Here is a 54,798-nt window from a genome sequence, read left to right on the forward strand (position 1 = left end):
ACCGCCCCGACCTGCCGGGCCCGTCCATCCTCGGGTTCATGAGTTGTGCGGCGATGGTGCGCGTTCACGCCTTTCAGCAGGCCGGCGGGTTCAGCGACATCCTGCATTTCCGCGGTGAGGAGCAACTGCTGGCCTTCGACCTGGCGGCCCTGGGCTGGGATCTGTGCTACTGCGCTGCGCTGACCGCCATCCACCAGCCGTCCGAGACCAGGGCCACCACGGCGGCCCAGGACGCCCGCGTGCTGCGCAACGACGCGCTGACCACATGGCTGAGACGCCCGATTCCGCAGTGCCTGCGGGTCACGGCAGATCTGCTGCGCTCCGCGGTCAAGGACCGCGAGCACGCCCGTGGTGCCGCCGAGGCCTTCCTGAAGCTGCCCGCTGTGGTGCAGCAGCGTCGCCCGCTCCCTGCGAACCTGGAGAAAGCGGTGGCCAAGCTGGAGGCGCAGTGAACCGGTCATCCCGATGACAGGCTCCTCGCCGGTTCGGCGGGCTGCGCGAAGCGCACCGGCACCAGGCGGTCGTAGATGCGTTGGGTGTCCGCGGCGATCCGGTCCCACGAGTAGCGGGCCTGTGCGCGGTCGCGACCGGCCGCACCGAGGCTTTGGCGCACGAAGTCATCACGCAACAAGTGGTTGACCGCTTCGGCGACCTTGTCGGGCCGCCGGGGCCGCACCAGTCGGCCGGTGACGTCGTGCACGACGGTGTCCAGCATTCCGCCGACCGCGGAGGCGATGACGGGTACGCCGCATGCCATTGCCTCCAGCGGAACGATGCCGAACGGCTCGTACCACGGCGTGCACGCGACCACATCGGCCGACCGAAGGATGGCCGGCATGTCCTCGCGGGCGACCGAACCGTAGAACCTCACCCGGTCCGCAACGCCGAGTTCCTCGGCCAGCGCGCGCAGCCGGCAGGCCTCCGGGTCGGAGTTCAGCCGGGTGATGTCCGGGCCGCCCACCAGCACCAGCTCGGCGTCGCGGATATAGGGCAGCGCGCGTACCACGACGTCAAACCCCTTGCGCGGCACGAACCTACCGACGCTGACAATCCGCCGGTAGTTGGTTCGGGGCGCCGTGGGTCCCCCCGGGCTGAACATGTCGAGGTTGACCCCGCACGGCACAACGGAGATGCGGCTGCGCGACCTGCCCAACCGCATCAGCTCGAACACCTCGTCGGTGCAGGTGGCCGCGACCCAGGTGGCGGTGCGGGCGACCGTCGCCTCCAGGCGCAGCCGGTCGGTCGGGCTGGTGTCATCGGCGCCCTGGTAGCGGCGCTTGACCACGCCCAGCGCGTGAAATGTCTGCACGGCAGGCAGATTCAGGTGCCGCGCGGCCAACTGCGTTGCGATACCGGACATCCAGAAGTGGGCGTGGGCGATGTCGGGGCGGTCAGCAGCCCATTCGGCGTCGAGGAACCGGGCGAACGGGCCCATGTGGACCAGCAGTTCGTCCTTGGGCAGCTGCTCGGGCGGTCCGGCAGGCACATGCACAACGGTGTAGCCCTGCGCTGTCTGCACCCGCTCGGGCAGTTCGCGGTCGTCTCTTCGGGTATAGACGGTCACTTGATGGCCGCGGCGTGCCAGGGCCGCCGACAGTTCGGCGACATGTACGTTCTGTCCGCCTGCGTCGGCGCCACCGAGCGCCGCCAGTGGGCTTGCATGCTCGGACACCATCGCGATCTTCATCGGCGTCCTCCTCCCGTCTTCATTGGCAGATGTCGCCGATGACGTCGTCCCACTCGCGCAGGAAACGTTCGAGCGAAAAGTGCGCCATCGCGTAGTCGCGAGCCGCCTTACCGGCGGCGGCCGCTGCCGGCCGGTCGGCGATGAACTCCTCGAGCGCATCCGCCAGCGTGTCGACGTCAGCGCTGACCACGCCCGCCTCGGCGGGCACCGTCAGCGGGGCCATCGTCGAGGCCACCGCGACCACCGGCATGCCGAGGTGCATGGCCTCCACCAGCGACAGGCCCAGCGACGTCCATCGCGCGGTGTGCAGGAACACCCGGCGCCGGGCCACCTCGGGCAGCAGCGTCGCGGTCGGGACGTCGCCCCTACCGCGCACGTGCCCGCCGCCGTCGGCGAGCATGCCGGTGCCCATGCCCCACACGTCGATCGGAACGCGGGCGCCGAGTGACAACAGCAGATCGGTGCCCACCGTGCGGCCCCGCCGGACAGGTTCGTTGATCATGGTCGCGGCGGCCGGGATCTCGCCGGTGTAGCAAGGCCCCGGGTCGGCGATCCCGTGGGCGATCACGCGGGTCGGTGCGATGCCGTTGTCCCACATCAACCGGTTGAAGTCGGTGACATGCACGATGGGGATGTCGTCGCGTTCGGCAAGCGGGTGAACGCTGTCGACGGCGAACGGCCGGGGCGCGTTGTGCTCGACGTAGACGGCGGGGATGTCGATTCCCGGCCTGCGGCCCAGCCAGCGCGCGGCCAGCTCGAGTTCCTCGGGCCGCTGCAACACCACCAGATCAATGTCTTCGTCGGCCAGCGCGGAAGCCGAAATCTCCTGTGCACGTAGCCAACTCCTGCCGCACAGCCCGCGACCGGCTGCGTCGCGGTTCTGCGTGTAGGGGACCCGATAGTGGTGTCGGCCCGCGACGAACGCCTCCGTCCACGACCCGTGCACGTGCCACACCAACACGGAGCGCGCAGTCGTGAGATCGAACATGACCGCCGCTTACCCGAGTACTTCGCTGGGAAAACGGTTCTTTACGACTCTTCGCTATCTGTACCGACGATCTTTCGCATCGTGTACCGGCGGCTCCGCGGACAAGATTTTCGGTACTCACGTGCGGGTAATCTGGTCGGTATGCCGGACAGCGAAAAGATTCCCTACGACGTGCCCGAGGCCGATGCGGTGGAGCAGCAGCGTCCCGCCGATCCGACGCCCGACGACGAGGATGCTCCCGAGGACCTGGGTCAAGGTGTGCCGTTGGAATCCAGTGCCTCCGACTGGCACGAGCAGCAGCTCAGCGTCGACCTAGACCCGGAACTCGAGGGGTAGGACCACAACGAGCAGACCGGGCTCGCGGAGGCCGCGATGACACCACTGGATGAGCGTCTACGGCGTATCTCTCGGGTGGTGCTGCTCACCGTGGTGATCATCGGGCTGGCCCTGCTGTTGACGCGCTGCCCGGCCAACCGCGACGGTATGCCCGGTCAGCTCGCCCAGGCGATGGAGGAGACCACCTCGGCGGCGCGCAGCGGAGTGCTGGCGTTGGATCTGTGGACCCAGGGCCGCTCGACGACACAACTAACCAGCGTGCAGATCAGCGATGCACGCAACGATGTGGCCAAGGCCTACAACGGAATAGCCGATCTGCGGGCCGAGGATCCGGTCGATCTACGCCGGCAACGGTTGCTGACCGCGTCGATGACGCAAATCCTCGCTCAGCTCAACGCCGCGTCGGCCGCCCTGCGCGGGGTCACCACAGAGCCCACCGTCGCCGCCGTGCGCGCCGAGCTGATCGGGACATCGCACGCCTTGGAGTCCGGATACCGCTGATGGCCAAGTTTTTCGCAGTGGCGCTGGGCATCCTGACCGCGATCGGCGGGTTCCTCGACATCGGCGATCTGGTCATGAACGCGGTCGTCGGCTCCCGGTTCGGTTTGTCGCTGGCCTGGGTGGTGGTGGTCGGGGTCATCGGGATCTGCCTGTTCGCCGAAATGGCCGGCCGGGTAGCGGCGGTCAGCGGTAGGGCCACGTTCGAGATCATCCGGGAGCGGCTGGGGCCGCGGACGGCCGCGGCGAACCTGGGCGCATCGTTTTTCATCACGCTGATGACGTTGACGGCCGAGATCGGCGGTATCGCGTTGGCGCTGCAGCTCGCCACCGACGTCGGGCCGATGATGTGGTTTCCGGTCGCCGCGTTCGCGGTGTGGGTGGTGATCTGGCGCGTCAAGTTCAAGATCATGGAGAACGTGGCCGGCCTGATGGGGCTGTGCCTGATCGTGTTCGCCGTCGCGGTGTTCATGCTGAGCCCGGACTGGTCGAACCTGGCCCAGCAGGCCACCTCGCCGACGATCCCGGAGTCCGAATCCGCGGCGACCTACTGGTATTTCGCCATCGCGCTGTTCGGTGCGGCGATGACGCCCTATGAGGTGTTCTTCTTTTCCTCGGGCGCGGTGGAAGAGCGTTGGACCCCGAAAGACCTTGGCGTGGCCCGCTTCAACGTCATGGTGGGCTTTCCGTTCGGCGGGCTGCTGTCGATCGCTGTTGCCGCGGGCGCGGCGATTGTCTTGCTGCCCAGCCAGATCGCGGTGACATCACTGTCACAGGTCGTCATGCCGGTGGTGGCGGCGGGCGGGAAGCTGGCATTGGCTTTCGCGATCGCCGGCATCGTGGCCGCCACCTTCGGCGCAGCGCTGGAGACGGCGCTGTCGTCCGGGTACACGGTCGCGCAGTATCTGGGCTGGCCGTGGGGCAAGTTCCGGCGTCCCGACGAGGCGGCGCGCTTTCACGTCCTGATGTTCGTGGCCATCGTTGCGGCCGTCGCGGTGTTGTTCACCGGCGTGGATCCGATTCTGGTCACCGAGTACTCGGTGGTGTTCTCCGCGATCGCGCTGCCGCTGACGTACCTGCCGATCCTGGTCGTGGCCAACGATCCGGCCTATATGGGCGCACGGACCAACGGCAGGGTGCTCAACGCCCTCGGCTCGGTATATCTCGTCATCATCCTTGCCGCATCGTTGACGGCGATTCCGCTGATGATCGTCACAGGAGCCGGACAATGACCGACCGCACCGAACTTCCGATCAAACGACACCGCGGCGCTGCGCTCGACGCGCGCCTGCAACTGTTGGACCGCCAGCTCGTCGACGACAACGGCGACCCGATCGGCATCGTGGACGACCTGGAGTTGACCGGCATCGACGTCGACCAGGACATCGCGCCGGGCTCCGATGCGCCCCGAGTGAGCGCGCTGCTGTCGGGACAGGTGGTGGCCACCCGCATTTTCGGAGGCACACCGCCGCGCTCGCACCTGCAGGACATCCCATGGCAACTGGTCCAATCCGTCGGCATCACCGTGAAGCTCAAGCCCACCGACATGCGCTTCGACGTCGGGTGGGTGGAGCGCTGGCTGCGCGACCGCATCGTCAAACACATTCCGGGAGGCCGGCATGCAGCTGAGTAATCTGTTGGGGCTGCGGGTCATCGACGCGGGCTCGCACCCGGTGGGTACCGTCGTCGATGTGCGTCTGACGGTGGCCGGTGACCCCGAAAACGACCCGCCGACGCCGCGGGTGCTCGGGCTGGTGGTCAGCCCGCACAGCAAGGGATCGTTTCTCGGCTATGAACGCGTCGACGTCAACGGACCGAAAATGATTGCGGCGCTGCTGCGTTGGGGACACCGCGGAACGTTCTTGGCAGCCTGGGAGGATATCGGCCGGTTCAGCGCCGACCACGTCACCCTGCGCCCGGGCTACACCCGCTACTCGGCGACGCTGCCGACCGAATACGACTGACCGCGCGTTACCGGGCGGTCACGGCCGGCGTTCGTGGCCCCGGCGCCCGTCGGTGCGGCGCCGATCCTTCATCTCCTCCTCGAAGACGTGGCGCTGGCCGTCCTGCAGTTCGTCACGCACTTGCCGCTCGTGTTGACGAAAGACCGACCAGTAGTTGTCGTCGAAGTCCTCGACGATCTGAAATGTCCACCGGCCGTAGAGGACGTTTCGGCCCACGACTTCGGCCTCCAGCCGATCCGCGACCGCGTCATGGCCCGCCGAGCGCAGTTTGTCGCACGCCTCGCCAAGCAGCAGGTCGGCATGCCCGATCAACTGGTGAAACGAGTACAGGTCACCGCGGGCGCGTTCAACGCATTCCAGGGCCTCCGACACCGCGCCGACGGCCTCGACGGTCGCATCGTCGCACCCCTCGGGCCGCCGGCCCTTCTTTGCTTGCAGTTCGGTCATGAAAGGTGTGATACCCATTGCGTGTCGGATTGCATCGGAGCAAACCGCATCGTTTTCGCTGCGACGGGTAGAAGTAGGTGGTGACGGAAATGACGGTGACCACCGGCGAAGATCTGGTGGTGTTGGTCGACGAAGCCGGGCAACAGGTGGGCACCGCGGCGAAGTCGGCCATACATCACCGCGCCACACCGCTTCATCTGGGCTTCTCCTGCTATGTGTTCGACGCCGACGGCCGTGTCCTGCTGACCAGGCGTGCGCTCGGCAAACTCACCTGGCCCGGGGTGTGGTCCAACTCGTTCTGCGGGCATCCGAGGCCTTCCGAGCCCGTCGATGACGCGGTGCGCCGCCGCGCACGGCAGGAACTCGGCCTGTCGCTCGCGGCGTTGCGATGCGTGCTGCCGAAATTTCGCTACCGGGCGGTGGCGGCCGATGGCACCGTGGAGAACGAAATCTGCCCGGTGTTCTACGCACGCACCGACGAGCCCGTGCAGGCCGACCCCGACGAGGTCATGGAGTGGCGGTGGGTGCGGTGGTCTGATCTTCGATCCGCGGCGGCGCTGCCGTGGCTGATCAGCCCGTGGGCGGCCGAGCAGGTGCCGCTGCTGGACGGGGCTAACTGTCCGGATCGTGATCGCGGATGAGGTGCGAGCGCCGCAGCGCGTACAGCCGTTCCGCGTAGGCCAGGTCGTCTCGCCACAGCCGCGTCGCGGCCTGCCTCATCAGCGGGGTGATCAGCGGCGCGGCCCGCAGTGCATGCGCGAAACCCGGTCGGTCGGAGTGGGCGAGGACGGCCTCGATCACCGCCGTGCGGGGTAGCCCGTCTGGCCCGTTCCCTAGGGGGGTGGCGTGCGTTTCCACGGTGCTTCCCGCGCCCTCGCCGTCGAGGATCCGCATCACGATGGTCCGCGGTTCGGGGCTGGTGAACTCGGCCACCACGGGAACGCCGAACCGGCCGATCCGGAAGGTCACCGCGACCAGAAAGCGGTCTGACGTGTCGCAGATGTCGTGGCCCACCGGCGGCGAGGACAGCACTTCCAGCTTGGTGAACGAGTACGGGTGAAACCATGCCCCGTGCCACGGGTCCATCCGGTTCGCGATGACGTCGCGCGGTTCGCAGGTGCCGACCAGGCGGGTGACGGCGTGCATCCGGGCGCCGTCGGGTCGTTCGGGCAGCACCGGCCGCTCCGTCGGGGTTTCCCCGCCGACGGCGTCGAGGCGCACCCAAGCCAGCACGCCGTCGTCGTACGCCTGATAAGGGGCCCAACCGGATTGGCGACCACCCGACAGCCGCAGCCCGTGCCAGGCGCAGATCAGCGCGCCGTCGTCGACCTTTCCGGTCGACAGGTCGGCGCCCAGGTGTGGGCAGGCGCCCGGGCCCACATGCAAGGCGTTGTCGGTGCCGCGCCACGCGACAAGTTCGCGGCCCGCGACAACGGTGCCCAGCGGACCGCGCCCGATGCTGTCACTGGCGGCAAACGCGTACCAGTTTCCGCTGCGGCGGGCCTGCGACCGCCGCAGTGCAGAAGCGATGACGGCCGGTGACGCGTCGCGGTGGGTGGGCTGCTGCGCCGACCACCGCGATGGCGGAAGCAGCTGAAATGGCCAGGTTTTCGACAGTTTCGAACGCATCTCAGCCGCCACGCTCATCGCTGGTGCGCCTTTCGCTTGTGGCAAGGCGGCGCAGCACCGCCGAGCGGCCCTGCGTCGGGACGGTGTGCAGGGTGTGTCCCGTGATGCCGAAGCGCGCCAACAGATGGTTGGCCGCGGTCCACCCGGTGGTCGCCGCGCGCTCCATCAGTGCGACCGGCAGATCGATGCGGACACCGTCACCGGCCAGCACCAGCGCATCATGTGGCGTCGTGACGGGCGGGCGACCGGCGAAATCGCCTGGGGCGAAACGCGGGCAGTCGTCGCGGCGCAGGACACGTTCGCCGATCACGCGCATCTCGCTGGTTTCCGGGTACAGCTCGTGCAGCCGCTTGCGGAGCTGCTCTTCGACCGCGTGGTCGTCTTGGCCGTCGGCGGCGTAGGCGTGCAGTTCCACCACCGAACCGCCTGTGCGGGTGTGCCAGTCGGCTGCCTCGCGCTCGTAGCGCTCGAGCACGCTCACGTTGTCCAGCGGTGAGAGGCCGCCGGTGCCCAGAAACGCCGCCCGCTCGGGCCGCACCGGACCGTCCAGCCACAGCCGCTGTACCACGAAGGGCGCCGCGGTGCCCAGCGCGGCGATCCGGTTGCGCCACGCCTCGTTGCCCAGATCCGGTGAATTGGCGACGATCCTTTGCAGCGCGCCGACCTCGACGGCCAGCACCACGCCGTCGGCATCGAGAACGGCATCCGATTCGCAACGGATCTCGAACGTGCTGCCGGCTCGCAGTTCGGTCACCGCCGCACCGGTATGGAATCTGACACCGCGGGCCTCCAGGTAGTCGCGCAGCGGATCCCACAGCGCGACATCGAAGTTCGCGGTCGCGACGTCGAAAACCAGCCCTTCGCTGGAGCCCAGGAAATAGATGTGGAACATGGTGGCCAGTTCGGCGGCCGACAGCTCTGCGGGTTTGGCGAAGAAGCTTCGGGAGAACACCTCGAACGCCAGATGCCGCGCGGCCTCCGGGAAGTTGATCGCGCGCAGGAAGGTTTCGGCGTCGACGTGGTCGAGGCGGTGATAGGTCTCGGGCACCGACACCGCGGCCAGGGGTGCAGCGGCACGCGCGTTGAGGCGGATCAGGTCTCGCAGCCGGAAGGTGGGGCTGCGCATCGCGAATGCCAGCGCGTTGAGCGGCGGGGTCCGCGGCAGACCGCGGAACGTGTCTTGGCGACCGTGCGCGTCGACCAGCGGGTAGTCCTCCACGGGCGTCAACATCGACAGCGCCGGGTCGATGCGGCGCAGCAGCTTTCGCAGGTTGTAGTACTGGCGGAAGAATGCGTGGAAGCCGCGGTTCATCGCGACCGGTGTGCCGTCGTCGAGCGTGTCGGTCCAGCCGCCGACCCGGCCGCCCAGATACGGTTCGCGTTCGACGACGTCGACACGAACGCCGCGTTCGGCCAGCCCGCTGGCCGCGGCCAGCCCGGCGATGCCGCCGCCCACGACCACCACGCGCGGTGTGACGCCCAGCGCCGCAGCAGTTTCCGCACCCGCCGGTGCGGTGAGCGTGACGCGCCGCGGATCGGTCATGCCGGGGCCTTCGCGAGGAACGTGTGCACGATATTGCGCTGCCACCCGGGCATGGTGTGGCTGCGCACGTCGGTGAACCCGTTGGTGCGCAACCGGTCCCGTAGCTGCTGAGCGCCGTCGAAGCGGTTCACGCTGCGCCGCAGGTAGGTGTACAACGATGCGTCGCCGTTGCGGATCTTGCCGCTGGGGATGATGATCGTCGCGCAGACCGCATTCCATACGGCGGTGGCGAACCGCGAGTCGCGCACGGAGTACTCATGGGCGGCCAGCGTGCCGCCGGGCGCCAGCAGCGCCAGGAAGGCCTGCAATTGGGCATCCGGGTCGGCGAGGTTGCGCAGCAGGTATGCCGCGAAGATGCCGTCGAACGGGCCCGCTACGCCGGCATCGGCGAGCGTCTCGATGCGACTGTGCACGAACCGCACCGACGTCGGCCACCGCTTGGCGCGGGCTTGGGCCAGCATGCCCGCCGAGCCGTCCACGGCGACGATCTCGGCCCGTGGTGCGACATGCAGCAGCGCCGCGGTGGACGCACCGGTGCCGCAACCGGCGTCGAGCAGCCGCAACCCGCGGCCGTTGTCCGCCAGCTTCATCCGCCGCGCCGACAACCGCAGATGGCTGTGATATCCGGGATTGGCGTCGACCAACTTGTCGTAGGTGCCGGCCGCCGCGTCGAACGCCGCGGGCACATCGCCCCGGATGCTCATACCGTGTCCTCCTGATGATCACGCAGCCGCTGACGCTCCCACAGCAGCAGCACGGCGGTGACCAACGCCCAACCGAACAGGAAGTCCTCCACCGGGATGTCGAACGGAAATCGCAGACCGCTGGTGTGCTGCTCGTCGTATATGACGATCGGTGCGCTCAGTTTGGTCAGCCAGCCGTCGACGGGGATCTGGAAGCCCAGCACGATCGCCATGGACAGCCAGTACGCCGGCCGCCGGAACAACCCGGTGCGCAAGATCCCGATCTCCCACAGGCACACCGCGATCGCCGCCAGCACCGCCGGAAGCGTGTAGCCCAGACCCGTCATGACGAGTGCACCGACTTACGCTTCACACGTTGCAGGATCGTGTCGACGGCGTTGTAGGTGAGCAACCCGCACAGCGGTATCACGAAGAAGAACAGTAGTTCCTCCAGCGGCATGATGCCGGCCAGTTCGACACCGGTCACGTACAGCGGGTTGTACGTCCACACGTCCGCGAGGATGGCCACCACGTCCCAGAACACGAACACGGCCGCCACCGGCAGGATCGCCGCCGCCGCCCGCCACGCGCGCCGGTAGACGCCGGCGCCGAAGAACTCCAGCGGCGCGGTGATCGCCAGGCATGCGGCAAGCACGAGCAGGTAATGCCAACGGTCCACGTCTAGACCCTGTTCTCTCGTAACCGGGTTCGCCACGCGTTGACCAGCCCGGCCGCGGCGACGCGGATGCGCCTGCCGTTGCCGACCGCGGCGCGTTGGCTGAAGATCGCGAAGTCGATGTCCTCGATACGGTCGAGTATCTGTGAGTACAGCGTCAGCGCCGCCGATATGCAGGGCCGAGACCGCGGCGACAGCAGCGCGATGCCTTGCTGCGCATACTCGTAGGTGCGCCGGGTGGTGGCGTGTTGTTCGACCAGCGCACGACGTACCCGCACATCGGTTCGGCGATGATCGTGGCACCACGACAGCACATCGCGGTCGACGCGGTGGGCGGCCAACTCGTCGGCCGGCAGATATACCCGTCCGCGCTGCAGGTCTTCATCGACATCGCGTAGAAAGTTGGTGAGCTGGAAGGCTTTTCCGAGCGCGGCGGCGTACGGCTCGGCTTCCTCACGTGAGCTGACCGTGCCGAGGACCGGCAGCAGCTGCAGCCCGATCACCTCGGCGGAGCCGTGCATGTAGCGGTCCAGCGCAGCCCGGTTCGCGTAGTCGGTGACGGTCAGGTCCATCCGCATCGAGTTCAGGAAGTCGTCGAACAACTCCCATGGAATGTTGTACTTGCGTGCGCTGTCCACCACCGCGGTCAGCGCGGGATCGTCGTCCTCTTCTGCCGGGGGGCCACCGGAAGCCATACGCGAGAACAGCTGGGTCGCCAAGCGTTGCAACCGCTCTGCGCGCTCGGCGGTCGTCAGCTGCGGATCGAAGTCGTCGAGGATGTCGTCGGCGCGTCGGGCGAAGCCGTACAACGCATGCACGGCGGGGCGTTGTTCGGGGGCAAGGAGGCGGGTGGCCAGAAAGAACGTCCGGCCGTGTTCGGCGTTGAGCCGGCGACAGCATCGATAGGCGTCACGAAGTGCCGGGTCTCGGACGCCGGCAGCGTCCAGTTCGGAACTGATCATGTCTGCACCACCTGTGAACTCTTTGGCCGGGTCGGTACCCCGGTGATCCGGTCGGCGGCCAACCGACCGGACAGCAGGGCTGTCGGCACCCCGACACCCGGCACTGTCGACGATCCGGCGAGCACGACGTTGTCGATGCCGCGGACGATGTTGGCCGGCCGAAACGGCCCGGTCTGGGCGAAGGTGTGCGAGAGCGCGAACGGCGTGCCTGCGGCCATACCTTGCCGCTCCCAACCGGCGGGGTCCACCGCGTGCAGGATCTCGGCGTCGCCGCCCAGATGCGGTAGCCGCTCGACGGTTCGGTCGAGCATCTCATCGACGTATGCGCTGCCAGCCCGGCCCCAATCCACTTTTCCCACAGCGGTGTTCGGCGCGGGCGCGAGGATGTAGAGCAGGTCGCGTCCGGCGGGCGCCAGGCTCGGATCACTGGCGGTCGGCCGCGTCACCAGCAGCGACGGATCGGCCATCACTTGTCCGTCGTCGATGATGTCGCGGAAGGTCTGATCCCACGACTCGCCGAAGACGATGGTGTGGTGACCTGGGCCCGCCGCGCCGGTTCGCGCTGCCGCGCAACCGACATGCGCGACGACCGCTGAGGGGGCGGGCCGCAACCGCAGCAACCGCCGCGGCGTGCGCCCGAGCAACCGGTAGGTGTCGGGAAGTTCGGTCGTCAGCACCACCGCGTCGGCCGCGATGGCCTCGCCGGTGTCGGTGTGTACCGCGGTCACCCGGTCGCCGCGGTGCGCCAAGCTCGAAACCGCGGCGCCGTACCGGAACTCGACGCCGGCATCGGATGCCGCGGCGGCCAGCGCGTCGGGTAGCGCCCGCATACCTCCGCGCGGAAAGTAGACGCCGGAGATGGTGTCCATGTAGGCGATGACGGCGTACACGGCCAGTGCCCGCTGCGGTGGGACGCCGGCGTAGAGCGCCTGGAAGGTGAATACCCGCCGCAGCCGTTCGTCGGAGATGAACCGCCGCACCATGCGGTCCCAGCGCCGGAAGCCGCCGATCGCGGCCAGCCGCGCCAACTGTGGCGTCAGCAGCGACAGCGGTGAGTCGAAGTTGGCCGCGATGAACCCCTCGAACTCGACGCGGTACAGCCGGGTGAGCCAGTTCCGCAGCCGCACATAGCCTTCGGCTTGGGCGGGCCCTGCGAACCGCTCCACCTCGGCGGCCATCGCAGCGGTGTCGCTGTGCACGTCGATACCGCTGCCGTCGGCGAACGACGCGTGGTAGGCGGGGCGCACCGGCATCAACTCGAGCCGCTCAGCCATCGACTCGCCCACGGCGGCGAAGGCGTCTTCGATGATGTCGGGCATCGTCAGCACGGTCGGACCGGTGTCGAGCCGGTACCCGTCGACATCCATCCGCCCGACCCGGCCGCCCGGGTGCATACCGCGTTCGACGACGGTGACCGCGCGGCCCCGGCCTGCGAGCTGCAGGGCCGCCGACAGCCCGGCCAGCCCCGCGCCCACCACGACGACGCGCTCGCAGCTACCGCCGACGGTCCGCATGCGTTTTCACCACCCTCATGCCGCTCGTGACGTACACGTTGTGGCCATGTCGACCAACGCTTTTTGCACGTGCCCGCTGATCTCGGGCGTTCGGATGCCCTCCAGCGCCCGGCACACCCGTTGGTCGATCATCTGCTCGATCCACCGAACGGCTCCGGTGGCAGCGATCAGGTCGCGCCACCGGTCGATATCGGTCTCGCCGACGTGTGGTGCGCGCATCAACGCGGCCAACTCGCGGCGCAGCGGGGCATCGGCGAGGTGGTAGGCCGATACCACGACGCTGGTCGCTTTGCGCTCGAACAGATCGACGCCGGCCGGCTTTCCGGTCACCGACTCCGACCCGAAGACCCCGAGCAGGTCGTCACGCATCTGGAACGCTTCGCCGATCGCCTTGCCGTAGACGCCGAGCGCGGCCAGCACGGCTGGACAGCATCCCGCCAGCGCGGCACCGATCTCAAGCGGTCTGCGCACCGTGTAGTTGCCCGATTTGCGTCGTGACACGTCGAGCACCTGGTCCAAGGTGGGAAAGCCTGCCGCGTCGTTGACGAGGTCGGCGAACTGGCCGACCGCGAGTTCGCTGCGCATCGCGTCGTATCGGGGCCAGGCGCGGGACAGCGCCGCGGTCGCCACGCCGCTTTCCCGCCACATCTGTTCGGCCCACACCAGGCACAGGTCGCCGAGCAGGACGGCGGCCGACTCCCCGAAACGGTCCGACGATCCGGTCAGCCCCCGCTCGCGGTGCCAGCCCGCGAAGGTCACGTGGGCGGCCGGACGGCCCCGCCGCAGCGTGGCGCTGTCCATGACGTCGTCCTGTAGCAGGGCGAACGCGTGCAGCAACTCCAAGCTGGCCGCCGCCCGCAGCGCCGCGGGGTCCTCGTCCTGGCCGCACAACCAGCCCAGATACATAAACGTCGAACGCAGGCATTTGCCGCCGGTGAGAAAGCCCCGCAAGACGTCGCCGGTGATCTCGACGCCGGTCTTACCGAGCTGATCGGCACCGTGGTCGGCGACGAAGCTCGTCACCGCCTCCGAGACGGCGTTGCGCACGCTGGCGCGCCACGAGGCAGAGGACACCGGCGCCGAGGCAAGGGCGCATATTCCTGCGTCACCTACACTCAACGTTCGGTCCTTTTTCTCGTCCGGCGTTGACTTCACTACCCACTTCGACGAGAAATGAACCGCCGAACCGGTTCCTGCCGCTGTTCTCTCACCGGGCGCCGGTGGATGCGCCCCGGTCACCCGACGGCGCGACGGTGCCCGCGGAACGGATACTGGTGTGCGCCAACAGTTATCGCATCACCGGCGTCGGTTGAGCAACCAGATCTGGGTGGACAGCGCGGTCGCGAACGCACACCAGGCCGGGTAGGGCGTCAGCGACAACGCGCTCTTGCCGCTGGCTGCCACGGCCCTGCGCGTGAGATCGGCGCTGCTTGCCGTCAGGGCACCCGCGGTGATCGCGGCCAGGCCCAGCCGACGCTGGCTGAAGAACACCCAGGACCAACCCGCGTTGAGCAGTAGGTGAGCCCCGAGACCAGGGCGATATCGGTGTAGAGCAGCGGCCACACGATCGGAAACACGGTGCTCGGCGGCTGGTACGGCGGCTTGCGCAGCTTCTTGAACCACGATGACCGCGCGTTCGGTCCCGTTGCCGCGCCGCCGACGAGGGCGGTGGCGGTGACCGCGGCTGCGGCCGCCCCAAGTGTCTTGATACGCAACGTAACTCCGTTCTATGAAGGGTGATGACAAACGCTCGTTGGCGCGCTGCGTGCTGAGTACCCAGACCATGTGCGTTCGACTCCCGCCGCGTTTAGCCCGTCGACGGCCAGGGAACCCCACAACAGCGTGGGGAAATCCCCCCGTTCAGCCCTGCAAAGGGCAAGACCGACCCACTGCACAACGGGGAAAGGCGACCAATGACAGAAAAGAACAGCGGTCCTGAAGAAGGCATCAAGGGTGCCGTCGAGGACGTGAAGGGTAAAGCGAAGGAAACGGTTGGCACGGTGACCGGCCGCGACGACATGGTGCGTGAGGGCAAGGCCCAGCAGGACAAGGCCGACGCCCAGCAGGACGCCGCCAAGAAGGAAGCCGAGGCCGAATCGGCCCGAGGCGGCGCCAAGGCTGCTGAAGAGCGCCAGGAGAACGAACAGCGCTAGTAAGCACACCACAGAAAGAGGCCCAGCCGGCGGATCCGGCTGGGCCTCTTTGCTGTCGGGTCAGCTGCTGGGTCGTTGCCGCTTTGAGTCGGGATGCTCTGCATACCAACGGTCTTCGATCTTTCGCACCCGAAGGTGTTCGATCGCGAACCAGCCAAACGACACGATGAACAGGACCGCGGAAATACAGCCCAGCGTGACGCCCACGGTGTGGTGGGTGGTCGCGTGCGCGGCCAAGGCGGCGACGAAGGCGACCAGCGCCAGGCCGAGCACCACGAGCGCCGGCATGTTCTTGGTGTCTTTCATGGTCTCGCCGGCATGTGGACGCGTGGTCCGGGAGTGATCGACAGGATCGTTCGGGCTTTTCATGGCTACTCCTCTCCCGGCTAGAACTACCCGACCGCGCTGGGAAAGAAACGCCGACGTCACTGGTACGGCGGATATTGATCATCGCGCAGCAGGTTGGCCAGGTGTGCTGCGTTGCGCCCCAGGCCCGCGGTTGTCTTGGCCACCGGCTCGGGCACCTCGTCCAGATCCTGGTAGTCCGTGGACTGCATCGCCTCGCCGGTCCAGTAGGTTCCGCCCTGCGCCGGAAGGGAGAACCCGATGTCGTTGAGCCCCTGGAACATGTCCGCGATGATCTTGTGTGCGCCGTCCTCGTTGCCGACGACCCCGACCACCGCCACCTTGCCGACCATGACCGGACGTCCGGCGTCGTCGGTGGTGGACAGCTCGGCGTCGAGGCGCTCCAGTATGCGCTGCGCGACGCTCGACGGATGCCCGACCCAAACCGGGGTGGTGAGCACCATGATGTCGGCGTCGATCAGCTTCTGCCGAATCTGCGGCCACTGGTCACCGTCGCCCATATCGGCCTCCACGCCAGGCGATATCGCGTAGTCCACCGCCCGCAGGATCTCGGTTCGCACACCCGCGCCGCGAAGTTGTTCGCAGATGTGCTCGGCCATCAGCTCGCTGCTCGACGACGCGGGGCTGGGCTTGAGGCTGCACACCAACGCCACGGCGGTCAGCGGCCGTTGGGTGTCGGTCGGTGTGCTCATAGGCCCAACACCGCCGGCCCGGTCAGCGACGGCGTGCTCAGTACCACGACGAGCAATGCCAGGGTGAGCAGGATCCAGCCCGCGCCTTGCCACGCCCAGAACGACTCGCGCCTTCGCCACGCCTGGTAGGTGCGGACGAACGCGCGCAGCGCGCCGAGCAGCAGGATGGCGGGCGCACCGAGCGTCAGCAGGGCGCGCTGCGGTGCGCCGCAGGCCAACGTGTCGAAAGTCGCTCCTGAGCAGGTGCTCAGCCATACCGCGGCGGTGACCAGGTACGCGATACCGGCCACCCCGACGAGCACCGTGAATCGGATCGCGTCGCGCGTTGTCGAATCGACGTGGCGCAATTCGCCTGGATGCTGGTGCACTGCCTGTATCTCCCCGGTTCGCTGTTCGCGAGCGCCGTCCCACGGCGACGGGGAAAACATTCCCGGCGTCTCAGCCGGGTAAACCTCAGGCTTCGACGCGGTTATGCGCGGTCAACAGCAGTCGGTCGTAGCTGGACCGGGGCGGCAGCTCTTCGTCGTAGTTGAGCTCCAGGAAGTCCTTGGCGATTTGCTCGGCGAGGAGCCGCAGCTTGGTGTTGGTCTCCTGCGAGCGCCACTTGAGCAGTTCGAACGCGGATTCGGCATTGATTCGGTAAACGAGCATCAACATGCCTTTGGCCTGTTCGATGACGCTGCGCGCCTCGGCGATCTCGGCGACCGCTGCGGTGACCATCTTGTTCTGATGCTCGGTCATCGCCGGCGTCACGTCGACGTAGAAGCCCTGGGTGCCGATCACTTCGCCGGCGTCGTCGACGATCTGGTCGGCGACCACGACGACGTGGTGCGTCTCGCCATGGGTGTCGATGATGCGGTGGCGGGTGGAGAAGGCGCCGGCGGTGCGCCGAATCTCCTCCAGCGTGGCGGCGACCTGACGGTAGTCCTCGGGATGTTTGTGCGACAGCACGAGATCGGTGGTCGGCTCGACGGTCCCCGGCTCGTACCCGTGCATCCGTTGCACTTGCGGTGACCACTCCCACCGCTCGTCGGCGAAGTAGAAGCGGAACCAGCCGACGCGCTGCGGGTCGCCGCCTGCGAGGGCATGCTCGGCGGACGTTTGCCCTTCGAACTCGACCAGCTCATCCGTCATGCCAGTTAGATTAGCCCTGTTCAGGCGCCCAGGCATCGGACCTGTTCAAACTTCGTAATGTGGACCGGGGCGCGCAGACCCGGAAATGTCCGGGCTCGCGCTTACCATGCGGCTGTGCGGGTCAAGGTGTATCTGTTCACGGGCATCGTCTCTGGGACCGCCGCCTATTTGCTGGGTTTCGACGTCGCCTGGAGCATCGTGGTCGGCGTGTTCGCGCCGGTGCTTCTGGCTGCCGCGCCCGCGTTTCTCGCAGGTGCATTCACCGGGCTTCGGACCGCGACCGACCCGGCGGATGCCATGTCGGGCACCGAGTTCGAAGACCACGTGGCGCGGATTGCTCGATCCTGCGGGCAGCCGGTCATCATGACGTCGCTGACCGGCGACTGGGGCGTCGACATCATCGTCGGCACACGGCCGAACCGGCTGGCCATCCAATGCAAGCGCCAGTCACGCCCCGTCGGCACGGCCGCGGTTCAGGAGGTGGTGGCCGGCGCGCCGATGCAGGACTGCGCCAAGACCCTGGTGGTCACCAACAACGACTTCACCGCTGCGGCACGCAAACTCGCGGAGTTGCACGGTTGCGAGTTGGTCAGCGGCGCAGAGCTACGCCGGCTGCCCGCCACGATCCGTCGGCTCACCCAGCCTGCAGCGTCGACGGAGATCGGCTAGAGCATCGGCCGCCCGCCCGTGACCGCGATCCGCGCCCCGGTCACATAGCTGCCCTCGTCGGAGGCCAGCATCACGTAGACCGGCGCCAGCTCGACCGGTTGGCCGGCGCGGCCCAGCGGGGTGTTCTCACCGAACTGCTTGACCTTTTCCGGCGGCATCGTCGACGGGATCAGCGGGGTCCAGATCGGGCCCGGCGCAACGCTGTTGGCGCGGATCCCCTTCTCGCCGAGCATCTCGGCGAGGCTGGCCGAGAAATTCGCGATCGCGGCCTTCGTCGCCGCGTACGGCGCCAGCTTCGGGTTGGGCATATCGGAGTTCACCGAGGAACTGCCGATCACCGACGCGCCTGCGCCCATGTGCGGCAGCGCCGCCTTCACGAGGTAGAAGTAGGCGCCGATGTTGAGGCGGAACGTGTAATCCCACTCCTCGTCGCTGATCTCGTCGAGGGTGTCGTGCGTCATCTGGTAGGCGGCGTTGTTGACCAGCACATCGATGCCGCCGAACTCCTGCACGGCCTTGTCGACCACCGCGCGGCAGTGCGCCGGGTCGGACAGGTCGCCGGGCATCAGGACGCACTTGCGGCCCGCATCGCGCACATAACGCTCGACATCCTTGGCGTCCTCGTCCTCGTTGAGGTAGGCGATCAGCACGTCGGCGCCCTCGCGGGCGTAGGCGATCGCGACCGCGCGACCGATTCCGCTGTCCCCGCCGGTGATGATGGCGCGTTTGCCCTCGAGCCGACCCGAACCGCGGTAGCTCGTCTCGCCGCAATCCGGTACGGGGTCCATCTTGGCTTGGACACCGGGTGGTGGCTGTTGTTGTTCAGGAAAGCCCACGTGCGACCGCCCTCCTCCGTAGTGTTGGATGAGCACACGGAATACCCACGCCGGGCCCGGCAAACCGCTGCGCTTGTTGCACATGTGTCAATTAAGATGTCGGCATGTCCGAACCCAGGCGCCGGCTCTCCCCCGACGACCGGCGAAACGAACTGCTGGCGCTCGGCGCCGAGGTGTTCGGACAACGGCCCTACGACGAGGTCCGCATCGACGAGATCGCCGAACGCGCAGGTGTTTCCCGCGCCCTGATGTATCACTACTTCCCCGACAAGCGCGCGTTTTTCGCTGCCGTCGTGCGCGCGGAGGGCGAACGGCTCTTCGAGGCCACCAACACCCCGCCGAAGCCGGGCCAGAGCCTCTTCGACCAGCTGCGTGAGGGTGTGTTGGCCTACCTGCGCTACGACGAGGAGAACCCGTACGGCGCGTGGGCGACGTATGTGGGGATGGGCCGCCACGATCCGGTGCTGCGGGGCATCGAGGACGTCGACAACGAACGCCAGGCCAACCGGATCCTCGCGCGGATCCGTGACGCCGGCGGTGTCGAGCTGGACGCCAAGGTGGAGCGCGACCTGTGCATCCGGGTCTACGGCTGGCTGGCGTTCACCTTCGAGATGTGTCGTCAGCACGTGCTGGAACCCTCCGTCGACGTCGACCAGGTGGCCGCGGCCTGCGCGCACGCCCTGCTCGACGCGATTCAGCGGCTGCCAGGCATCCCCACCGAGCTGGCCGACGCGGTCACCGACCAGCACCGATAGCCGCCGAGCGCACGGTTGTTGACGGGCCTACTCGACGTTCGCGGGTATGAACCGTGCGCTCGAGGCAAAAGGTGTCGGACCCCGTTGGCACGATGGGTAGATGAGCTCCACCGCGCTGACCCGGTTCAGCGAGTTGACCAGGGAGTGGTTCGCGGGCACGTTCGCCGAGCCCACGCCCGCGCAGGACCAGGCCTGGGCGGCCATCGCCGACGGCGACAACACGCTGGTCATCGCGCCGACCGGGTCGGGTAAGACGCTCGCCGCGTTTTTGTGGGCGATCGACCAGCTCGCGGTCGCCGAACCGCGGCGGGCGGAAGCAGGCACCAAGGTGCTGTACGTGTCGCCGCTCAAGGCGCTGGCCGTCGACGTCGAACGCAACCTGCGCACCCCGCTGACCGGCATCGGCCGGGTGGCCGAGCGGCGCGGCATGCCCGCACCCGACGTCACCGTCGGCGTGCGCTCCGGCGACACCCCACCCAAACAACGCCGTGAGCTGATCCTTCGGCCGCCGGACATCCTGATCACCACGCCCGAGTCGCTGTTCCTGATGCTGACGTCGTCGGCGCGCGAAACGCTGGCCGACGTCCAGACGGTGATCGTCGACGAGGTGCACGCCGTCGCGGGCACCAAGCGCGGCGCGCATCTGGCGCTGTCGCTGGAGCGGCTCGACCAGCTCAACGACAAGCCCGCCCAACGCATCGGGCTGTCCGCCACCGTGCGCCCACCCGAGGAGGTGGCGCGGTTCTTGTCCGGTCAGCAGCGCACGACCATCGTCGCGCCGGCGGCGGCCAAGACCTTCGACCTGTCGGTCCAGGTGCCCGTTCCCGATATGGCCGACCTGGAGAACAACACCATCTGGCCTGACGTCGAGCACCGCATCGTCGACCTGATCGAGACGCACAACAGCTCGATCGTGTTCGCCAACTCGCGCCGCCTCGCCGAGCGGCTGACCTCGCGGCTCAACGAGATCCACGCCGAACGCCTCGGCGTCGACGTGCCCGACGAGCACAACCGGCAGGTCGGCGCCGGCGCGCCCGCCCAACTGATGGCCAGCGGCGCGTCCTACGGCGCTCCGACGCTGCTCGCCCGCGCCCACCACGGATCGGTCAGCAAGGAGCAGCGCGCGCAGGTCGAGGACGACCTCAAAAGCGGGCGGCTCAAGGCGGTCGTCGCGACCTCCAGCCTGGAGTTGGGCATCGACATGGGCGCGGTCGATCTGGTGGTCCAGGTCGAGTCGCCGCCGTCGGTGGCCAGCGGCCTTCAGCGCATCGGCCGCGCCGGCCACCAGGTCGGTGAGATCTCCCAGGGCGTGCTGTTCCCCAAACACCGCACGGACCTGATCGGCTGCGCGGTCACGGTCAAACGGATGCGCGCCGGGGAGATCGAGAGCATGCGGGTGCCGACCAATCCGCTCGACGTGCTGGCACAGCACACGGTGGCCGCGTGCGCGTTGGAACCGCTCGACGCCGACGGTTGGTTCAATACGGTGCGGCGCAGCGCCCCGTTCACGACATTGCCGCGCAGCGCGTTCGAGGCCACGCTGGACCTGCTGTCGGGCAAGTACCCGTCCACCGAGTTCGCCGAGTTGCGACCCCGCCTGGTCTACGACCGCGACACCGGCACGCTGACGGCCCGGCCCGGTGCGCAGCGGCTCGCGGTCACCTCCGGCGGCGCCATTCCCGACCGCGGCCTGTTCACCGTCTATTTGGCCACCGACTCCGAAAAACCTTCGCGGGTAGGCGAACTCGACGAGGAGATGGTCTACGAGTCCCGGCCCGGTGACGTCATCTCGTTGGGCGCGACCAGTTGGCGCATCACCGAGATCACCCACGACCGGGTGCTGGTGATCCCCGCGCCCGGGCAGCCGGCCCGGCTTCCGTTCTGGCGCGGCGACGGGGTCGGCAGGCCCGCCGAACTCGGCGCCGCGGTGGGCCAGTTCACCCGCGAGCTGTCCCAGCTGGGCCGCGATGAGTTCGACACCCACTGCCGCACAATGGGTCTCGATGATTTCGCCACGGACAACCTGTGGCGGCTGCTCGACGATCAGCGTCAGGCTACGGGCGTCGTGCCCTCGGACGCGACGTTGGTGGTCGAGCGGTTCCGCGACGAACTCGGCGACTGGCGGGTGATCCTGCACTCCCCCTACGGGCTTCGGGTGCACGGTCCGCTGGCGTTGGCGCTCGGGCGCCGGCTGCGGGACCGCTACGGCATCGAGGAGAAGCCGACGGCCTCCGACGACGGCATCATCGTGCGGCTGCCCGACACCGACGACGCCGCCCCCGGCGCCGACCTGTTCGTGTTCGACGCCGACGAGATCGAGCCGATCGTCACCGCCGAGGTGGGCGGCTCGGCGCTGTTCGCGTCGCGGTTCCGCGAATGTGCCGCCCGCGCTTTGCTTCTGCCGCGTCGCCACCCGGGTAAACGTTCCCCGCTGTGGCATCAGCGCCAGCGCGCCGCGCAGCTGCTGGATGTCGCACACAAGTATCCGGACTTCCCGATCGTGCTGGAGGCGGTGCGCGAATGCCTCCAGGACGCCTACGACGTGCCGGCGCTGACCGAGCTGATGCAGCGGGTGGCGCAGCGCCGGCTGCGCATCGTCGAGGTCCAGACCGTCACCCCGTCACCGTTCGCGGCGTCGCTGCTGTTCGGCTATGTCGGCGCGTTCATGTACGAAGGCGACAGCCCGCTGGCCGAGCGGCGCGCGGCGGCGCTGTCGTTGGACAGCGTGCTGCTGGCCGAGCTGCTGGGCCGGGTGGAACTGCGCGAGCTGCTCGATCCCCAGGTCATCGTCACGACGACGCGCCAACTGCAGCACCTGGCCGAGGACCGCCGGGCGCGTGACGCCGAGGCCGTCGCGGACCTGCTGCGGCTGCTGGGTCCGCTGACCGAACGGGAGGTCGCCGAGCGCGCCACCACCGACGACGTGGGCGGTTGGCTCGACGGCCTGCGCGCCGCCAAGCGTGCGTTGACGGTCACGTTCGCCGACCAGACGTGGTGGGTGGCCGTCGAAGACATCGGCCTGCTGCGCGACGGTATCGGGGTCGCGGTGCCCGTCGGTGTGCCCGCGGCGTTCACCGACTCGGTCGCCGACCCGCTCGGGGAACTGCTCGGCCGCTACGCGCGTACGCACGGCCCTTTCACCACCGCAGACGCCGCGGCCCGCTTCGGGCTCGGGCTGCGGGTCACCGCCGACGTGCTGAGCAGGATGGCGATCGACGGCAAGCTGATCCGCGGTGAGTTCACCGACGCCAGCGACAGCGAACAGTGGTGTGACGCCGAAGTTCTCAAGATCCTGCGACGACGGTCGCTGGCCGCGCTGCGGGCCCAGGTCGAGCCGGTCAGCACCACCGCTTACGCCCGGTTCCTGCCGTCGTGGCATCAGGTCGGGTCGCACAACACGGGCGTCGACGGGTTGGCCGCCGTCATCGACCAACTCGCCGGGGTGCCGCTGCCCGCATCGGCGGTCGAAGCGCTGGTGTTCGGCCAACGGGTGCGCGACTACCAGCCGGCGATGCTCGACGAACTGCTCGCCTCCGGCGAGGTTATCTGGTCGGGGGCCGGTCAGATCGGCGCCAGCGACGGCTGGGTGGCGTTTCACCAAGCCGAGTCGGCGCCGATGACGCTGAGCCCGCCGGCGCAGATCGAGTTCACCGACCAGCACCGCGCGATCCTGGAGACCCTCGACGGCGGCGGCGCTTATTTTTTCCGTCAGCTCGCCGCCAACCCGACCGATGAGCTCAAAACCGCGCTGTGGGAACTGGTCTGGGCCGGCTGGGTCAGCGGCGACACGTTCGCTCCGGTGCGGGCCGTGCTGTCGGGCACCCGACGCGGCGGGCGGCGCGGCGCCCCTGCACACCGGCAACGGTCGCGGCCGCCGCGGTTGAGCAGCTACAGCGTCGCGCACGCCCAAACCCGCACCGCCGATCCGATCGTGGCCGGGCGGTGGTCGGCGCTGCCCGCCGTGGAGCCGGAATCTACTGTGCGCGCGCATTTTCGCGCCGAGCAGCTGCTCAGCCGCCACGGGGTGCTGACCAAGGGCGCGGTGGCCGCCGAGCAGGTTCCCGGCGGCTTCGCGATGCTCTACAAGGTGCTGACGGCGTTCGAGGACGCCGGCCGATGTCAGCGCGGCTACTTCGTGGAATCGTTGGGCGGGGCCCAGTTCGCGGTCGCTTCGACGGTGGACCGGCTGCGCACTTACCTCGACGGGGTGGATCCTGATCGCCGCGAGTATTCGGCGGTCGTGCTGGCCGCCGCGGACCCGGCCAACCCGTACGGGGCGGCGCTGCCGTGGCCCGGTCAGGGGCCGGGCCGCAAAGCCGGCGCGCTGGTCGCGATCGTCGACGGGGAGCTGGTGTGGTTCCTCGAACGCGGGGGCCGGACCCTGTTGAGCTTCAGCGACGATCCCGAAGCGCACGTCGCGGCCGCCGCCGCGCTGGCCGACATGGTCGGCAGCGGACGGGTCTCGTCGCTGCTCGTGGAGAAGGTCAACGGCAGTTCCGTGCTGGAACCGGGCGCCGAGGGCCAGCGCGCGGCGGTGCACGAGGCGTTGACCGGCGCCGGGTTCTCCCGCACCCCACGCGGTTTGAGGCTGCGGTAGCGATGCCCGAAGGTGACACCGTCTGGCACACCGCCGTCATCCTGCGCGACGCGCTCGAGGGCCAGACGCTGACGCGCTGCGATGTGCGGGTGCCGCGCTACGCCACCGTGGACCTCGCCGGTCGGGTCGTCGACGAGGTCGTCAGCCGCGGCAAGCACCTGTTCATCCGGGTCGGCGATGCCAGCATCCACTCGCATCTGAAGATGGAGGGCAGCTGGAAGGTGCACCCGCGAAACAAGCCCAGCAGAGCCGGCCATAGGATCCGGATCATCCTAGAGACCAAAGATGTTCAGGCGGTCGGCATCGACCTCGGCGTGCTCGAGGTGTGCGACCGCGAGCACGACACCGACCTGGTCGCCCACCTCGGCCCCGATCTGCTCGGCGACGACTGGGAGCCGCGGGTCGCCGCGGGAAATCTGACCGCCGACCCGGACCGTCGGCTCTCGGAGGCGCTGCTGGATCAGCGGGTGATGGCCGGTGTCGGCAACGTGTATTGCAACGAGTTGTGTTACGTCACCGGCTATCTACCGACCACACCGGTCAAAAGCGTGCGCGACCCGCTGCGGATGGTGCAGCGGGCCCGCGACATGTTGTGGCTGAACCGGTCCCGGTGGAACCGCACCACCACCGGCGACACCCGGCGCGGCAACCAGCTGTGGGTGTACGGCCGCGCCGGCGAGCCGTGCCGGCGCTGCGCCACCCCGATCGAGTTCGATCAGGGTGGCGAGCGGGTCACGTACTGGTGTCCGGTCTGTCAGACCTAGCCGCGCGATGGCAATGCCAGCTTGGCGATCTTGCGCACGACCGTGGCGAACTGGCGCGGCAGCGAACCCGTGTTGTACGGGATGCCGTAACGCTGGCAGATGTCGCGGACCTGCGCGGAGATCTCGGCGTGCCGGTGCGCCGGAATGTCGGGGAACAGATGGTGCTCGATCTGAAACGACAGGTTGCCCGACAGCAGGTGAAACAGCTTGCCACCCGTCAGGTTTGCCGAACCGAGGATCTGGCGGAAGTACCACTGCCCGCGGGTCTCGGCCTTGGTCTCCTCGATGGAGAACTCCTGGACGTCGTCGGGGAAGTGGCCGCAGAAGATGATCATGTACGCCCACACGTTGCGCACCAGGTTGGCCGTCATGTTGCCCGCGAACACCCACGGCGCGAACGGGCCGGCCAACAGCGGGAACGCGACGTAGTCCTTCAGCGTCTGGCGCTTGGTCTTCTGCCAGATGCCCTGCAGGATCTCGCGTTTGTCAGACAGTGAGATCTCGCCGGCGCGGATGCGTTCGGTCTCCAGTTCGTGCAGCGCGACGCCGTACTGAAACAGCACCATCAGCAGAAACGCATACACCGGGTTGCCGAGGAAGTAGGGCCGCCACTTCTGCTCAGGGCTCATCCGCAGGATGCCGTAGCCCACGTCGCGGTCCATGCCGACGATGTTGGTGTAGGTGTGGTGCATGTAGTTGTGCGAGTGCCGCCACTGGTCGGCCGGACATGCGGTGTCCCACTCGAATCCGCGGCTGGAGAGGGACGGATCGCCCATCCAGTCGTACTGGCCGTGCATGACGTTGTGGCCAATCTCCATGTTGTCGAGGATCTTCGAGAGGCTCAGCATCGCCGTGCCCGCCAGCCACAGCGGCGGCAGGATCCCACCGAACAGCAAGGCGCGACCCGTCACCTCCAGCGTGCGCTGCGCCTTGATGACGCGGCGGATGTAGTCGGCGTCGCGCTCGCCGAGGTCGGCGATCACGCGCTCGCGGATCGCGTCGAGCTCGCGGCCGAACGCTTCGGTCTGCTCGGGGGTCAGCGTGATCGTCTTACCGGCGACGACCTTCTCCAGCGTCTTGGGTGCCTTGGTTGCCTCGGACTTGGTTGCCGTGATAGTCATTTCGACTCCTTCCGGGTTAGAGCGCAAGGTCGACGTCTCCGACGGGGACGGACACGCAGATCTGCACGTCCTCCTCGTCGACGCCCGACGTCGCGCCGGTGATCAGGTTCTTCACCGCGCCGCTCTTCTTGCGGCGGGTGCAGCTGTGGCAGATGCCCATCCGGCATCCGCTTTCGGGGGTCAACCCGGCGGCCTCGGCCTGTTCGAGTAGCGGCCGGCCGTCGTCGGTGATGCTCAGCCCGCTGTCGGCGAAACTGACCGTGCCGCCGGAGGTTTCGGTCGAGGTGTCGAAGACGGGCGGCACGAAGCTTTCGCAGCGTGCGTCGGGGCGCAGCTCGCGCACCGCATCGGCCAGCCCCGGCGGGCCGCAGACGTAAACCGCGTCGGCGTCGGGCATCGCGGCGGCCAGGTGCTCGGGGCCGAACCGGCCCTGCAGGTCCGAACCCGCCGTCGCGCGGGTGTAGCCGTAGAGCACCTTGACGCCGGCCGTGACAGCCAGCGCGTCGAGCTCGGCGCGGTAGCAGACATCCTCGGCGCCACGGGCGTAGTGCACGAAGGCGACCTCGCCGCCATAGCCCTGCGCCCGCAGCGTGCGCAGCATCGACATCACCGGCGTGATGCCGCTGCCGCCCGACACCAGCAGGATGCGCTGCGGCCAGGTGGCGGGCGGACCGCTCGGCAGGGTGAAGTCCCCGCCGACGCTGTCGAGGCCCACCACCATGCCCGGGTGCGCGTGCTCGTTGAGGTACGTCGACACCAGGCCGCCGTCATGGCGGCCGATCGTCAGCTCGATGTAGGGCGCTCCGGCGGCGCTGGCCGGTGAATACGGCCGGGTGCGCCGACGGCCGTCGATTTCCACGGTCAGGTTGATGTGCTGGCCGGCGCGAAATCCGGTGAACGCCTGATTCGGCTCGAGCGTGAGGGTGACGCTGCGCGCGGTCTGTCGCCGCACGCCGATCACCTTCGCCCGGGCCTCCCCCGATGTCCACGTCGGGGCGACAAGCTCGGTGTATCGGTCCACACCGTGCGGTCCGGTGAGCAGGTCCACCAGCGGCGAACGCAGCACCCGATCCCGCAGCCCCCGCGTCAAAGTTTGAGTGAACATATGTATACCGTGCGTGCCTGGACTGGCAGTGGTCAAGAGAATGCCGCAGCTTGTGGTACGTTTCACAGAGTGAACAGTCGTACGCCTAGTTCACGAACAAGCCGTTCGGGTAAGAGCAAGTCGCGGTCGCGGGACACCCTGTCCCGGGAAGAGCGCAAAGAAGCCACCCGCCGGGCGATCGTCACGGCCGCGCTGCGGCTGCTCGAAGAACGCAGCTTCGCCGCGCTGAGCCTGCGCGAGGTCACCCGGGAAGCCGGGATCGTGCCCGCGGCGTTCTACCGGCACTTCGATTCGATGGAGGCGCTGGGCCTGGTTCTCATCGACGAGTCGTTCCGCGCGCTGCGCGAGATGCTGCGCGGCGCGCGCTCGGGCAAGCTCGATCCCAACCGGGTCATCGAATCCTCGGTCGACATCCTCATCGACGGTGTGAACGAACGACGCGAGCACTGGCGCTTCATCGGACGTGAGCGCTCCAGCGGGCTCACCGTGCTGCGCTACGCGATCCGCACCGAGATCCGGTTGATCACCTCCGAGCTGGCGATCGACCTCGCCCGGTTTCCCGGGCTCAACACGTGGAGCTCCGAGGACCTCAACATCCTGGCGACGTTGTTCGTCAACTCGATGATCTCGATCGCCGAGGCCATCGAGGACGCGCCCGACCCGCGCGCACAGGACGAGATCCGACGCATCGCTATCAAGCAGTTGCGGCTGATCGTGGTCGGCGTCACGGGGTGGCGCAGCGCGGGTTAGCGTGTGGCGCATGCCGCATCTGGAACTGACCTATCCGCGTCCCGACATCGCCGTGCTGACGCTGAACCGGCCCGAAAAGCTCAACGCGTTGAACTACGCCCTCGTCGAGGACCTGCACGCCACGCTCGCCGAGATCAACGCCAACAACGACTGCCGCGTCGTCGTGCTCACCGGCGCCGGGCGCGGCTTCTGCTCCGGGCTGGACCTGACCGATCGCGACCCCGACAAGGAGGGCGGCGGCACAGAGTTCCCCCGCTCGGGCATGCGCTGGCAGGAACGCATCGCCGACCTGACCGCCCGCGTGCATCGGCTGCGGCAACCGGTGATCGCCGCGGTCAACGGCGTCGCCTACGGCGGCGGGATGGGCATCGCGCTGGCCTGCGACATCCGGATCGCCGCGCAGTCCGCGCGGTTCTGCGCCCAGTTCATCAAGCTCGGCCTCGGCGGCGCCGACATCGGGGTCAGCTACACGCTGCCGCGCATCGTCGGGGCGGGCCCCGCGTTCGACCTGATCCTCACGGCGCGCGCCGTCGACGCCGACGAGGCGCTGCGGCTCGGCATGGTCTCGCGGGTCGTGCCCGACGGCGAGGCGCTCGACACCGCGCTGTCCATCGCCGAAACGCTCTGCGGTTACGGCAAGTTCGGCGTGGAGTCCACCAAACAGGTGCTGTGGGCCAACCTCGAGGCATCCAGCCTGGAGGCGGCGCTGCACCTGGAGAACCGCAGCCAGATCCTGTCATCGACCAGCGGCGAGATGCGCGCGGCTAGCGAGGAGTTCCGCCGCCGTCGACGATGATCACCTGACCGGTGATGTAGCTGCCGGCGTCGGAGGCCAACAGCAGTGCGGCGCCGACCATTTCGTCGGGGGTGGCCAGCCGCTTCATCAACGTGCCGCCGACCATGTAGTCGATGGCCTGCTGCGGGTTCTTGCGCATCATGTCGGTGTCCACCGGACCCGGCGCGATCGCGTTGACCCGGATGCCGGAGTCCACGAACTCCGCGGCCATCGACCGGGTGAACGACATCAACGCGGCCTTGGCCGCGGCGTAGATGGACAGCGCGGGCGCGAAGTTGAACGCGCCGACCGACACCATGTTGATCACCGCGGCGTGCGGGCTGGCCTTCAGATGCGGCAGCGCCGCCTGCACGAGGAACACCGGCCCGCGCAGGTTGACCTCGTGGGATTTGGCCAGCGCATCGGCCGTCATCTCGCCGAGGGGTTGGGCCAGCGCGTTGGCGGCGTTGTTGACCACGACGTCGACGCCGCCGAACTCGTCGGCGGTGCGCTGCACCAGCGCTTCGAGGTCGTCGAGTTCGCCGAGGTGCGTGGGTACCCCGATGGCCTGGCCGCCGAGGTCGCGCAGGCGTCGCGCGGCCGACTCGCAGGCGTCGGGTTTACGGCTGGCCACCGCGACGCGCGCGCCCGCGAGCACGAAGCCCTCGGCCAGCGCGAGGCCGATGCCCCGGGTGCCACCGGTGACGATCACGGTGCGGTCCGTCATGTCGAACAGACGGTCAAAGGAAGTGCGGTCCACGGCGATCAGTCAAGCAGACCCCGTCATGGGGCAGTCAGTCGGTCATCGCCCAGGTCGACGTGGCGATCAGGTCGCCGCGCTCGAGCGCGGCGGCCCGGTACTCGTGGATCCGGCGGTAGTCCTCGTTGGTCACCATGTCGAGAAACGCCGCGGGCGAAGGGTATTCGACGACGAGGATCGCGTCCCACCACGGTTCGGCGTCACCGCCGATGACCTGCGTGGGCGCGGTGCCTGCGTAGCGGACCGTGCCGCCGACGCGTTGCAGGTGCGGCACGACCTCACGCGCGTAGCGCCGGTAGCTGTCCCTGCCGCCGTCGTTGAACTGCAGCAGGTTGACCATCACGACCGGCTCGTCGGCCGGCCTGGCCGCCAACGCGTCGATCTGCTGCGCGGTGGGCTCTGACGGCGAGCCCACCTCAGGTGCATCCGGTGACGCTGACGCGCCGGCCCACGCTCGCGCACACGCTCACGTTCGGCGACGGCGGCGGCGGCACGTACACCGGCGGCGGCGGCGGTGGCGGCGGCGGTGGCGGTGGCGCCTCCTCACCCGGCGGAGGCGGCGGCGGAGGTGGTGGCGGGGGCGGCGGAGGCGGCGGTGGGAGCGCGTCGTTGAGATACGACAGCGGGTCAGCACAGCCGGTGACGTCGACGAACCGACCGCCGACGGATCCGCACACCGTCGCGTCGGCGGAGGGCACGACCGGCACCGTCAGGCCGCCGGCGAACAGCGCGGCTGCCGCCAAAAGGAACACCTTGCGCACACTTCCTCCTCACCAGTTGGCCTCACCGAGACCCAGTCAGCGTCAATTGTGGCAGCCGCCACGCCGGAGCGCGGTCGAACGACACCCCCGAAATTGACGTATGAATTATATTTGCTCCAGACGCATCTGTACGCCACTTCGCCGACAACGCGCACGCTGGCAACCGTGTCGGCGCCCCTCGATGGTCCGGATATGCGCACGGCGTCGCGCATGGTCGCAGGTGAACACGTCGTCGCCGAAACTGTCCAGCAATCCTTGGGAAAAAACAGCTTCCGTTATGGGCACAAACTTAATCGTTGCGGTGTCGGCTCGGTCGCACCCGCTGCGCCGTTGTCTAGCCGTTTAGCGAAAATCTTGGCGTGAGAAGCCGGTGGCTTTGTCCGCGGCTTACCGGTATGTTTGCTGCGACGTCCGCGGCGGTCGGGGGACCTTCGGTGTTGGCGCCGCCACGTCGGTTCTTCGCCGGATCCCAACGTGGGGAAGTTTCATGTCTGCCAACCTGCCCTCGCAACGCTGGGCGCAACCCGTCCGCCTGCGGCTTCTGCGTTTCCTGGTCGTCGGTTCGGCGCTGCTGACCGTCGCGGCCACGGTCGCTACCCCCGCGCACGCCGCCGAAGCCTGGCAACGCAAGAGGCCGCCGCTGTCCACGCCGTGGACGCACCTGGTCGGACCCAACAATGCGCTGCCCGAATACCCCCGCCCGCAGATGGTCCGAGAACGGTGGCACAACCTCAACGGGCTGTGGGGTTACACGGGCCGCTCGGCCGCCGAGGCGCTCCCCAGCCCGCCGTCGGCCGACGCGTACGACGAGAAGATCCTGGTGCCCTACCCCACCGAGTCGGCGCTGTCCGGTATCGAACGCCACGACGACCAGATGTGGTACCGCAGGACTTTCGAGGTGCCGGGCACCTGGCGCGGCCAACGCGTGCTTCTGCACTTCGGCGCCGTCGACCAGATCGCCACCGTCTGGGTCAACGACCAGCAGGTCGCCCACCACGAAGGCGGATACACCGCGTTCAGCGCCGACATCACCAAGGCACTGCGGTGGTCGGGCAGCCAGGAGCTGACCGTGCGCGTCGAGGACCGCAACGAGGACAACCCGTTTCCGGTGGGCAAGCAGCGCAACCGGCCCGGCGGGCTGTTCTACACGGGTGCGTCGGGCATCTGGCAGACGGTGTGGATGGAGCCGGTGCGCGCCGCACACATCGAGAAGCTCGACATCACCTCCGACCTCACCGGTTTGACCGTTACGCCCCGGGTGTCCGACGGCACCGGCGGCATCGCCGAGGTCGTCGTCTCCGATCCCGACGGCGCGGAGGTGGCGCGCGTGTCGGGGGACGCCGGTGAGCCGCTTCGGGTCCGGGTGCCCGAACCGCGGTTGTGGAGCCCGCAGGACCCCTACCTGTATGACCTTCGGGTGCGGCTCGTCGCCGCGTCGGGGAAGGTGGCCGACGACGTCCGCAGCTACGCCGGTCTGCGCACCGTCGGCGTCGTGCCCGACGCGCGGGGCCGGCCGCGGATCGCGTTGAACGACAAGATCACGTTCCTGCACGGACCGCTCGACCAGGGCTACTGGCCCGACGGGATCTACACCGCACCCACCGACGACGCGCTGAAGTTCGACCTCGAACGCACCAAGGCGCTGGGCCTGAACTTCGTGCGCAAGCACGCCAAGGTGGAGCCGGCGCGGTGGTACTACTGGGCCGACAAGCTGGGCCTGATGGTGTGGCAGGACATGCCGTCGCTGGACGTCTCGCTCGACCCGCCGACGGGCCCGGCGCCCGACCCCAGCCCGCAGGCCAAGGCGCACTTCGAACGTGAGCTCGCCGAGATGGTCGATCAGCTGCGTAGCGTCACATCGATCATCGGCTGGGTGCCGTTCAACGAGGGGTGGGGCGAGTTCGACACCGCCAGGATCGCCGAGAGGGTCAAGGCGGCAGACCCGACGCGCATGGTCAACGCCAACAGCGGCGTGAACTGTTGTAAGTCCCGGCCCGACAGCCGTGCCGGCGACATCTACGACGACCACACCTACGTCGGCCCGGGCCGGCCAGTGGTGCACGATCAGGCCCGCAGGCTCGGCGATCCCCCGCCCGAGCACCGGGTCGTGGTCAACGGTGAGTACGGCGGCCTGGGGCTGGTGCTGGCCAGGAACCGGTGGCCGGGCCGACCGGAGGCCTACGAGATGACCGACAGCCAGGCCCGGCTGACCGAACGCTACGTCGAGGTGAGCCGCGACCTCGAGGAGATCGTCCGACGCGGTGGGCTGTCCGGGGCGATCTACACCCAGACCACCGATGTGGAGAACGAGGTCAACGGTTACCTCAGCTACGACCGGTGGCTGGTCAAGATGGTGTTGCGGACGGTCGCCGAACGCAACCGCGCCGTGATCGCCGCGGGTTCGACCCCGGGGGATCCGCCCGACGTGACGCGCTGAGGTCGCACGGTCACAGCGCGCGGCTGCTGAGGAACTCGCGCGGCCGCCCGGTGATCGGGTCGTCGAACGCCAGGCGCTGCGCCAACAGCCGCAACGGCTGGGTGAAGTCGTCGGGTGCGACGTCGAGCGGGTGCGGATACAGCGGGTCCCCGAGGATCGGCAGCCCGAGCGCGGCCATGTGCACCCGCAGCTGGTGGGTGCGCCCCGTCGTCGGCGTCAGCCGGTACAGCCCGTTCCCAACATGCTCGATCCGGGTCACCGCGTTCGGTTCGCCGGGCTCCTCGACCGCCTGCAGGTGCCCGCGACGCTTGACGATCCGGCTGCGCACCACGGTCGGCAGCGCCAGCCCCGGGTCTACCCGCGCCCGCGCCAGATAGGTTTTGCGCACCGCCGCGCCCGCGAACAACGTCTGGTAGGCGCCGCGGACCTCGCGCCGCGTCGTGAACAGCAGGACCCCGGCGGTCAGCCGGTCCAGCCGGTGCGCCGGGGCCAGCTCGGGCAGGTCGAGTTCGCGGCGCAGCCGCACCAGCGCGGTCTGCGCGACGTGGCGCCCGCGCGGCATCGTCGCCAGGAAGTGCGGTTTGTCCACCACGACGATGTCGTCGTCGCGGTGCAGCACCGGCACGTCGAACGGCACCGGCACCTCGTCGCGCAGCTCGCGGTACAGGTACACGTGCGCACCGGGCGGCAGCACCGTGGACTCGGTGACGACGGCGCCGTCGGCGTCGACCACCTCACCGGCGCGCACCTTGGCGCGGGCGCCGGCTCCGAACCGCGACTCCAACTCGGCCAGCACCGGCCCGCCGAACAACCGCACGCGGGCCGGGCCGAGCCCGTCGCGCACCGGAAGCGGCGCGGCGCGTCTCAACTCAACGGGACGGGTTCGAGGATCTCGGCGCGCGCCTCCGGAGCGGCCGCCCGCAGCGCGTCGGCGGATTCGTCGTCGGGCTGCTGCTGGGAGCGGACCTCGGCGTCGACGCGCGCACAGTAGGTGGCCACCTCGCGGTCCACGTCCTCGGGGGACCAGCCCAGTACGGGCGCGACGATTTCGGCCACCTCCCTGGCGCAGTCCACCCCGCGGTGCGGATATTCGATCGAGATCCGCATGCGCCGCGCCAGGATGTCTTCCAAGTGCAGCGCCCCCTCGGCGGCCGCGGCGTAGTACGCCTCCACCTTGAGATACACCGGCGCCTCGGTGATCGGGCTGAGCAACTCCGGGCGCCCTTGCGCCATCTGCAACACCTCACCGATGGTCGAGCCGTATCGGTCCAGCAGATGCCGGACCCGGTAGGGGTGCAGGTCGTAATGCCCGCCGACGCTCTCGGTCTGGTTGATCAACGCGAAGTAGCCGTCCGCGCCCATCAGCGGCACCTTCTCGGTGATCGACGGCGCCACCCGGGCCGGGATGAACTCCGCGGCCGCGTCGATCGCGTCCTGGCCCATCACCCGGTAGGTGGTGTACTTGCCGCCGGCGATGGCCACCAGCCCGGGTGCGGGCACCGCGACGGCGTGCTCACGCGACAGCTTGGAGGTCTCCTCGCTCTCCCCGGCCAGCAGCGGGCGAAGCCCGGCGTAGACACCGTCGATGTCGTCATGGGTCAGCGGTGTGGCCAGGGCCTTGTTCACCTCGCCGAGGATGTAGTCGATGTCGGCCTTGGTGGCCGCTGGGTGGGCCAGGTCCAGGTTCCAGTCGGTGTCGGTGGTGCCGATGATCCAGTGCGTGCCCCAGGGGATCACGAACAGCACCGACTTCTCGGTGCGCAGGATGATGGCCACCTCGCTGACGATCCGGTCGCGCGGGACCACCACGTGCACACCTTTGGACGCCCGGACCCGAAACCGGCCGCGCTGCTTGGACAACGCCTGGATTTCGTCGGTCCACACCCCGGTGGCGTTGACGACGACGTGCCCGCGCACATCGGTGACCGCGCCGTCCTCCGAATCGCGCACCTGCACGCCGATGACCCGGTCGCCCTCCCTCAGCATCGCCACCACCTGTGTCGAGGACCGCACCACGGCGCCGTAGTGGGCGGCCGTGCGGGCCACCGTCAAGGTGTGGCGGGCGTCGTCGACCACGGTGTCGTAGTAGCGGATCCCGCCGATCAACGACGTCCGCTTGAGTCCCGGCGACAGCCTAAGCGCGCCGGCGCGGGTCAGATGCTTCTGGGCAGGTACCGATTTGGCGCCGCCGAGTTGGTCGTAGAGGAAGATGCCCGCCGCGACGTAGGGCCGTTCCCACCACCGCTTGGTCAGCGGATACAGAAACGGCAGCGGTTTGACCAGATGCGGGGCCAGCGTCGTCAGCGACAGCTCGCGCTCGTGGAGGGCCTCGCGGACCAACCCGAACTCGAGTTGTTCGAGGTAGCGCAGCCCGCCGTGGAACATCTTCGAAGACCGGCTCGAGGTGCCCGACGCGTAATCGCGTGCCTCGACGAGCGCGACCTTGAGCCCGCGCGTCGCCGCGTCCAGCGCCGCTCCCGCGCCCACGACTCCCCCGCCGATCACCACGACATCGAACTGCTCGCTGCCCAGACGTTCCCAAGCCGAGGCCCGCTGCTCGGGTCCCAGAAGGGTCTGCGGGTTGGCCGGGGTGGGGTCACTCACTTGTTCCACGTTACGTGGGGTCAATCCAGATCGTCGTGCGCCATCAGCTGTCGGCCGGCCTCGGTGACCGACCCCGACAGCGAGGGATACACCGAGAACGTGTGCGCCAGATCCTTGACGTCGTTGCCGTTCTGCACCGCCAACGCAATGGGCAGGATCAGCTCGGAGGCGATCGGGGCCACCACCACGCCGCCGATCACCACCCCGGTCGCGGGCCGGCAGAAGATCTTGACGAAGCCGCGGCGCAGGCTGCTCATCTTGGCCCTGGCGTTGGTGTGCAACGGCAGCATGATCGTTCGGGCGGGCACCGAACCGTCGTCGATGCGCGACTGCGGCACCCCGACCGCCGCGATCTCCGGGCGGGTGAACACCGCGGCGGCCACCGTGCGCAGCCGGATCGGTTCGAGCGCCTCGCCCAGCGCGTGGTACATCGCGATGCGGCCCTGCATGGCGGCCACCGAGGCCAGCAGCATCAGCCCCGTGCAATCCCCGGCGGCGTAGATCCCCGGCACCGAGGTGCGCGACACCCGGTCGACCTTGAGGTAGTCGCCGTCGTCGACTTCGATGCCGACGCGTTCGAGCCCGAGGCCGCTGGTGTTGGGCACCGAGCCGACGGTCATCAGCGCGTGGCTGGCCTCGACGGTGCGGCCGTCGGTCATGGTCACCAGCACGCCGGCCCCGGTGCGGGTGACCGAGTCGGCGCGGGCGTTCTTGACCAGCGTCGCACCGCGGGACGCCAGCACTTCCTCCAGCACCGCGGCGGCGTCGGAGTCCTCGTGCGGCAGGATCTGGTCGCGGCTGGCCACCACGGTGACCTTCACGCCGAGCTCGGTGTAGGCGTTGACGAACTCGGCGCCGGTGACGCCGGATCCGACGACGACGAGATGTTCGGGCAGCGTGTCGAGGTCGTAGAGCTGGCGCCAGTTCAGGATCCGCTCACCGTCGGGTTTCGCGCCGGGCAGCACGCGGGGGCTGGCGCCGGTGGCGATCAGCACGACGTCGGCGGTCAGCGTGTCCACCGTGCCGTCGTGGCCGGTGACCTTGACGGTGTGAGTGGCCATGCCGGGGACGGCGTCGACCAGCTCGCCGCGGCCCGCGATCAGCGTGACGCCCTCGTTGCGCAGCCGCGCGGCGATGTCGGCGGACTGCGCGGCGGCCAGCGCCTTGACCCGCTTGTTGATCTGCGGCAGCGAGATCCTGGCGTCGTCGAACTCGAAGTCGTATCCGAGGTCGGGGGCTCGGCGCAGCTCGGTGCGCACACCCGTCGAGGCGATGAACGTCTTGGACGGCACACAGTCGAACAGCACGCACGCGCCGCCGACGCCGTCGGCGTCGACGACGGTGACCTCCGCGCGGGCGGCGGCCACCAGCGCGGCCTCATAGCCGGCGGGCCCTCCGCCGATGATCACGATGCGGGTTGGCACGCCCCCAACCTAACGAAGCGGGAGGTTGATCGCCCTGCCGACGCACCAACGCTTAGTCTTTGTCCGTGCCGCTCTATGCCGCGTACGGATCCAACATGCATCCGGAGCAGATGTTGCAGCGGGCCCCTCATTCGCCGATGGCAGGTACGGGGTGGCTGCATGGGTGGCGGCTGACGTTCGCCGGCGAGGACATCGGCTGGGAAGGTGCGCTGGCCACCCTGGTCGAGGATCCGTCGTCGAAGGTGTTCGTCGTGCTCTACGACATGACCAAGGACGACGAGGCCAACCTGGATCAGTGGGAGGGCTCTGAACTGGGCTTTCACAAGAAAATCCGGTGCCGGGTGGACCGGCTGTCCTCAGATACCACCACCGATCCGGTGCTGGCCTGGCTCTATGTCGTCGACGCCTGGGAAGGCGGCCTACCGTCGGCGCGCTATCTCGGCGTCATGGCCGACGCGGCCGAGATCGCGGGCGCGCCAGCGGAGTACGTCCACGATCTGCGGACCCGGCCGGCACGGAACATCGGGCCGGGGTCGCCGACGTCTTAGCCGAGGCCTCCCGGCGCACGTCGGCGGAGGTGGTATTCGGCCCCGAGGGTTACGACGGCGCGCGCATCGAGGAGATCGCCGAACTGGCCGACGTTTCGGTCGGTTCCATCTACCGCCATTTCGACGGCAAGCGCGGGATGTACCTGCAGCTCGTCGACCGCGCGCTCGGGCTGTTCACCGAGTACATGAAGCGCAGCGACGATCCGGAGCTGACCCCGCTGCAGCGGGTGCTGGCCGGCGGCGACGCGTATCTGCGGCTTCACCTCGACCACCCGGCGCGTTCCACTTCCTGGCCTACCGCAGCCCCGGGGCCCAGCCGCTGTCCGGCGACATCGAGACCGAAGCCCGCATCCGCGACCAGGTGCGGCGCAACTCCCATAGCGGATAACCGCGTTCGATCACCGCGAACCGCACGAGTCCCATAACGAGTTTCGGGTTACCCGAGGCGCCGGCACGGATCACATTCCATCCCAATCGATCGACGAATTCCGGTGTGGCGACACCGAATTCGATGGCAACCTTGGGCGCTTCGTATGCCATCGCGATGGTCGCCGTGGCGGCTCCGTCCGTGACCGTGAACCGCGTTTGTGGGGCGGGGAAACCGGCATCGATCAGTGCGAGGCGAACCGCGGACTCTCGGGGCGACCGCGATCCACCGTCCATCAGCTCCAGCGCTTCGACGGCCCGCCACCAGTGTCGTGTGCCCCGGTAGCGGTCGGACAGGGGCTGTACGTCCTCGGGGGCGATGCCAGTGGCCGAGGCAAGCGCGTCCAGCCGAGCCACGGCTGCCTCGCGCGGGCAGTGCCGGGCAAGTTCGAGGGCCGTACGCTCGGCGATGGTCACGGGCAACTTCGCGATCTGCACGATTTCGTCGGGCTCGAATCGGCTGTTTCGCACCACGATTCCCCGCGGCGGGCGGCCGTTACGCCAGAGCAGTTCGACATCGGTGGAGTCATCGACCCATCGCGCGCCGTGCAGGGCAGCCGCGGCCAGGCCCGTGACCACTGCTTGGCGACCCGACCACAACCAGGCGCCGACAGCGCGCTGCCGCAGCGACGGCGTCGACTTTGCGGGTATGTACACGTCGGGGTAAACGGCTCGGTAGTTCCACCGCAGCTGCCCTCGGGTGAGTACGCCGTCAGCCAGCGCCTCACTGCCGAGAAAGACGTCTTTCATGCCGCGAGGCTGCCCGGACACACTGACAGATTTGACGCTAGGACCGAGATTGCGTTCAGGGCTGTGGATGGCGACGACAACCCTGACTGCAATCTCGCCCCTAGCACCGATTTCGACAGGTGGTACCGGCGAGCGCCAGATCTAGACGCGGGCCGCCTGGTCGACGATGTTGACCAGCACCCGCACCCCGACGGCCAGCGCCCGCTCGTCGATATCGAACGTCGGCTGATGTAGGTCCAGCTGCGGGCCGCGACCCGACCACACGCCCAGCCGTGCCATCGCGCCGGGCACCTCCTCGAGATACCAGGAGAAGTCCTCGCCGCCGCCGGACTGGCGGGTGTCGGCCAGCACGTCGGGGCCGATCACCTCGATCGCATGGGTCAGGATGCGCGTGGAGATCTCCTCGTTCACCACCGGCGGTACCCCACGCCGGTACTGCAGGCTGTGCTCGAGACCCAGCGGTGCCAATAGCGACGAAACCGCTTCGCGCACAATCGCTTCCAGTGTCTCCCAGGTGTCGCGGCTGGCGGTGCGGATGGTGCCGGCCAACGTGCCGGTCTGCGGGATCGCGTTGGCCGCGACGCCGGCGTTGACCGCACCCCACACCATCACGGTGCTGTTGCGCGGGTCGATGCGGCGCGACAGCACCCCGGGCACCCCGGTGATCAAGGTGCCCAGCCCGTAGACCAGGTCGCCGGTCAGGTGCGGTCGCGAGGTGTGCCCGCCCGGCGACTGCAAGGTCACCTCCAGCTGGTCGGCCGCCGAGGTGATCGGGCCGGCCCGCACCGCGACGCGCCCGACCGCCAGCCGCGGGTCGCAGTGCAGCGCGAAGATCCGCGACACCCCGGTCAACGCACCGGCGGCGATCGCGTCGATCGCGCCGCCCGGCATCAACTCCTCGGCGGCCTGAAAGATCAGCCGAACCCCCACCGGCAGTTCGGGCACCGACGCCAGCGCCAGCGCCGCCCCCAACAACATCGCGGTGTGGGCGTCGTGCCCGCAGGCGTGCGCGACGTTCGGCACCACCGACGCGAACGGCGTACCGGTTCGGTCGGCCATCGGCAGCGCGTCCATGTCGGCGCGCAGCGCGATCCGCGGGCCGTGTTCGGGCCCGAAGTCACATGTCAGGCCGGTACCGCCGGGCAGCACCTTGGGGTTGAGGCCGGCGTCGGCCAGATGCGAGGCGACGAACTGGGTGGTGCCGAACTCCTGACGCCCCAACTCCGGATGGGCGTGGATGTGCCTGCGCCAACTCACCAGGTCCTCGGAGTGCGCCGACAGCCAACGCGCGGCGGCGTGCCGCAGGACGGTCATGCCGCCCGCCTTGCCTGCTGCTCGAGCACGCGGTCGCGCTCGGCGGGGGTCTCGGCGAGCCGCACGACCGTGCGCGCCAACATGACGGCGCCTTCGACGACGGCCTTGTCGGCGCCGGGCCGGACCGCCGCCGCCGCGAACTCCGGCTGGTGCACCGAGGCGCCGCCCGCGTCGATGCCGACGATCGGGTGGATGCCCGGCATCACCTGGGTGACGTTGCCCATGTCGGTGCTGCCCAGCGGCACGGCCGCCTCGACCTCCGCGGACACCGGGCTGCGCCCGAGGCGCACCATCTCGGCGCGGACGGTATCGGCGAGCCACGGATCGGGGGTGAGCTCGGCGTAGGGCGGCTCGGTCTCGGTGACCCTGTGATCGCATCCGGTGGCCACGGCGCCGGCCAAAAAGCAGTCGCCCATGCGGTGTTGCAGCTCGCGCAGCGACACCGCGTCGTCGGCGCGCATCGTGTAGTGCAACTCCGCGCGCGCCGGGATGACGTTGGCGGCCTGCCCGCCCTCGGTGATGATGCCGTGCACCATCTGCCCCGGCGCCAACTGTTGGCGCAGCAGCCCGATGGCGACCTGCGCGACCGTGATCGCGTCGACGGCGTTGATGCCGCGGTAGGGCGCGACGGCCGCGTGTGCTTCGCGCCCGTCGTAGCGGACCGCCACCTGCGAGGCCGCCAGGGAGCGGGCGGCGGCGCTGTCGTGTGGTCCCGGGTGCAGCATCACGGTGGCGGCGATGTCGTCGAACACGCCCGCCTCCAGCATCAGCACCTTGCCGCCGCCGGACTCCTCGGCGGGGGTGCCGAGCAGCACGACGGTGAGCCCGAGGTCGTCGGCCACGTCGGCCAGCGCCAGCGCGGTGCCGACGGCCGACGCGGCAATGATGTTGTGCCCGCAGGCATGTCCGATACCTGGCAGCGCGTCGTATTCGGCGCACACACCGATCACCAGCGGCCCGCTGCCGTACTCGGCGCGAAACGCGGTGTCCAACCCGCCGGGTGCCGCGGTGACCGAGAACCCGTGTTCGGCCACCAGCGCCTGCGTCTTGGCGCAGCTGCGATGTTCGGCGAACGCGAGTTCGGGCTCGGCGTGGATGGCGTGGGACAGTTCGATCAGGTCGCCACGGCGTCGGGTGACGGCGTCTTCGACGCGACCCGACGCGGTGGATGCGGACATTCTGGCAGTATCTCACTGCTTCGATCGCGGCCGATTTCGACGGTTAAGCTGCCCAGCGTGACGACCCCGGACGCGGTGGCCCGCGAAGCGGCGAGCGCCATCCGCGCCCGCACCGGCGTCGACCGCCACGACGTGGCCGTGATCCTCGGCTCGGGCTGGGCTCCTGCCGTCGAGGCGCTGGGCGCCGCGGCGGCCGAGATCGGCGTGGCCGAACTGCCCGGGTTCACCCCGCCGACCGCGCAGGGACACGGCGGCCGGCTGCTCTCGACGCGCATCGGCGAGCGGCAGGTGTTGGTGTTCGTCGGCAGGATCCACGCCTACGAGGGCCACGAACTGCGCCACGTGGTGCATCCCGTGCGGGCCGCGTGCGCGGCCGGGGTGCGCACCGTGGTGCTGACCAACGCCGCGGGCGGGTTGCGCAACGACTTGGTGGTGGGCCAGCCGGTCCTGATCAGCGATCACCTCAACCTGACCGGGCGGTCACCGTTGGTGGGCGCGCAGTTCGTCGACCTGGTCGACGCCTACTCGCCGCGCCTGCGCGGCGTCGCCCGCGAAATCGAACCCACGTTCACCGAAGGGATCTACGCCGGGCTCGTCGGACCGCACTACGAGACGCCCGCCGAGATCCGCATGTTGCGCACGCTGGGCGCCGACCTGGTCGGCATGTCGACCGTGCACGAGACGATCGCCGCCCGCGCCGCCGGCGCCGAGGTGCTGGCCGTGTCGCTGGTGACGAACCTGGCCGCCGGGATGACCGGCGCACCGCTGAACCACAACGAAGTGCTGGCGGCGGGCCGGCAGTCCGCGACGCAGATGGGTGCACTGCTCGCCGACGTCATCGCGCGGATCTGAGACCGACCGCGCATATGCCGGCTCGAAAGTGGGCACACTAGCCGCATGACTTTGTCGCGGACATCGACCACCGCGCAGGAGTGGATTGCCCACGACCCCGATCCCCGAACCGCCGACGAGCTCAAGGAGTGCAGCGAGGAAGAGCTCGCCGAGCGCTTCGCCAACCCGTTGACGTTCGGCACCGCGGGGTTGCGCGGCCCGCTGCGCGCTGGACCCAACGGGATGAACCTGGCCGTCGTGCTGCGCGCGACATGGGCGGTGGCCAAGGTGCTGCACGACCGCGGGTTATCGGGCCAGAACGTCGTGGTCGGCCGCGACGCCAGGCACGGCTCCGACGATTTCGCGCTGGCGGCCGCCGAAGTGTTTGCCGCCCAGGGTTTTACCGTCACGCTGATGTTCACGACGGTGCCGACGCCTGTGGTGCCGTTCGCGGTGCGCCTGCAGTCGGCGGTAGCCGGGGTGATGATCACCGCATCGCACAACCCGCCGTCGGACAACGGGTACAAGGTGTACTTCGAAGGCGGCTTTCCGATCGTGGCGCCCATCGACCGTGAGATCGAGCAGGCGATGGCCGAGGCCCCCCACGCCGACGAGATCGAGCGCGCCGCCGTCGAGCTGGCCGGTGTCAACGAGGTGCAGCGGTTCGTGGAACGCGCCGCGCAGGTGCGCTACACCCACGGTTCGGTGCGGGTGGCGCTGACGCCGCTGCACGGCGTCGGCGGGGACATCGTGATGGATGCGCTGGTGCGCGCAGGGTTCTCCGATGTGCATGTGGTCGACGAGCAGTTCACGCCCGACCCCGACTTCCCGACCGTGTCGTCGCCGAACCCCGAAGATCCCGCCGCGACCGAGGCGCTGCTCAAACTGGCCGCCGACGTCGACGCCGACATCGCCGTCGCGCTGGACCCCGACGCCGACCGGTGCGCGATCGGCGTACCCACACCCGACGGCTGGCGCATGCTGACCGGTGACGAAACAGGTTGGCTGCTGGGCGATTACATTCTGTCGCAGATCGAGCCGGGCCCGGTCACCGAGTCCACGGTGGTGGCCAGCTCGGTGGTGTCGTCGCGGATGCTGCCCGCGATCGCCGCCGAGCACGGCGCGCGCCACGTCGAAACGCTGACCGGGTTCAAGTGGCTCGTGCGCGCCGACGTCGACCTGCCCGGCTGCACGCTGGTGTACGCCTACGAGGAGGCCATCGGCCATTGCGTGGACCCGGCCGCGGTCCGCGACAAGGACGGCATCAGCGCGGCCGTGCTGGCGTGCGACCTGGTCACCGCGATGAAGCACCGCGGCCATACGCTGCTCGACGCGCTCGACGACCTGGCCCGCCGCCACGGTGTGCACACCACCACCGCGGTGTCGCGGCAGGTCGACGACGCACACGAGGCCGCGGCCGTGATGGACCGGCTGCGCCGCACCCCGCCCGATGAGCTGGCCGGCTACGACGTCACCGTCACCGACCTGCGCGACGACGACGGCCCGCTGCGCACCGACGCGTTGATCCTGACCGGCGGCGACGAGCACATCTCGCTGCGGCTGGTGGTGCGGCCGTCGGGCACCGAGCCAAAGGTCAAGTCCTACATCGAGGTCCGGTGCAGCGACAGCGGCGACCTCGACGCGGCGCGCCGCCGCGCGCAAGCCCTGCAGGACGAACTCACCGCGGTCGCCGAACGCTTTTAGTTTCAGCGCGGGCCGAACTGGCGGTCGCCGGCGTCGCCGAGGCCCGGCACGATGTAGGCGATGTCGTTGAGGCCCTCGTCGATGGTCGCGGTGAACAGCCGCAGATCCGGGGCCACCTTCTCCACCGCCGCAAGGCCTTCCGGTGCGGCCACCACGCAGATCGCGGTGATGTCGGCGGCGTGGCGCGAGACCAACAGCTCGATGGTGTGACACATCGACCCGCCCGTCGCGAGCATCGGATCGAGCACCATCACCGGCGTGGTGCTCAGCTCGTCGGGTAGTGACTCCAAATACGGTGTCGGCAACAGGGTTTCCTCGTTGCGGGCCACGCCGACGAAGCCGACCAGCGCTTCGGGGATCAGCGCGTGGGCCTGGTCGACCATGCCCAGCCCCGCGCGCAGCACGGGCACCAGAAGCGGCGGGTTGGCCAGCCGGCACCCGGTGGTGTCCGCGACCGGGGTGCGCACCGTGACCGGCTCGACGGACAGGTCGCGGGTGGCCTCGTACACCAGCATCAGCGTCAGATCACGCAGCGCCGCGCGGAAGCCCGCGTTGCCCGTCGCCTCGTCGCGCAGCGTGCTCAGCCGCGCGGCGGCCAACGGGTGATCGACGACGCGCACATCCATGCGCCGAACACTAATGGAACCGAGCGCCGCTCCCCTGCGTCCTAATCACATGCGCGCCGATACCGATGCGATCCGCCACCTGGGATCCGCCACCGCCACCCATGCCGCCGAACTCGCCGACGCCGCCGCCGTGCTGGCGTCGTTGCCGCCCCCGGACCTCGGGCCCGTCGGATCCCGCTTCTCGGCCGCGCTGCAGCAGGCGGCCGCCGACGGGGCGCAGGTGCTCGCGGCGTTGGGCGAGTGGCTGGCGTCGTCGGGGCACACCGCACGTTCAACGGCCGACGCGTACGACGCCGCCGACGACGGCGCGCGCGCCCGCATCGCCGGCATCTGACGGTGCCCACAGCGTTGGTCGCGGCGCTCTCGGCGCCGATACGCGAGCTGCAAGCCTTGGTCGGGCCCGGCTGGGCCGAGGACTCGGCCGCCGTGCTGGGCGCCGTGCGCGACGCGCTCGGCGACGTGGCGGCCTCGGTTCGGGTGGCGTGGCGCGACGCGCAGGCGTCGTGGTCCGGTGCGGGCGCCGACGGGGCCGACGTCCACCTCGCCTCGACAGCCGCGGCCATCGACGACCTCGCCGACCACGTCGAGCGGTTGAGCACCGCGGCACGCACCGCGGCAGCGGCCGTCGCCCAGGCGCACCGCCGGTTGGCGGAGATCGTCGACGACTTCGAGGCCCGCGCCGCCGCGCTGGAGCCCTATCTCGACTCCCCCGGCGCGACGGAGAAGCTGCTGGCTGCGGCGCGGCGCGCGCTGGACGAGGCGGTCGCCGTCGTCGCGCAGCTGGAAGCCGAGCTGGACGGCCAGGCCGCGACGCTGCCGGCCGCAGCGCCCCAGGCGGCCCCGGCCCCGGCGGCCACCACAACGCCCGCCGGAATGGCCGTACCGTCCGGGCCGTCCGGGTTGGGCGGCGCGCCGATGAGCCAGGCGGGTTCGGGGCTGGCCGACCTCGGCGAGTGGGTCAAACCGGAGGCGTTGTCACCCACGCCCGACGCGGCTTCGTTTGGCGACGGCGTGGCCATCCGGCTGCCCGACGGCAGCGTCGCGATGGCCCCCAACGCGGTGGCCGCCAGCGCGGTGCGCCACGCGCTGACGCAGCTGGGCGTGCCCTACGAATGGGGCGGCACCACCCCGGGCGTCGGCCTGGACTGCAGCGGCCTGACCCAGTGGGCCTACGGCGAAGCGGGGCTGGGCATCCCGCGGCTGGCGCAGGAACAGGACGTCGGCGCCGCCGTCGACGCGGGTTCGGTGCGACCCGGCGACCTCGCGGTGTGGGACGGGCACGTCGCGATGATCGTGGGCAACGGGACGATGATCGAGGCCGGCGATCCGGTCAAGCTGTCCGCGATCCGGACGGACAACGCGGGACAGGGCTTCCAGGGCTTCTGGCGCCCGACGGCGTGAAACCTGCACAGCCCAGGTGGTTAGGCTGTGCGCCATGGCTGCTGACATCGTGCCGATCCGGCTCGGGCTGACCAAAGGTGACCTGTACACGTTGTGGGCTCCACGCTGGCGCGATGCCGGCGACGAGTGGGAGGCCTTCCTCGGTAAGGGCGACGACCTGTACGCGTTCGAATCCGTGGCCGACATGGTGGCGTTCGTGCGGGGCGACAACGACAACGACCTCGACGACCATCCCGCGTGGGAGAAGCTGACCGAGGCCAACGCGCACCGGCTCGATCCGCCCGAGGAACGCCAGTTCGACGTCATCGGGGTGGCCGAACTGCTCGCCGAGAAGAAGCCCACCGAAGAGGCGGTCACGAAGGTGCACCGCACGCTGGCGGTGGTCTCGGCCATCGGCTCGGTGTGCGAGCTTCCGCCGATCACCAAGTTCTTCAACGGCAACCCGGTGCTGGGCACCATCGGCGGCGGCATCGAGGCGTTCAGCGGGCGCGCCGGGCGCAAGCGCTGGGGCGAGATCTCGACGGTGATCCACCGCGGCTGGGACAACGTCATCGACGCGCTCGACGAGGTGATCACCATCCCCGACGTCGACGCGGCGGCCTCGGAGAAGGCCGCGGCCGAGCTGGCCGAGCCCGCCCCCGAACCCGACTTCGACGAGCAACCCGTCGACGACATCATCGCCGAAGCCGCCTCCGGTGACACCGACGCCGCCGAAGACGCGGAATCTGCTGCGCTCGCCGGCCAGGCCACCAACCTGGTGCTCGGCAGCGACGAGGACTTCTGGGCCAAGGTGGGCATCGACCCGGTCCAGATCATGGCCAGCGCGGGCACCTACTACACGCTGCGCTGCTACCTCGACGACCGGCCGGTCTTTCTGGGCCGCAACGGACGGGTCAGCGTGTTCGGCTCGGAACGCGCGCTCGCGCGCTACCTGGCCGACGAACACGACCACGACCTGTCGGATCTGGCCACCTACGACGACATCCGCACCGCGGCCACCGACGGATCGCTGCAGATCGAGATCATCGACGAAAACATCTACGTGCTGACCGGTCTGGTCGACGATGTCGCCGAGGGCCCCGACGCGCTGGACCGCGACCAGCTCGAGCTCGCGGTCGAACTGCTCAGGGACATCGGCGATTACGCCGAAGACCCCATGGTGGAGCAGACCCTGAACGTGAACCAGCCGCTGGGCCGGCTGATCGCCCACGTGCTGGATCCCAAGAGCGTGAACCGCCCCGACGCGCCGTACGCCAAGGCCGTTACGCAGTGGGAGGAGCTCGAGGCGTTCGTGGAGTCGCGGCTGCGCCCGGAGCAAGCCTACGGCTGATGCTGGCGACCGACTGGTCGGCCCGGATGGGTCTTCGCGTCCCGGTCGTCAACGCGCCGATGGGCGGGGTGGCGGGGGCTGCGCTGGCCGCCGCGGTGTCGCGGGCCGGGGGCCTGGGCATGCTCGGGATGGGCAGTTCCGCGTCGGCGACGAAGCTGACCGCCGAGTTGCGTGACCTGGCCGAACTGGAGGCGCCGTTCGGCATCGGGCTGGTCGACTGGGTCGCCGCCGCCGAACCAGAGCTGCTCGACGCGGCGCTGGCCGCGCGTCCGGCGTTGCTCTCGGTCGGTTTCGGCGACGACTTCTTCTGGGTGGCACCCGCACGCGACGCAGGCGTCATCACCGCGACGCAGGTCGGTGACCTCGCGGCGGCGCAGCGCGCGGTCGACGCCGGCGTCGACGTGCTGATCGCGCGCGGCGGCGAGGGCGGCGGCCACGGCGCACCGCGGGTGGGCACCCTGCCGCTGCTGACCTCGGTGCTCGACCGCCATCGGCTACCCGTGCTGGCCGCCGGTGGCATCTCGTCGGGCCGCGGGGTGGCGGCCGTGCTGGCGGCGGGCGCGGCGGCGGCGTGGGTGGGTACCGCGTTCAGCGCGTGCCTGGAGGCGTCGGTTTCCCCCGCCGTGCGCCAGGCGCTGCTCGATGCCCGCGACACCGACACGGTGACCACCCGGGTGTTCGACGTCGCACAGGGCTATCCGTGGCCCGACACGCTTCCAGAACGGGTGCTGCGCAACACATTTGCCGATAAGTGGGACGGCAGGGAAGCCGAACTCGGCGATGCCGAGCGCGAGGCGTTGGCCGCGGCCGTCGCCGCCGCCGACCACCGGTCGGCGCCGATCAACGCCGGGCAGGGCGTCGGGGTGTTGGACACCGTCGAATCCGCCGCGGACGTCATCGAGCGGCTGTGCACCGACGCGGCGCGGCTGCTCGGCCGGTGGGCTGGCGCGCGTTAACCGATCAGCACGGCGTAGCGCGGCTTGATCACGTCGTCGATGAGCGCGAGCCGTTCGTGAAACGAGATGAACGCCGACTTCATCGCGTTGATCGTGAACCGCTGCAGGTCACTCCAGCCGTAGCCGAACGCCTCGACCAGCCGCAGCATCTCCTGGCTCATCGAGGTGTCGCTCATCAGCCGGTTGTCGGTGTTGACGGTGACGCGGAACCGTTGCCGGGCCAGCAGATCGAACGGATGCTCGGCGATGCTGGCGACCGCACCGGTCTGCACATTGCTGCTCGGACACATCTCGAACGGAATCCGCTTGTCGCGCAGCAGCGATGCCAGCCTGCCAACCTCGGTGGTGCCATCGGGGGCCACGGTGATGTCGTCGACGATGCGCACCCCGTGGCCCAACCGGTCGGCGCCACAGTACGCGATCGCCTCGTGGATGGACGGCAGGCCGAACGCCTCGCCGGCGTGGATCGTGAAGCGCGCGTTGTTGCTTCGCATGTACTCGAACGCGTCGAGATGGCGGGTCGGCGGATAGCCGGCCTCGGCGCCGGCGATGTCGAAGCCGACGACGCCCTTGTCGCGGAAGCGGATCGCGAGCTTGGCGATCTCCAGCGACCGCGCGGCATGGCGCATCGCGGTGACCAGGCAGCGCACCGTGATGGTGCGGCCCTCGGCGGCGGCGGCCTTTTCCCCGTCGACGAACCCGGCCAGCACCGCGTCGACGACCGCGTCCATCGACAGCCCGCCGTCGATGTGCAGTTCCGGGGCGAACCGGATCTCGGCGTAGACGACGTTGTCGGCGGCGAGGTCCTCGACGCACTCGTAGGCCACCCGGTGCAGCGCTTCCGGGGTCTGCATCACGCCGACGGTGTAGGCGAACGGTTCGAGGTAACGCTCCAGCGATCCGCTGTGCGCGGCCGTGCGCACGATGGTGGCGAGTTCGTCGGCGTCGGTGGCGGGCAGCCCGGGGTAGCCGGTGGCCTCGGCCAACTCGACGATGGTGGCCGGGCGCAGGCCGCCGTCGAGGTGGTCGTGCAGCAGCGCCTTGGGGGCGCGGCGGATGTTCTCCAGGGTCAGCGGTGTGGTCATGGCGTGATCCGGTCGATGATCAACGGCCTTTGGGGCGGCGCGGTGTCGGCGACGGACCAGCCGCCGTCGAGTTCGGCCACCGCGCCGGCGAACCGCTCCGGCGTCTCGGTGTACAGCGTGAACAGCGTCTCACCGGCGGCGACGGGCTCGCCGGGGCGCCGGTGGATGCGCAACCCGGCGCCGGGCTGAACCCGCTCACCCGGGACCGCGCGGCCCGCACCGAGCCGCCACACCGCCAATCCCACTGCCATCGCGTCGATGCTCCCCATCGTGCCATTTCGGGGTGCGGTCACGGTCTCGGTGTGCGTGCCGACCGGCAGTTTCTGCGTCGCATCGCCGCCCTGGGCGGCGACCAGGGCGCGGAACCGGTCCATCGCCGAACCGTCGCGCAGCGTCTCGCCGGGATCGACCCCGTCGATCCCGGCGGCGTCGAGCATCTCGGCGGCCAGCGTCAGCGTCAGCTCCACGACGTCGGGCGGACCGCCGCCGGCCAGCACCTCCAGCGACTCCTGCACCTCGACCGCGTTGCCGACGGTGCGGCCCAGCGGGGTCGACATGTCGGTCAGCAGCGCGCGGGTCACCAGCCCCGCGGCGGTGCCCAGCTCGACCATGGTCTGGGCCAGCTGCCGCGACTCGCGCTCAGTCTTCAGGAACGCACCGGCGCCCACCTTGGTGTCCAGCACCAGCGCCTGGGTGCCCTCGGCGATCTTCTTGCTCATCACCGAGCTGGCGATCAGCGGCAGCGACTCGGTGGTGGCGGTGACGTCGCGCAGGGCGTAGATCTTGCGGTCGGCGGGGGCGAGCTCGCCGGCGGCGAAGATCGCCGCGCCCAGGTCGCAAAGTTGTTGGCGGATCTGGGCTGTGGGCATCTCGGCGGAAAACCCTTCGATGGACTCCAGCTTGTCGAGGGTGCCGCCGGTGTGGCCGAGCCCCCGCCCGGCGGCTTGCGGCACCGCGCCGCCGCAGGCCATCACCACCGGCACCAGCGCGATGGTGATTTTGTCGCCCACCCCGCCGGTGGAGTGTTTGTCGACAAGCGCCAGCGGTTTACCGTCGCGGCGCAGGTCAGAGAAGTCCAGCCGGTCCCCCGAGGCCACCATGGCCGCCGTCCAGCGCGCGATCTCAGCGCCGGTCATCCCGCGCAGGAAGATGGCCATCAACAGCGCCGACATCTGTTCGTCGGGGACCCGGCCGTGCGTGTAGGCGTCGATCACCCAGTCGATGGCCGCATCGGAAAGCACGCCGCCGTCGCGCTTGGTGCGGATGACCGTCGGGGCGTCAAACGGCGGCGACATCCCACCTCCAGGTGCCTTCGCACCCCCGCGTGGCTTCGCGCCGCCGCGCGCCTTCGCGCCGCCGCGCGCCGAATGTGGGGTTGTGCCACGCCTGCTCGCGAAACCCGTGCCGGTAACCCACGTTCGCGGCCGCGGTCATCGGGTTTCCTTGCCCCGGGCCAGATCCTGCGGGCCGAACGCGTCGGGCAGCAGCTCACCGAGCGCTCGAGGCCCGCGCGGGTGGTCGATGAGCAGTTCGGGGCCGCCGTGCTCGAGCAACACCTGCCGGCAGCGCCCGCACGGCATCAACAGCTCACCCGCTGCGTTCACGCACGACAACGCGATCAGGCGTCCGCCGCCGCCGGAATGCAGGTCACAGACCACTGCGCACTCGGCGCAGAGACCAAGACCATATGAGACATTCTCCACATTGGCGCCCGCCACGACCCGGCCGTCGTCAACTAGGGCCGCCGCGCCCACCGCGAACCCCGAATACGGCGCATACGCGTGCGCGCTGACTTCGGTTGCCTTGTGCCGCAATGCTTCCCAGTCGATTTTGGCTGGCATGCCACCTCCGCTGGCCCGATTCTGGATGCGTTCCACTGTTTGACGCCGCCGTAGCGACTGTGAAATTGATAACCCTAATTTCGCGTTTTTGGTGCACGGACTCCTAAACCGTAGTTCGTTTAGTAGTGCGACTGGGTTTAGAGTCGCCCCGAGGGTTGGGTGTGCAGTGCAAACCGGCCGAACGATCACCCACGCCCACGCGTTCACCGAAGACGTTGGAGGCCAGATGAGTACTCAGACTTCCGGGGTGACGTCCGGCGGCACTTCGGAGGCGGTTGCGCGACCGAAGCCGTCGCCCAGACGCACCCTGTACCGGGGCGATCCCGGTATGTGGTCGTGGGTACTGCACCGCATCACCGGCGCGACGATCTTCTTCTTCCTGTTCGTGCATGTCCTCGACACCGCGTTGGTGCGGGTCAGCCCGCAGGCCTACAACGCGGTCATCGACACCTACAAGACGCCGATCGTCGGCCTGATGGAGATCGGGCTCGTGGTGGCGGTGCTCTACCACGCGCTCAACGGGGTCCGGGTCATCCTCATCGACTTCTGGCAGCACGGCCCGCGCTATCAGCGCCAGATGCTCTGGATCGTCGTCGGCGTGTTCCTCGCGGTCTTCATCCCCGCGGTCGGCGTGATCGGCATGCACATGGCGGAGCGGTTCCTGTGAGCGCGCCGACCGGACAGAAGTGGACACCGCATCACCGTGAGGGCCGCGCCGCCCCGGTGATGCAGAAGGAATACGACCGGCCGGCCGGGCTGGACCACCCCCGCTCGCCGCGTCGCGCCAGGGGCATCCCGTACTTCGAGAAGTACGCCTGGCTGTTCATGCGCTTTTCCGGTGTGGCGTTGGTGTTTCTGGCGCTGGGCCACCTGTTCGTGATGCTGATGTGGCAGGACGGTGTGTACCGCATCGACTTCAACTACGTCGCCGAGCGTTGGGCGTCGCCGTTCTGGCAGATCTGGGATATGGCGCTGCTGTGGCTGGCGATGCTGCACGGCGCCAACGGGATGCGCACGATCATCGGTGACTACTCACGCAAGAACGTCACCAAGTTCTATCTGAATTCACTGTTGTTGCTGGCCACGGGGTTCACGTTGGTGCTGGGCACATACGTCCTGGTCACCTTCGACGCCAATATCGGGGTTTGACGAATGATTCTTGAACATCGCTACGACGTCGTCATTGTCGGCGCAGGCGGAGCGGGTATGCGCGCCGCGGTGGAGGCGGGCCCGCGCGCCCGCACCGCGGTGCTGACCAAGCTGTACCCGACCCGCAGCCACACCGGCGCGGCGCAGGGCGGGATGTGCGCCGCACTGGCCAACGTCGAAGAGGACAACTGGGAGTGGCACACCTTCGACACCGTCAAGGGCGGCGACTACCTCGCCGACCAGGACGCCGTCGAGATCATGGCCAAGGAAGCCATCGACGCGGTGCTCGATCTGGAGAAGATGGGGATGCCGTTCAACCGCACCCCCGAGGGCCGCATCGACCAGCGCCGGTTCGGCGGGCACACCCGCGATCACGGCAAGGCGCCGGTGCGCCGGGCCTGCTACGCCGCCGATCGCACCGGCCACATGATCCTGCAGACCCTGTACCAGAACTGCGTCAAGCACGACGTCGAGTTCTTCAACGAGTTCTACGCGCTCGACATCGCGATCACCGAGACACCGTCGGGCCCGGTGGCCACCGGCGTCATCGCCTACGAGCTGGCCACCGGCGACATCCACATCTTCCACGCCAAGGCGGTCGTGTTCGCGACCGGCGGCTCGGGCCGGATGTACAAGACCACCTCCAACGCGCACACCCTGACCGGCGACGGGCTGGGTATCGTGTTCCGTAAGGGACTTCCGTTGGAGGACATGGAATTTCACCAGTTCCATCCGACGGGTCTTGCCGGGCTCGGCATCCTGATCTCCGAGGCGGTGCGCGGTGAGGGCGGCCGGCTGCTCAACGGTGACGGCGAGCGGTTCATGGAACGCTACGCGCCGACGATCGTCGACCTGGCCCCGCGCGACATCGTCGCGCGCTCGATGGTGCTCGAGGTGCTCGAGGGCCGCGGCGCCGGCCCCAACAAGGACTACGTCTACATCGACGTGCGCCATCTGGGCGCCGACGTGCTCGAGGCCAAGCTGCCCGACATCACCGAGTTCGCCCGCACCTACTTGGGTGTGGATCCGGTCAACGAACTGGTGCCGGTCTATCCGACGTGTCACTACGTGATGGGCGGCATCCCGACCACCGTCAACGGGCAGGTGCTCGCCGACAACACCACCGTCGTGCCCGGCCTCTACGCCGCGGGGGAATGCGCGTGCGTGTCCGTGCACGGCGCCAACCGACTGGGCACCAACTCGCTGCTGGACATCAACGTGTTCGGCCGCCGCGCGGGCATCGCCGCGGCCAACTACGCGCTGGGCCACGACCACGTCGACCTGCCGCCAGACCCGGCCGGCATGGTCGTCGGTTGGGTCGGGCACATCCTCTCCGAGCACGGCAACGAACGCGTCGCCGACATCCGCGGGGCGCTGCAGCAGTCGATGGACAACAACGCCGCGGTGTTCCGCACCGAGGAAACCCTCAAGCAGGCGCTGACCGACATCCACGCGCTCAAGGAGCGCTACAGCCGAATAACAGTGCACGACAAGGGCAAACGCTATAACAGCGACCTGCTCGAGGCGATCGAGCTGGGCTTTTTACTGGAGTTGGCCGAGGTCACCGTCGTCGGTGCGCTCAACCGCAAGGAGTCGCGCGGCGGCCATGCGCGCGAGGACTACCCCAACCGCGACGACACCAACTACATGCGCCACACGATGGCCTACAAACAGGGCACGGATCTGCTCAGCGACATTCGCCTGGACTACAAGCCCGTGGTGCAGACGCGATACGAGCCGATGGAACGGAAGTACTGATGACCGTCACATCCGACGTCGAAAAGACCGACGCGCCACTGCCACCCGTCCCGGAGGGCGCGGTGATGGTGACGCTGAAGATCGCGCGGTTCAACCCGGAGGACCCCGACGCGGCCGGTTGGCAGAGTTTCCGGGTGCCGAGCCTGCCCACCGACCGACTGCTGAACCTGCTGCACTACGTCAAGTGGTACCTCGACGGCACGCTGACGTTTCGGCGCTCGTGCGCGCACGGGGTGTGCGGTTCAGATGCCATGCGTATCAACGGCGTCAACCGGTTGGCCTGCAAGGTGCTGATGCGCGACATGCTGCCCAAGAACCCGAAGAAGCAGCTGACCATCACGATCGAGCCGATCCGCGGCCTGCCCGTGGAGAAGGACCTCGTGGTGGACATGGAGCCGTTCTTCGACGCCTACCGCGCCATCAAGCCGTATCTGATGACCAGCGGCAATCCCCCGACGCGCGAACGCATTCAGAGCCAGACCGACCGCGCACGCTACGACGACACCACCAAGTGCATCCTGTGCGCATGCTGCACGACGAGCTGCCCGGTGTACTGGGTCGAGGGGTCCTACTTCGGTCCGGCCGCGATCGTCAACGCGCACCGGTTCATCTTCGACAGCCGCGACGAGGGCGCCGCCGAGCGTCTCGACATCCTCAACGAGGTCGACGGGGTGTGGCGGTGCCGCACCACGTTCAACTGCACCGAGTCCTGCCCGCGTGGCATCCAGGTCACCCAGGCCATCCAGGAAGTCAAGCGCGCGTTGATGTTCGCCCGCTAGTGATTTCGGTGCGCTAACCAGCGGTGAGCGCATGTTTGCGCACCGAAATCACCCCAGCGCGAAGGTGAAGACGTGCCCGCAGATGCGGATCTGATCGCCGTCGGCCAGCGGTGCGCTGCCGCGGACCCGGCTGTGCCGCACCTCGATCCCGTTTGCGGAGCGCAGATCGCTGATGACCCAACCCGTTCCGGTGTCGATGATCGCGGCGTGATGTCTGCTGACCCTGGCGTCGTCGAGAATGATGTCGTTGTCCGGCAACCGGCCGATGCGGGTGGCCACCTGTTGCAACGGATGGCGGTGTCCGGACGCCTCGACCAACCACGCCGATGATGTGCCGCCGTCGACCTGAGTGCGTTGGTCCAGCACGGTTTCGGCGGCGACGGCAGCGCTGCGCGCCGACCGTTGCGCGTTCAGCGGCTCCTGGCGCAGCACCCGCTCGTACAACCCCTGCACGGTGGGGCCCGGGTCGATACCGAGGTCGTCGGCCAGCGA

At 69.0% G+C, this 54,798-nt stretch carries 58 protein-coding genes and 2 pseudogenes (2 of these 60 running past the window's edge); 27 read left to right on the top strand and 33 right to left on the bottom strand.

The annotated features are described in order from the left end of the window. A protein-coding gene (locus ABQE93_RS08350) for a glycosyltransferase family 2 protein (protein WP_448407004.1) crosses the window boundary here: on the top strand, window positions 1-452 show its 3' portion. 424 nt of this gene lie to the left of the window's left edge; the window shows 452 of its 876 coding nt (coding positions 425-876); its start codon lies beyond the left edge, outside the window; the stop codon is at window positions 450-452. A gap of 5 nt (window positions 453-457) precedes the next feature. Here ABQE93_RS08350 and ABQE93_RS08355 read toward each other — a convergent pair whose 3' ends face one another. Together ABQE93_RS08355 and ABQE93_RS08360 are read right to left on the bottom strand one after the other, a co-directional pair. Continuing rightward, the gene (locus tag ABQE93_RS08355; protein WP_448407003.1) at window positions 458-1,687 is read right to left on the bottom strand and encodes a glycosyltransferase; all 1,230 of its coding nucleotides are present in this window, start codon (window positions 1,685-1,687) and stop codon (window positions 458-460) included. 19 nt (window positions 1,688-1,706) lie between these two features. Then, window positions 1,707-2,675 carry a glycosyltransferase gene (locus ABQE93_RS08360; protein WP_448407002.1) on the bottom strand — a complete coding sequence of 323 codons (969 nt, stop codon included), beginning with the start codon at window positions 2,673-2,675 and terminating at the stop codon, window positions 1,707-1,709. Between the two features lie 141 nt (window positions 2,676-2,816). Here ABQE93_RS08360 and ABQE93_RS08365 point away from each other — a divergent pair, with 141 nt between their 5' ends. The 5 genes from ABQE93_RS08365 to ABQE93_RS08385 are packed head-to-tail and all read left to right on the top strand — an operon-like array spanning window position 2,817 to window position 5,473. Further along, a complete protein-coding gene (locus tag ABQE93_RS08365) occupies window positions 2,817-3,011 on the top strand; it encodes a hypothetical protein (protein ID WP_448407001.1) in 195 nt (64 codons plus the stop codon). Window positions 3,012-3,047: 36 nt separating this feature from the next. Further along, window positions 3,048-3,512 carry a hypothetical protein gene (locus ABQE93_RS08370; RefSeq protein ID WP_448407000.1) on the top strand — a complete coding sequence of 155 codons (465 nt, stop codon included), beginning with the start codon at window positions 3,048-3,050 and terminating at the stop codon, window positions 3,510-3,512. After that, window positions 3,512-4,741 carry an Nramp family divalent metal transporter gene (locus ABQE93_RS08375; RefSeq protein ID WP_448406999.1) on the top strand — a complete coding sequence of 410 codons (1,230 nt, stop codon included), beginning with the start codon at window positions 3,512-3,514 and terminating at the stop codon, window positions 4,739-4,741. The genes ABQE93_RS08370 and ABQE93_RS08375 overlap by 1 nt, the downstream gene beginning before the upstream one ends. Beyond that, on the top strand, window positions 4,738-5,142 hold the full coding sequence (locus ABQE93_RS08380) for a PRC-barrel domain-containing protein (RefSeq protein WP_448406998.1): 405 nt from the start codon (window positions 4,738-4,740) through the stop codon (window positions 5,140-5,142). Before ABQE93_RS08375 ends, ABQE93_RS08380 begins: the two co-directional genes overlap by 4 nt. After that, window positions 5,129-5,473: a PRC-barrel domain-containing protein gene (locus tag ABQE93_RS08385; protein WP_448406997.1), complete on the top strand. Its 345-nt coding sequence runs from the start codon at window positions 5,129-5,131 to the stop codon at window positions 5,471-5,473. The genes ABQE93_RS08380 and ABQE93_RS08385 overlap by 14 nt, the downstream gene beginning before the upstream one ends. Before the next feature lie 18 nt (window positions 5,474-5,491). Here ABQE93_RS08385 and ABQE93_RS08390 read toward each other — a convergent pair whose 3' ends face one another. After that, window positions 5,492-5,920, bottom strand: a complete 429-nt coding sequence (locus ABQE93_RS08390) for a hypothetical protein (protein WP_448406996.1) — start codon at window positions 5,918-5,920, stop codon at window positions 5,492-5,494. A gap of 89 nt (window positions 5,921-6,009) precedes the next feature. On the opposite strand from ABQE93_RS08390, the gene idi reads away from it, so the two are divergent. Further along, a complete protein-coding gene (gene idi / locus ABQE93_RS08395) occupies window positions 6,010-6,561 on the top strand; it encodes an isopentenyl-diphosphate Delta-isomerase (protein ID WP_448407280.1) in 552 nt (183 codons plus the stop codon). On the opposite strand, the gene ABQE93_RS08400 is transcribed toward idi, so the two are convergent. The 9 genes and pseudogenes from ABQE93_RS08400 to ABQE93_RS08440 all read right to left on the bottom strand — a co-directional run bounded on the left by ABQE93_RS08400 (window position 6,533) and on the right by ABQE93_RS08440 (window position 14,642). After that, complete coding sequence (locus tag ABQE93_RS08400; RefSeq protein WP_448406995.1) at window positions 6,533-7,567, bottom strand: Rieske (2Fe-2S) protein; 1,035 nt, start codon at window positions 7,565-7,567, stop codon at window positions 6,533-6,535. The genes idi and ABQE93_RS08400 overlap by 29 nt on opposite strands. Then, the gene (locus ABQE93_RS08405; RefSeq protein ID WP_448406994.1) at window positions 7,551-9,092 is read right to left on the bottom strand and encodes an FAD-dependent oxidoreductase; all 1,542 of its coding nucleotides are present in this window, start codon (window positions 9,090-9,092) and stop codon (window positions 7,551-7,553) included. The genes ABQE93_RS08400 and ABQE93_RS08405 overlap by 17 nt, the downstream gene beginning before the upstream one ends. Further along, window positions 9,089-9,796 (bottom strand): class I SAM-dependent methyltransferase, encoded by a 708-nt coding sequence (locus ABQE93_RS08410; RefSeq protein ID WP_448406993.1) that lies wholly within the window; start codon window positions 9,794-9,796, stop codon window positions 9,089-9,091. The genes ABQE93_RS08405 and ABQE93_RS08410 overlap by 4 nt, the downstream gene beginning before the upstream one ends. Continuing rightward, window positions 9,793-10,122 (bottom strand): lycopene cyclase domain-containing protein, encoded by a 330-nt coding sequence (locus tag ABQE93_RS08415; RefSeq protein WP_448406992.1) that lies wholly within the window; start codon window positions 10,120-10,122, stop codon window positions 9,793-9,795. The genes ABQE93_RS08410 and ABQE93_RS08415 overlap by 4 nt, the downstream gene beginning before the upstream one ends. After that, on the bottom strand, window positions 10,119-10,454 hold the full coding sequence (locus ABQE93_RS08420) for a lycopene cyclase domain-containing protein (RefSeq protein WP_448406991.1): 336 nt from the start codon (window positions 10,452-10,454) through the stop codon (window positions 10,119-10,121). The genes ABQE93_RS08415 and ABQE93_RS08420 overlap by 4 nt, the downstream gene beginning before the upstream one ends. A 2-nt stretch (window positions 10,455-10,456) precedes the next feature. After that, window positions 10,457-11,413: a phytoene/squalene synthase family protein gene (locus ABQE93_RS08425; RefSeq protein ID WP_448406990.1), complete on the bottom strand. Its 957-nt coding sequence runs from the start codon at window positions 11,411-11,413 to the stop codon at window positions 10,457-10,459. Beyond that, on the bottom strand, window positions 11,410-12,927 hold the full coding sequence (gene crtI / locus ABQE93_RS08430; protein WP_448406989.1) for a phytoene desaturase family protein: 1,518 nt from the start codon (window positions 12,925-12,927) through the stop codon (window positions 11,410-11,412). Before crtI ends, ABQE93_RS08425 begins: the two co-directional genes overlap by 4 nt. A 15-nt stretch (window positions 12,928-12,942) precedes the next feature. Further along, window positions 12,943-14,001 (bottom strand): polyprenyl synthetase family protein, encoded by a 1,059-nt coding sequence (locus tag ABQE93_RS08435; protein ID WP_448406988.1) that lies wholly within the window; start codon window positions 13,999-14,001, stop codon window positions 12,943-12,945. A gap of 222 nt (window positions 14,002-14,223) precedes the next feature. Further along, window positions 14,224-14,642 (bottom strand): annotated as a pseudogene (locus tag ABQE93_RS08440) (TspO/MBR family protein). A gap of 198 nt (window positions 14,643-14,840) precedes the next feature. On the opposite strand from ABQE93_RS08440, the gene mbp1 reads away from it, so the two are divergent. Next, window positions 14,841-15,080, top strand: coding sequence for a microaggregate-binding protein 1 (gene mbp1, locus ABQE93_RS08445; RefSeq protein ID WP_448406987.1), 240 nt, complete (start codon window positions 14,841-14,843; stop codon window positions 15,078-15,080). 60 nt (window positions 15,081-15,140) lie between these two features. Here mbp1 and usfY read toward each other — a convergent pair whose 3' ends face one another. From usfY to ABQE93_RS08465, 4 genes are all read right to left on the bottom strand, one after another. Beyond that, window positions 15,141-15,449: a protein UsfY gene (gene usfY, locus ABQE93_RS08450; RefSeq protein WP_448406986.1), complete on the bottom strand. Its 309-nt coding sequence runs from the start codon at window positions 15,447-15,449 to the stop codon at window positions 15,141-15,143. A gap of 56 nt (window positions 15,450-15,505) precedes the next feature. Then, a complete protein-coding gene (locus ABQE93_RS08455) occupies window positions 15,506-16,138 on the bottom strand; it encodes a flavodoxin family protein (RefSeq protein ID WP_448406985.1) in 633 nt (210 codons plus the stop codon). Continuing rightward, entirely contained in the window at window positions 16,135-16,506 is a 372-nt protein-coding gene (locus tag ABQE93_RS08460) for a hypothetical protein (RefSeq protein ID WP_448406984.1), read from the bottom strand. Before ABQE93_RS08460 ends, ABQE93_RS08455 begins: the two co-directional genes overlap by 4 nt. Before the next feature lie 85 nt (window positions 16,507-16,591). Then, on the bottom strand, window positions 16,592-17,272 hold the full coding sequence (locus ABQE93_RS08465) for a PAS and ANTAR domain-containing protein (protein WP_448406983.1): 681 nt from the start codon (window positions 17,270-17,272) through the stop codon (window positions 16,592-16,594). Window positions 17,273-17,386: 114 nt separating this feature from the next. Here ABQE93_RS08465 and ABQE93_RS08470 point away from each other — a divergent pair, with 114 nt between their 5' ends. Further along, entirely contained in the window at window positions 17,387-17,941 is a 555-nt protein-coding gene (locus ABQE93_RS08470; RefSeq protein WP_448406982.1) for a restriction endonuclease, read from the top strand. Here ABQE93_RS08470 and ABQE93_RS08475 read toward each other — a convergent pair. After that, window positions 17,938-18,777: an SDR family oxidoreductase gene (locus tag ABQE93_RS08475; RefSeq protein ID WP_448393009.1), complete on the bottom strand. Its 840-nt coding sequence runs from the start codon at window positions 18,775-18,777 to the stop codon at window positions 17,938-17,940. The two genes, ABQE93_RS08470 and ABQE93_RS08475, sit on opposite strands and share 4 nt — an antisense overlap. A 104-nt stretch (window positions 18,778-18,881) precedes the next feature. Between ABQE93_RS08475 and ABQE93_RS08480 the strand changes: the two genes are divergently transcribed. From ABQE93_RS08480 to nei2, 3 genes are all read left to right on the top strand, one after another. After that, a complete protein-coding gene (locus ABQE93_RS08480; RefSeq protein ID WP_448406981.1) occupies window positions 18,882-19,532 on the top strand; it encodes a TetR/AcrR family transcriptional regulator in 651 nt (216 codons plus the stop codon). A gap of 100 nt (window positions 19,533-19,632) precedes the next feature. Continuing rightward, complete coding sequence (locus ABQE93_RS08485; RefSeq protein ID WP_448406980.1) at window positions 19,633-24,129, top strand: ATP-dependent helicase; 4,497 nt, start codon at window positions 19,633-19,635, stop codon at window positions 24,127-24,129. A gap of 2 nt (window positions 24,130-24,131) precedes the next feature. Beyond that, entirely contained in the window at window positions 24,132-24,893 is a 762-nt protein-coding gene (nei2, locus tag ABQE93_RS08490; protein WP_448406979.1) for an endonuclease VIII Nei2, read from the top strand. Here nei2 and ABQE93_RS08495 read toward each other — a convergent pair. Together ABQE93_RS08495 and ABQE93_RS08500 are read right to left on the bottom strand one after the other, a co-directional pair. Beyond that, window positions 24,890-26,014 carry a fatty acid desaturase family protein gene (locus tag ABQE93_RS08495; RefSeq protein ID WP_448406978.1) on the bottom strand — a complete coding sequence of 375 codons (1,125 nt, stop codon included), beginning with the start codon at window positions 26,012-26,014 and terminating at the stop codon, window positions 24,890-24,892. The two genes, nei2 and ABQE93_RS08495, sit on opposite strands and share 4 nt — an antisense overlap. 16 nt (window positions 26,015-26,030) lie before the next feature. Continuing rightward, on the bottom strand, window positions 26,031-27,119 hold the full coding sequence (locus ABQE93_RS08500) for a ferredoxin reductase (protein WP_448406977.1): 1,089 nt from the start codon (window positions 27,117-27,119) through the stop codon (window positions 26,031-26,033). Between the two features lie 69 nt (window positions 27,120-27,188). On the opposite strand from ABQE93_RS08500, the gene ABQE93_RS08505 reads away from it, so the two are divergent. Continuing rightward, complete coding sequence (locus tag ABQE93_RS08505; RefSeq protein ID WP_448406976.1) at window positions 27,189-27,869, top strand: TetR family transcriptional regulator; 681 nt, start codon at window positions 27,189-27,191, stop codon at window positions 27,867-27,869. A gap of 10 nt (window positions 27,870-27,879) precedes the next feature. Continuing rightward, window positions 27,880-28,665 carry an enoyl-CoA hydratase/isomerase family protein gene (locus ABQE93_RS08510; protein WP_448406975.1) on the top strand — a complete coding sequence of 262 codons (786 nt, stop codon included), beginning with the start codon at window positions 27,880-27,882 and terminating at the stop codon, window positions 28,663-28,665. On the opposite strand, the gene ABQE93_RS08515 is transcribed toward ABQE93_RS08510, so the two are convergent. Genes ABQE93_RS08515 through ABQE93_RS08525 form a run of 3 tightly spaced genes read right to left on the bottom strand, consistent with a single transcriptional unit; the run spans window position 28,634 to window position 30,165 of the window. Then, window positions 28,634-29,404, bottom strand: coding sequence for an SDR family NAD(P)-dependent oxidoreductase (locus tag ABQE93_RS08515; RefSeq protein ID WP_448406974.1), 771 nt, complete (start codon window positions 29,402-29,404; stop codon window positions 28,634-28,636). The two genes, ABQE93_RS08510 and ABQE93_RS08515, sit on opposite strands and share 32 nt — an antisense overlap. Before the next feature lie 34 nt (window positions 29,405-29,438). Beyond that, a complete protein-coding gene (locus ABQE93_RS08520; RefSeq protein ID WP_448406973.1) occupies window positions 29,439-29,819 on the bottom strand; it encodes a DUF1330 domain-containing protein in 381 nt (126 codons plus the stop codon). 1 nt (window position 29,820) lies between these two features. Then, window positions 29,821-30,165 (bottom strand): RNA-binding protein, encoded by a 345-nt coding sequence (locus ABQE93_RS08525; RefSeq protein ID WP_448406972.1) that lies wholly within the window; start codon window positions 30,163-30,165, stop codon window positions 29,821-29,823. Window positions 30,166-30,652: 487 nt separating this feature from the next. Between ABQE93_RS08525 and ABQE93_RS08530 the strand changes: the two genes are divergently transcribed. Then, window positions 30,653-32,602 (top strand): glycoside hydrolase family 2 protein, encoded by a 1,950-nt coding sequence (locus ABQE93_RS08530; protein ID WP_448406971.1) that lies wholly within the window; start codon window positions 30,653-30,655, stop codon window positions 32,600-32,602. Window positions 32,603-32,612: 10 nt separating this feature from the next. Here ABQE93_RS08530 and ABQE93_RS08535 read toward each other — a convergent pair whose 3' ends face one another. Genes ABQE93_RS08535 through ABQE93_RS08545 form a run of 3 tightly spaced genes read right to left on the bottom strand, consistent with a single transcriptional unit; the run spans window position 32,613 to window position 36,630 of the window. Beyond that, entirely contained in the window at window positions 32,613-33,470 is an 858-nt protein-coding gene (locus tag ABQE93_RS08535) for a pseudouridine synthase (protein WP_448406970.1), read from the bottom strand. Continuing rightward, window positions 33,467-35,206 (bottom strand): glycerol-3-phosphate dehydrogenase/oxidase, encoded by a 1,740-nt coding sequence (locus ABQE93_RS08540; protein WP_448406969.1) that lies wholly within the window; start codon window positions 35,204-35,206, stop codon window positions 33,467-33,469. The genes ABQE93_RS08535 and ABQE93_RS08540 overlap by 4 nt, the downstream gene beginning before the upstream one ends. A 20-nt stretch (window positions 35,207-35,226) precedes the next feature. Further along, a complete protein-coding gene (locus ABQE93_RS08545; protein ID WP_448406968.1) occupies window positions 35,227-36,630 on the bottom strand; it encodes an NAD(P)H-quinone dehydrogenase in 1,404 nt (467 codons plus the stop codon). Window positions 36,631-36,695: 65 nt separating this feature from the next. On the opposite strand from ABQE93_RS08545, the gene ABQE93_RS08550 reads away from it, so the two are divergent. Then, complete coding sequence (locus tag ABQE93_RS08550) at window positions 36,696-37,178, top strand: gamma-glutamylcyclotransferase family protein (protein WP_448406967.1); 483 nt, start codon at window positions 36,696-36,698, stop codon at window positions 37,176-37,178. A gap of 29 nt (window positions 37,179-37,207) precedes the next feature. Next, window positions 37,208-37,267, top strand: a pseudogene (locus ABQE93_RS08555) (hypothetical protein); the annotation flags it as partial. A 205-nt stretch (window positions 37,268-37,472) separates the two neighbouring features. Here ABQE93_RS08555 and ABQE93_RS08560 read toward each other — a convergent pair. The 3 genes from ABQE93_RS08560 to ABQE93_RS08570 all read right to left on the bottom strand — a co-directional run bounded on the left by ABQE93_RS08560 (window position 37,473) and on the right by ABQE93_RS08570 (window position 40,846). Further along, on the bottom strand, window positions 37,473-38,354 hold the full coding sequence (locus ABQE93_RS08560; RefSeq protein ID WP_448406966.1) for a hypothetical protein: 882 nt from the start codon (window positions 38,352-38,354) through the stop codon (window positions 37,473-37,475). A gap of 141 nt (window positions 38,355-38,495) precedes the next feature. Continuing rightward, window positions 38,496-39,668, bottom strand: coding sequence for an amidohydrolase (locus ABQE93_RS08565; RefSeq protein WP_448406965.1), 1,173 nt, complete (start codon window positions 39,666-39,668; stop codon window positions 38,496-38,498). Then, window positions 39,665-40,846 (bottom strand): M20 family metallopeptidase, encoded by a 1,182-nt coding sequence (locus ABQE93_RS08570; RefSeq protein WP_448406964.1) that lies wholly within the window; start codon window positions 40,844-40,846, stop codon window positions 39,665-39,667. The genes ABQE93_RS08565 and ABQE93_RS08570 overlap by 4 nt, the downstream gene beginning before the upstream one ends. A gap of 57 nt (window positions 40,847-40,903) precedes the next feature. On the opposite strand from ABQE93_RS08570, the gene ABQE93_RS08575 reads away from it, so the two are divergent. Both ABQE93_RS08575 and ABQE93_RS08580 read left to right on the top strand, forming a co-directional pair. Further along, window positions 40,904-41,698, top strand: a complete 795-nt coding sequence (locus ABQE93_RS08575; protein WP_448406963.1) for a purine-nucleoside phosphorylase — start codon at window positions 40,904-40,906, stop codon at window positions 41,696-41,698. Between the two features lie 45 nt (window positions 41,699-41,743). Continuing rightward, entirely contained in the window at window positions 41,744-43,381 is a 1,638-nt protein-coding gene (locus ABQE93_RS08580; RefSeq protein ID WP_448406962.1) for a phospho-sugar mutase, read from the top strand. 2 nt (window positions 43,382-43,383) lie between these two features. Here ABQE93_RS08580 and upp read toward each other — a convergent pair whose 3' ends face one another. Then, window positions 43,384-44,007 (bottom strand): uracil phosphoribosyltransferase, encoded by a 624-nt coding sequence (gene upp / locus ABQE93_RS08585; RefSeq protein WP_448406961.1) that lies wholly within the window; start codon window positions 44,005-44,007, stop codon window positions 43,384-43,386. Between the two features lie 49 nt (window positions 44,008-44,056). On the opposite strand from upp, the gene ABQE93_RS08590 reads away from it, so the two are divergent. Genes ABQE93_RS08590 through ABQE93_RS08605 form a run of 4 tightly spaced genes read left to right on the top strand, consistent with a single transcriptional unit; the run spans window position 44,057 to window position 47,694 of the window. Then, complete coding sequence (locus ABQE93_RS08590) at window positions 44,057-44,341, top strand: hypothetical protein (protein WP_448406960.1); 285 nt, start codon at window positions 44,057-44,059, stop codon at window positions 44,339-44,341. A gap of 2 nt (window positions 44,342-44,343) precedes the next feature. Beyond that, window positions 44,344-45,408: a C40 family peptidase gene (locus ABQE93_RS08595; RefSeq protein WP_448406959.1), complete on the top strand. Its 1,065-nt coding sequence runs from the start codon at window positions 44,344-44,346 to the stop codon at window positions 45,406-45,408. A 34-nt stretch (window positions 45,409-45,442) separates the two neighbouring features. Further along, entirely contained in the window at window positions 45,443-46,738 is a 1,296-nt protein-coding gene (gene satS / locus ABQE93_RS08600; protein ID WP_448406958.1) for a protein export chaperone SatS, read from the top strand. Then, window positions 46,738-47,694 (top strand): NAD(P)H-dependent flavin oxidoreductase, encoded by a 957-nt coding sequence (locus ABQE93_RS08605; RefSeq protein WP_448406957.1) that lies wholly within the window; start codon window positions 46,738-46,740, stop codon window positions 47,692-47,694. The genes satS and ABQE93_RS08605 overlap by 1 nt, the downstream gene beginning before the upstream one ends. On the opposite strand, the gene ABQE93_RS08610 is transcribed toward ABQE93_RS08605, so the two are convergent. The 3 genes from ABQE93_RS08610 to ABQE93_RS08620 form a co-directional block, all read right to left on the bottom strand. Next, entirely contained in the window at window positions 47,691-48,779 is a 1,089-nt protein-coding gene (locus ABQE93_RS08610) for an adenosine deaminase (protein ID WP_448406956.1), read from the bottom strand. The two genes, ABQE93_RS08605 and ABQE93_RS08610, sit on opposite strands and share 4 nt — an antisense overlap. Beyond that, on the bottom strand, window positions 48,776-50,074 hold the full coding sequence (locus tag ABQE93_RS08615; RefSeq protein ID WP_448406955.1) for a thymidine phosphorylase: 1,299 nt from the start codon (window positions 50,072-50,074) through the stop codon (window positions 48,776-48,778). Before ABQE93_RS08615 ends, ABQE93_RS08610 begins: the two co-directional genes overlap by 4 nt. Window positions 50,075-50,209: 135 nt before the next feature. Beyond that, complete coding sequence (locus ABQE93_RS08620) at window positions 50,210-50,620, bottom strand: cytidine deaminase (RefSeq protein ID WP_448406954.1); 411 nt, start codon at window positions 50,618-50,620, stop codon at window positions 50,210-50,212. A 226-nt stretch (window positions 50,621-50,846) separates the two neighbouring features. On the opposite strand from ABQE93_RS08620, the gene sdhC reads away from it, so the two are divergent. The 4 genes from sdhC to ABQE93_RS08640 are packed head-to-tail and all read left to right on the top strand — an operon-like array spanning window position 50,847 to window position 54,306. Then, entirely contained in the window at window positions 50,847-51,287 is a 441-nt protein-coding gene (sdhC, locus tag ABQE93_RS08625) for a succinate dehydrogenase, cytochrome b556 subunit (RefSeq protein ID WP_448406953.1), read from the top strand. Window positions 51,288-51,346: 59 nt separating this feature from the next. Further along, window positions 51,347-51,769, top strand: coding sequence for a succinate dehydrogenase hydrophobic membrane anchor subunit (locus ABQE93_RS08630; protein WP_448393141.1), 423 nt, complete (start codon window positions 51,347-51,349; stop codon window positions 51,767-51,769). 3 nt (window positions 51,770-51,772) lie between these two features. Continuing rightward, a complete protein-coding gene (gene sdhA / locus ABQE93_RS08635; protein ID WP_448406952.1) occupies window positions 51,773-53,527 on the top strand; it encodes a succinate dehydrogenase flavoprotein subunit in 1,755 nt (584 codons plus the stop codon). After that, window positions 53,527-54,306, top strand: coding sequence for a succinate dehydrogenase iron-sulfur subunit (locus ABQE93_RS08640; RefSeq protein WP_448406951.1), 780 nt, complete (start codon window positions 53,527-53,529; stop codon window positions 54,304-54,306). The genes sdhA and ABQE93_RS08640 overlap by 1 nt, the downstream gene beginning before the upstream one ends. Window positions 54,307-54,354: 48 nt before the next feature. Here ABQE93_RS08640 and ABQE93_RS08645 read toward each other — a convergent pair whose 3' ends face one another. Beyond that, window positions 54,355-54,798 carry the 3' portion of a BTAD domain-containing putative transcriptional regulator gene (locus ABQE93_RS08645; RefSeq protein WP_448406950.1) on the bottom strand. 684 nt of this gene lie beyond the right edge of the window, so 444 of the gene's 1,128 nt are visible here — the last part of the coding sequence; the start codon falls outside the window, past its right edge; the stop codon is at window positions 54,355-54,357.

Source organism: Mycolicibacterium sp. XJ662 (genome assembly GCF_053484035.1).

Coding starts and splice junctions, on each gene's coding strand:
- ABQE93_RS08355 (WP_448407003.1), bottom strand. CDS start 1,687: ATGAAGATCGCGATGGTGTCCGAGCATGCAAGCCCACTGGCGGCGCTC.
- ABQE93_RS08610 (WP_448406956.1), bottom strand. CDS start 48,779: ATGACCACACCGCTGACCCTGGAGAACATCCGCCGCGCCCCCAAGGCG.
- ABQE93_RS08380 (WP_448406998.1), top strand. CDS start 4,738: ATGACCGACCGCACCGAACTTCCGATCAAACGACACCGCGGCGCTGCG.
- ABQE93_RS08565 (WP_448406965.1), bottom strand. CDS start 39,668: ATGACCGTCCTGCGGCACGCCGCCGCGCGTTGGCTGTCGGCGCACTCC.
- ABQE93_RS08560 (WP_448406966.1), bottom strand. CDS start 38,354: ATGAAAGACGTCTTTCTCGGCAGTGAGGCGCTGGCTGACGGCGTACTC.
- ABQE93_RS08370 (WP_448407000.1), top strand. CDS start 3,048: ATGACACCACTGGATGAGCGTCTACGGCGTATCTCTCGGGTGGTGCTG.
- ABQE93_RS08375 (WP_448406999.1), top strand. CDS start 3,512: ATGGCCAAGTTTTTCGCAGTGGCGCTGGGCATCCTGACCGCGATCGGC.
- ABQE93_RS08570 (WP_448406964.1), bottom strand. CDS start 40,846: ATGTCCGCATCCACCGCGTCGGGTCGCGTCGAAGACGCCGTCACCCGA.
- upp (WP_448406961.1), bottom strand. CDS start 44,007: ATGGATGTGCGCGTCGTCGATCACCCGTTGGCCGCCGCGCGGCTGAGC.
- ABQE93_RS08500 (WP_448406977.1), bottom strand. CDS start 27,119: ATGTTCACTCAAACTTTGACGCGGGGGCTGCGGGATCGGGTGCTGCGT.
- ABQE93_RS08365 (WP_448407001.1), top strand. CDS start 2,817: ATGCCGGACAGCGAAAAGATTCCCTACGACGTGCCCGAGGCCGATGCG.
- ABQE93_RS08425 (WP_448406990.1), bottom strand. CDS start 11,413: ATGATCAGTTCCGAACTGGACGCTGCCGGCGTCCGAGACCCGGCACTT.
- ABQE93_RS08640 (WP_448406951.1), top strand. CDS start 53,527: ATGACCGTCACATCCGACGTCGAAAAGACCGACGCGCCACTGCCACCC.
- ABQE93_RS08605 (WP_448406957.1), top strand. CDS start 46,738: ATGCTGGCGACCGACTGGTCGGCCCGGATGGGTCTTCGCGTCCCGGTC.
- ABQE93_RS08485 (WP_448406980.1), top strand. CDS start 19,633: ATGAGCTCCACCGCGCTGACCCGGTTCAGCGAGTTGACCAGGGAGTGG.
- ABQE93_RS08360 (WP_448407002.1), bottom strand. CDS start 2,675: ATGTTCGATCTCACGACTGCGCGCTCCGTGTTGGTGTGGCACGTGCAC.
- satS (WP_448406958.1), top strand. CDS start 45,443: ATGGCTGCTGACATCGTGCCGATCCGGCTCGGGCTGACCAAAGGTGAC.
- ABQE93_RS08615 (WP_448406955.1), bottom strand. CDS start 50,074: ATGTCGCCGCCGTTTGACGCCCCGACGGTCATCCGCACCAAGCGCGAC.
- ABQE93_RS08580 (WP_448406962.1), top strand. CDS start 41,744: ATGACTTTGTCGCGGACATCGACCACCGCGCAGGAGTGGATTGCCCAC.
- ABQE93_RS08480 (WP_448406981.1), top strand. CDS start 18,882: ATGTCCGAACCCAGGCGCCGGCTCTCCCCCGACGACCGGCGAAACGAA.
- usfY (WP_448406986.1), bottom strand. CDS start 15,449: ATGAAAAGCCCGAACGATCCTGTCGATCACTCCCGGACCACGCGTCCA.
- ABQE93_RS08455 (WP_448406985.1), bottom strand. CDS start 16,138: ATGAGCACACCGACCGACACCCAACGGCCGCTGACCGCCGTGGCGTTG.
- idi (WP_448407280.1), top strand. CDS start 6,010: ATGACGGTGACCACCGGCGAAGATCTGGTGGTGTTGGTCGACGAAGCC.
- ABQE93_RS08630 (WP_448393141.1), top strand. CDS start 51,347: ATGCAGAAGGAATACGACCGGCCGGCCGGGCTGGACCACCCCCGCTCG.
- sdhC (WP_448406953.1), top strand. CDS start 50,847: ATGAGTACTCAGACTTCCGGGGTGACGTCCGGCGGCACTTCGGAGGCG.
- ABQE93_RS08410 (WP_448406993.1), bottom strand. CDS start 9,796: ATGAGCATCCGGGGCGATGTGCCCGCGGCGTTCGACGCGGCGGCCGGC.
- nei2 (WP_448406979.1), top strand. CDS start 24,132: ATGCCCGAAGGTGACACCGTCTGGCACACCGCCGTCATCCTGCGCGAC.
- ABQE93_RS08510 (WP_448406975.1), top strand. CDS start 27,880: ATGCCGCATCTGGAACTGACCTATCCGCGTCCCGACATCGCCGTGCTG.
- ABQE93_RS08620 (WP_448406954.1), bottom strand. CDS start 50,620: ATGCCAGCCAAAATCGACTGGGAAGCATTGCGGCACAAGGCAACCGAA.
- ABQE93_RS08465 (WP_448406983.1), bottom strand. CDS start 17,272: ATGACGGATGAGCTGGTCGAGTTCGAAGGGCAAACGTCCGCCGAGCAT.
- sdhA (WP_448406952.1), top strand. CDS start 51,773: ATGATTCTTGAACATCGCTACGACGTCGTCATTGTCGGCGCAGGCGGA.
- ABQE93_RS08390 (WP_448406996.1), bottom strand. CDS start 5,920: ATGACCGAACTGCAAGCAAAGAAGGGCCGGCGGCCCGAGGGGTGCGAC.
- crtI (WP_448406989.1), bottom strand. CDS start 12,927: ATGCGGACCGTCGGCGGTAGCTGCGAGCGCGTCGTCGTGGTGGGCGCG.
- ABQE93_RS08405 (WP_448406994.1), bottom strand. CDS start 9,092: ATGACCGATCCGCGGCGCGTCACGCTCACCGCACCGGCGGGTGCGGAA.
- ABQE93_RS08530 (WP_448406971.1), top strand. CDS start 30,653: ATGTCTGCCAACCTGCCCTCGCAACGCTGGGCGCAACCCGTCCGCCTG.
- ABQE93_RS08400 (WP_448406995.1), bottom strand. CDS start 7,567: ATGAGCGTGGCGGCTGAGATGCGTTCGAAACTGTCGAAAACCTGGCCA.
- ABQE93_RS08590 (WP_448406960.1), top strand. CDS start 44,057: ATGCGCGCCGATACCGATGCGATCCGCCACCTGGGATCCGCCACCGCC.
- ABQE93_RS08415 (WP_448406992.1), bottom strand. CDS start 10,122: ATGACGGGTCTGGGCTACACGCTTCCGGCGGTGCTGGCGGCGATCGCG.
- ABQE93_RS08385 (WP_448406997.1), top strand. CDS start 5,129: ATGCAGCTGAGTAATCTGTTGGGGCTGCGGGTCATCGACGCGGGCTCG.
- ABQE93_RS08495 (WP_448406978.1), bottom strand. CDS start 26,014: ATGACTATCACGGCAACCAAGTCCGAGGCAACCAAGGCACCCAAGACG.
- mbp1 (WP_448406987.1), top strand. CDS start 14,841: ATGACAGAAAAGAACAGCGGTCCTGAAGAAGGCATCAAGGGTGCCGTC.